Origin of the sequence: Photobacterium sp. WH24, from assembly GCF_019204055.1 — a bacterium.
GTDB classification, from domain to species: domain Bacteria; phylum Pseudomonadota; class Gammaproteobacteria; order Enterobacterales; family Vibrionaceae; genus Photobacterium; species Photobacterium arenosum.
In genome coordinates, this window is record NZ_JAGSOZ010000008.1 from 170,732 (window position 1) to 228,402 (window position 57,671).

Annotated in this window: 52 protein-coding genes (2 of these 52 running past the window's edge); 44 read left to right on the plus strand and 8 right to left on the minus strand. The window is 51.8% G+C overall.

Annotation, left to right across the window (positions count from 1 at the left end; translation table 11 throughout):
• Positions 1 to 837, plus strand: partial view of a replication initiator protein RctB domain-containing protein gene (locus KCG43_RS11870; RefSeq protein ID WP_218385075.1) — the end only. 1,167 nt of this gene lie to the left of the window's left edge; the window shows 837 of its 2,004 coding nt (coding positions 1,168-2,004); its start codon lies beyond the left edge, outside the window; the stop codon is at positions 835 to 837.
• A 286-nt stretch (positions 838 to 1,123) separates the two neighbouring features.
• Here the strand turns inward: KCG43_RS11870 and KCG43_RS11875 are convergent, their stop codons facing one another.
• Positions 1,124 to 1,825, minus strand: a complete 702-nt coding sequence (locus KCG43_RS11875) for a DUF1566 domain-containing protein (RefSeq protein ID WP_218385077.1) — start codon at positions 1,823 to 1,825, stop codon at positions 1,124 to 1,126.
• Between the two features lie 17 nt (positions 1,826 to 1,842).
• A complete protein-coding gene (locus KCG43_RS21520; RefSeq protein ID WP_218385079.1) occupies positions 1,843 to 4,863 on the minus strand; it encodes a DUF1566 domain-containing protein in 3,021 nt (1,006 codons plus the stop codon).
• Between the two features lie 213 nt (positions 4,864 to 5,076).
• Here KCG43_RS21520 and KCG43_RS11885 point away from each other — a divergent pair, with 213 nt between their 5' ends.
• The 15 genes from KCG43_RS11885 to KCG43_RS11955 all read left to right on the plus strand — a co-directional run bounded on the left by KCG43_RS11885 (position 5,077) and on the right by KCG43_RS11955 (position 20,553).
• Positions 5,077 to 5,277, plus strand: coding sequence for a Flp family type IVb pilin (locus KCG43_RS11885; RefSeq protein WP_218385080.1), 201 nt, complete (start codon positions 5,077 to 5,079; stop codon positions 5,275 to 5,277).
• Positions 5,270 to 5,719 (plus strand): prepilin peptidase, encoded by a 450-nt coding sequence (locus KCG43_RS11890; protein ID WP_192016293.1) that lies wholly within the window; start codon positions 5,270 to 5,272, stop codon positions 5,717 to 5,719. Before KCG43_RS11885 ends, KCG43_RS11890 begins: the two co-directional genes overlap by 8 nt.
• A 31-nt stretch (positions 5,720 to 5,750) precedes the next feature.
• Positions 5,751 to 6,677, plus strand: a complete 927-nt coding sequence (gene cpaB, locus KCG43_RS11895) for a Flp pilus assembly protein CpaB (protein ID WP_218385082.1) — start codon at positions 5,751 to 5,753, stop codon at positions 6,675 to 6,677.
• A gap of 30 nt (positions 6,678 to 6,707) precedes the next feature.
• Complete coding sequence (locus KCG43_RS11900) at positions 6,708 to 8,081, plus strand: type II and III secretion system protein family protein (RefSeq protein ID WP_225445204.1); 1,374 nt, start codon at positions 6,708 to 6,710, stop codon at positions 8,079 to 8,081.
• Positions 8,082 to 8,095: 14 nt separating this feature from the next.
• Entirely contained in the window at positions 8,096 to 8,668 is a 573-nt protein-coding gene (locus tag KCG43_RS11905) for a hypothetical protein (protein WP_218385083.1), read from the plus strand.
• 4 nt (positions 8,669 to 8,672) lie between these two features.
• Positions 8,673 to 9,818: a P-loop NTPase gene (locus tag KCG43_RS11910; RefSeq protein ID WP_218385084.1), complete on the plus strand. Its 1,146-nt coding sequence runs from the start codon at positions 8,673 to 8,675 to the stop codon at positions 9,816 to 9,818.
• The gene (locus tag KCG43_RS11915) at positions 9,818 to 11,143 is read left to right on the plus strand and encodes a CpaF family protein (protein ID WP_255558011.1); all 1,326 of its coding nucleotides are present in this window, start codon (positions 9,818 to 9,820) and stop codon (positions 11,141 to 11,143) included. Before KCG43_RS11910 ends, KCG43_RS11915 begins: the two co-directional genes overlap by 1 nt.
• Positions 11,137 to 12,057 carry a type II secretion system F family protein gene (locus KCG43_RS11920; RefSeq protein ID WP_218385086.1) on the plus strand — a complete coding sequence of 307 codons (921 nt, stop codon included), beginning with the start codon at positions 11,137 to 11,139 and terminating at the stop codon, positions 12,055 to 12,057. The genes KCG43_RS11915 and KCG43_RS11920 overlap by 7 nt, the downstream gene beginning before the upstream one ends.
• A gap of 5 nt (positions 12,058 to 12,062) precedes the next feature.
• A complete protein-coding gene (locus tag KCG43_RS11925) occupies positions 12,063 to 12,971 on the plus strand; it encodes a type II secretion system F family protein (protein ID WP_218385088.1) in 909 nt (302 codons plus the stop codon).
• 13 nt (positions 12,972 to 12,984) lie between these two features.
• Positions 12,985 to 13,842 carry a tetratricopeptide repeat protein gene (locus KCG43_RS11930; RefSeq protein WP_304622554.1) on the plus strand — a complete coding sequence of 286 codons (858 nt, stop codon included), beginning with the start codon at positions 12,985 to 12,987 and terminating at the stop codon, positions 13,840 to 13,842.
• Positions 13,842 to 14,321 (plus strand): TadE/TadG family type IV pilus assembly protein, encoded by a 480-nt coding sequence (locus KCG43_RS11935; RefSeq protein ID WP_218385090.1) that lies wholly within the window; start codon positions 13,842 to 13,844, stop codon positions 14,319 to 14,321. Before KCG43_RS11930 ends, KCG43_RS11935 begins: the two co-directional genes overlap by 1 nt.
• On the plus strand, positions 14,318 to 14,845 hold the full coding sequence (locus KCG43_RS11940; protein ID WP_218385092.1) for a TadE/TadG family type IV pilus assembly protein: 528 nt from the start codon (positions 14,318 to 14,320) through the stop codon (positions 14,843 to 14,845). Before KCG43_RS11935 ends, KCG43_RS11940 begins: the two co-directional genes overlap by 4 nt.
• A complete protein-coding gene (locus KCG43_RS11945) occupies positions 14,842 to 16,170 on the plus strand; it encodes a vWA domain-containing protein (RefSeq protein WP_218385094.1) in 1,329 nt (442 codons plus the stop codon). The genes KCG43_RS11940 and KCG43_RS11945 overlap by 4 nt, the downstream gene beginning before the upstream one ends.
• 179 nt (positions 16,171 to 16,349) lie before the next feature.
• Positions 16,350 to 17,438 (plus strand): efflux RND transporter periplasmic adaptor subunit, encoded by a 1,089-nt coding sequence (locus KCG43_RS11950; protein ID WP_225445206.1) that lies wholly within the window; start codon positions 16,350 to 16,352, stop codon positions 17,436 to 17,438.
• Positions 17,425 to 20,553: an efflux RND transporter permease subunit gene (locus KCG43_RS11955; protein WP_192016156.1), complete on the plus strand. Its 3,129-nt coding sequence runs from the start codon at positions 17,425 to 17,427 to the stop codon at positions 20,551 to 20,553. Before KCG43_RS11950 ends, KCG43_RS11955 begins: the two co-directional genes overlap by 14 nt.
• A gap of 119 nt (positions 20,554 to 20,672) precedes the next feature.
• Here KCG43_RS11955 and KCG43_RS11960 read toward each other — a convergent pair whose 3' ends face one another.
• Complete coding sequence (locus KCG43_RS11960; RefSeq protein WP_192016157.1) at positions 20,673 to 21,716, minus strand: hypothetical protein; 1,044 nt, start codon at positions 21,714 to 21,716, stop codon at positions 20,673 to 20,675.
• Between the two features lie 142 nt (positions 21,717 to 21,858).
• On the opposite strand from KCG43_RS11960, the gene KCG43_RS11965 reads away from it, so the two are divergent.
• From KCG43_RS11965 to KCG43_RS11980, 4 genes are all read left to right on the plus strand, one after another.
• The gene (locus KCG43_RS11965) at positions 21,859 to 22,128 is read left to right on the plus strand and encodes a hypothetical protein (RefSeq protein ID WP_192016158.1); all 270 of its coding nucleotides are present in this window, start codon (positions 21,859 to 21,861) and stop codon (positions 22,126 to 22,128) included.
• Positions 22,125 to 22,622, plus strand: coding sequence for a copper resistance protein NlpE (locus KCG43_RS11970; RefSeq protein WP_192016159.1), 498 nt, complete (start codon positions 22,125 to 22,127; stop codon positions 22,620 to 22,622). Before KCG43_RS11965 ends, KCG43_RS11970 begins: the two co-directional genes overlap by 4 nt.
• 320 nt (positions 22,623 to 22,942) lie before the next feature.
• Positions 22,943 to 23,692: a PEP-CTERM sorting domain-containing protein gene (locus KCG43_RS11975; protein ID WP_218385096.1), complete on the plus strand. Its 750-nt coding sequence runs from the start codon at positions 22,943 to 22,945 to the stop codon at positions 23,690 to 23,692.
• 327 nt (positions 23,693 to 24,019) lie between these two features.
• Positions 24,020 to 25,621 carry a bifunctional diguanylate cyclase/phosphodiesterase gene (locus tag KCG43_RS11980; protein WP_218385098.1) on the plus strand — a complete coding sequence of 534 codons (1,602 nt, stop codon included), beginning with the start codon at positions 24,020 to 24,022 and terminating at the stop codon, positions 25,619 to 25,621.
• A gap of 23 nt (positions 25,622 to 25,644) precedes the next feature.
• On the opposite strand, the gene KCG43_RS11985 is transcribed toward KCG43_RS11980, so the two are convergent.
• On the minus strand, positions 25,645 to 26,433 hold the full coding sequence (locus KCG43_RS11985; RefSeq protein ID WP_218385100.1) for a helix-turn-helix transcriptional regulator: 789 nt from the start codon (positions 26,431 to 26,433) through the stop codon (positions 25,645 to 25,647).
• 205 nt (positions 26,434 to 26,638) lie between these two features.
• Between KCG43_RS11985 and KCG43_RS11990 the strand changes: the two genes are divergently transcribed.
• From KCG43_RS11990 to KCG43_RS12070, 17 genes are all read left to right on the plus strand, one after another.
• On the plus strand, positions 26,639 to 27,181 hold the full coding sequence (locus KCG43_RS11990) for a 3'-5' exonuclease (protein WP_192016163.1): 543 nt from the start codon (positions 26,639 to 26,641) through the stop codon (positions 27,179 to 27,181).
• 236 nt (positions 27,182 to 27,417) lie between these two features.
• Positions 27,418 to 29,181 carry a sulfatase-like hydrolase/transferase gene (locus tag KCG43_RS11995; protein ID WP_218385103.1) on the plus strand — a complete coding sequence of 588 codons (1,764 nt, stop codon included), beginning with the start codon at positions 27,418 to 27,420 and terminating at the stop codon, positions 29,179 to 29,181.
• A 101-nt stretch (positions 29,182 to 29,282) separates the two neighbouring features.
• Entirely contained in the window at positions 29,283 to 29,636 is a 354-nt protein-coding gene (locus KCG43_RS12000) for a RidA family protein (protein ID WP_192016165.1), read from the plus strand.
• Positions 29,637 to 29,966: 330 nt separating this feature from the next.
• Positions 29,967 to 30,932 carry a LysR family transcriptional regulator gene (locus KCG43_RS12005; protein WP_255558012.1) on the plus strand — a complete coding sequence of 322 codons (966 nt, stop codon included), beginning with the start codon at positions 29,967 to 29,969 and terminating at the stop codon, positions 30,930 to 30,932.
• A gap of 254 nt (positions 30,933 to 31,186) precedes the next feature.
• A complete protein-coding gene (locus KCG43_RS12010; RefSeq protein WP_218385105.1) occupies positions 31,187 to 32,461 on the plus strand; it encodes a GGDEF domain-containing protein in 1,275 nt (424 codons plus the stop codon).
• Between the two features lie 191 nt (positions 32,462 to 32,652).
• Complete coding sequence (locus KCG43_RS12015; protein ID WP_192016167.1) at positions 32,653 to 32,862, plus strand: Flp family type IVb pilin; 210 nt, start codon at positions 32,653 to 32,655, stop codon at positions 32,860 to 32,862.
• Between the two features lie 2 nt (positions 32,863 to 32,864).
• Positions 32,865 to 33,266, plus strand: coding sequence for an A24 family peptidase (locus KCG43_RS21525; RefSeq protein WP_218385108.1), 402 nt, complete (start codon positions 32,865 to 32,867; stop codon positions 33,264 to 33,266).
• Complete coding sequence (locus KCG43_RS12025) at positions 33,254 to 33,733, plus strand: TadE family protein (protein ID WP_218385112.1); 480 nt, start codon at positions 33,254 to 33,256, stop codon at positions 33,731 to 33,733. The genes KCG43_RS21525 and KCG43_RS12025 overlap by 13 nt, the downstream gene beginning before the upstream one ends.
• Positions 33,734 to 33,797: 64 nt before the next feature.
• Complete coding sequence (gene cpaB / locus KCG43_RS12030; RefSeq protein WP_218385115.1) at positions 33,798 to 34,868, plus strand: Flp pilus assembly protein CpaB; 1,071 nt, start codon at positions 33,798 to 33,800, stop codon at positions 34,866 to 34,868.
• 41 nt (positions 34,869 to 34,909) lie between these two features.
• The gene (locus KCG43_RS12035) at positions 34,910 to 36,040 is read left to right on the plus strand and encodes a type II and III secretion system protein family protein (protein WP_370630684.1); all 1,131 of its coding nucleotides are present in this window, start codon (positions 34,910 to 34,912) and stop codon (positions 36,038 to 36,040) included.
• Position 36,041: 1 nt separating this feature from the next.
• Positions 36,042 to 37,145 (plus strand): hypothetical protein, encoded by a 1,104-nt coding sequence (locus tag KCG43_RS12040; protein ID WP_218385123.1) that lies wholly within the window; start codon positions 36,042 to 36,044, stop codon positions 37,143 to 37,145.
• A gap of 36 nt (positions 37,146 to 37,181) precedes the next feature.
• Entirely contained in the window at positions 37,182 to 38,441 is a 1,260-nt protein-coding gene (locus KCG43_RS12045) for a CpaF family protein (protein WP_218385126.1), read from the plus strand.
• Positions 38,438 to 39,334 (plus strand): type II secretion system F family protein, encoded by an 897-nt coding sequence (locus KCG43_RS12050; RefSeq protein ID WP_218385128.1) that lies wholly within the window; start codon positions 38,438 to 38,440, stop codon positions 39,332 to 39,334. Before KCG43_RS12045 ends, KCG43_RS12050 begins: the two co-directional genes overlap by 4 nt.
• A gap of 183 nt (positions 39,335 to 39,517) precedes the next feature.
• Complete coding sequence (locus KCG43_RS12055; protein WP_218385129.1) at positions 39,518 to 40,414, plus strand: type II secretion system F family protein; 897 nt, start codon at positions 39,518 to 39,520, stop codon at positions 40,412 to 40,414.
• Positions 40,415 to 40,473: 59 nt separating this feature from the next.
• Complete coding sequence (locus KCG43_RS12060; RefSeq protein WP_192016175.1) at positions 40,474 to 41,229, plus strand: M48 family metallopeptidase; 756 nt, start codon at positions 40,474 to 40,476, stop codon at positions 41,227 to 41,229.
• A complete protein-coding gene (locus KCG43_RS12065; RefSeq protein WP_218385130.1) occupies positions 41,229 to 41,564 on the plus strand; it encodes a DUF3613 domain-containing protein in 336 nt (111 codons plus the stop codon). Before KCG43_RS12060 ends, KCG43_RS12065 begins: the two co-directional genes overlap by 1 nt.
• A gap of 255 nt (positions 41,565 to 41,819) precedes the next feature.
• Positions 41,820 to 43,631 carry a pilus assembly protein TadG-related protein gene (locus KCG43_RS12070; RefSeq protein WP_218385132.1) on the plus strand — a complete coding sequence of 604 codons (1,812 nt, stop codon included), beginning with the start codon at positions 41,820 to 41,822 and terminating at the stop codon, positions 43,629 to 43,631.
• Positions 43,632 to 43,984: 353 nt separating this feature from the next.
• Here KCG43_RS12070 and KCG43_RS12075 read toward each other — a convergent pair whose 3' ends face one another.
• From KCG43_RS12075 to KCG43_RS12085, 3 genes are all read right to left on the minus strand, one after another.
• Entirely contained in the window at positions 43,985 to 44,296 is a 312-nt protein-coding gene (locus tag KCG43_RS12075; protein WP_218385135.1) for a GIY-YIG nuclease family protein, read from the minus strand.
• Positions 44,297 to 44,558: 262 nt separating this feature from the next.
• The gene (locus tag KCG43_RS12080) at positions 44,559 to 45,581 is read right to left on the minus strand and encodes a helix-turn-helix transcriptional regulator (RefSeq protein ID WP_218385137.1); all 1,023 of its coding nucleotides are present in this window, start codon (positions 45,579 to 45,581) and stop codon (positions 44,559 to 44,561) included.
• A 10-nt stretch (positions 45,582 to 45,591) separates the two neighbouring features.
• Positions 45,592 to 46,641, minus strand: a complete 1,050-nt coding sequence (locus KCG43_RS12085) for a S9 family peptidase (RefSeq protein WP_218385139.1) — start codon at positions 46,639 to 46,641, stop codon at positions 45,592 to 45,594.
• 507 nt (positions 46,642 to 47,148) lie between these two features.
• Here KCG43_RS12085 and KCG43_RS12090 point away from each other — a divergent pair.
• The 7 genes from KCG43_RS12090 (at position 47,149) to KCG43_RS12120 (ending at position 57,184) form a co-directional block, all read left to right on the plus strand.
• The gene (locus KCG43_RS12090; protein WP_218385182.1) at positions 47,149 to 48,690 is read left to right on the plus strand and encodes a methyl-accepting chemotaxis protein; all 1,542 of its coding nucleotides are present in this window, start codon (positions 47,149 to 47,151) and stop codon (positions 48,688 to 48,690) included.
• A gap of 403 nt (positions 48,691 to 49,093) precedes the next feature.
• Positions 49,094 to 50,527: a DUF1254 domain-containing protein gene (locus KCG43_RS12095; RefSeq protein ID WP_218385141.1), complete on the plus strand. Its 1,434-nt coding sequence runs from the start codon at positions 49,094 to 49,096 to the stop codon at positions 50,525 to 50,527.
• 424 nt (positions 50,528 to 50,951) lie between these two features.
• Entirely contained in the window at positions 50,952 to 52,385 is a 1,434-nt protein-coding gene (gene eat, locus KCG43_RS12100) for an ethanolamine permease (RefSeq protein ID WP_218385143.1), read from the plus strand.
• Between the two features lie 86 nt (positions 52,386 to 52,471).
• The gene (locus KCG43_RS12105) at positions 52,472 to 53,854 is read left to right on the plus strand and encodes a glutamine synthetase family protein (protein WP_255558013.1); all 1,383 of its coding nucleotides are present in this window, start codon (positions 52,472 to 52,474) and stop codon (positions 53,852 to 53,854) included.
• 12 nt (positions 53,855 to 53,866) lie between these two features.
• Entirely contained in the window at positions 53,867 to 55,258 is a 1,392-nt protein-coding gene (locus KCG43_RS12110) for an aldehyde dehydrogenase family protein (protein WP_218385145.1), read from the plus strand.
• Positions 55,259 to 55,280: 22 nt separating this feature from the next.
• Complete coding sequence (locus KCG43_RS12115) at positions 55,281 to 56,450, plus strand: iron-containing alcohol dehydrogenase (RefSeq protein ID WP_218385148.1); 1,170 nt, start codon at positions 55,281 to 55,283, stop codon at positions 56,448 to 56,450.
• Between the two features lie 14 nt (positions 56,451 to 56,464).
• Positions 56,465 to 57,184, plus strand: a complete 720-nt coding sequence (locus tag KCG43_RS12120) for a gamma-glutamyl-gamma-aminobutyrate hydrolase family protein (RefSeq protein WP_218385150.1) — start codon at positions 56,465 to 56,467, stop codon at positions 57,182 to 57,184.
• Positions 57,185 to 57,247: 63 nt separating this feature from the next.
• Here the strand turns inward: KCG43_RS12120 and KCG43_RS12125 are convergent, their stop codons facing one another.
• Positions 57,248 to 57,671: the final stretch of a multidrug effflux MFS transporter gene (locus KCG43_RS12125; RefSeq protein ID WP_218385185.1), read on the minus strand. The gene runs 761 nt beyond the window's last position; only the last 424 of its 1,185 coding nucleotides appear in the window; its start codon lies off the right edge, out of view; it ends in the stop codon at positions 57,248 to 57,250.

The following is a 57,671-nucleotide window of genomic DNA, read 5'->3' on the forward strand; positions in this document are numbered from 1 at the left end:
ACCTTCTTCCGCAGCCGGATGTCGCGCCGTGGCCATGACAGCATGCTGCTGAGCGAGCTGAACCAGAAACTGGCCCGTAACATTGAATGGCGCCGTTTCTCTACCGATTTGATCCGCGAGCTGAAAAAGCTGGCTGAAGGTAAAGTGACGGAGTCGTTATTTGCCGTCAATCTGTGGGGCTATCACCTGACGATCAGCCCGGCAGAAGGCAAGGCATCGCGCTATCAGGATTATAATATTGAGATCAAATGCGATGCTGATGAAGTGATCCGTTTCTCCCGGGCCAAGATGCACAATGAAGGCAAGCGATCCATGGCCCCCACTATGCCCAACCCGCTGCGCAATGAGATCCTGCCCCGCCAGGAACTGGAGCAGTTGTCTGAGATCATTGACGGCGAGTTTGAACCGATCCAACGCAAAGAAGGGCGTCCCAAGGGCCGCTTGGGGCGACGGGTTAAATTGCGAAAGCACCTGGTCGAGATCAATGCGGATGAGTTAACCATAGTACTGTCGAAGTATACCTCTCAGGAGGCCTTGCAACGCAGTATCACAGCGCTGTCTGCTATGTCTGGTCATCCTGTCAGCGTGATTACTGAAGAGTGCCAGGCCTTTATGGACAAGCTTGACTGGCTGCGTGTCAGTGGTGAGGTGATGCCATACGAAATCCTGAGTAAAACGGTTGAGCTGTTTAACAGTCAGCATGATGAGCGCCATCTGTCGATAGAAAAGCTGATCTCAGGATTAGCCGTACGCCGTAAGGTCTGTAAGTTAGTGTACGAAGGACACATTAATGACCAGGTACTGACGGCGCTAGATGATATTGCCAGCGGCAGATAGGAAGCAAGATCAAAGATTTCAGTCAAATCTGAGTCAAATCAATATGTTTTGACATTACGATGACATTAGGTGCACAAAAAAAGCCAAAATGAATCTTGATATAACCTTTGTCCCTTTCGATGAGAAAGGTAACCCCTGGCAAGGATGGCGGGTCAGTTATCTTGTGAGTCTCTCGAAAATGCAATATGTGAGTTTGTTGCGAGCCCGTCCCGGCTCGCTTTTTTTTATCTGTTTTTCAGGTCACGGACTATGCCATGCCCCTGAGGACACGGCATAAATATTGAAGCTAAGGGATTTCACGGACCAGCCTTAGCATCCCTCCCCAGATATTGTAATCGTGATAACTGGCATTCCTTTTCTCCGGCCCACCCCAGGGATCATTATTCAGTGCTGTGAGCAGGGGAAGGTTCAGGTTGCTGAACGACACAAAGGCATAGCGCCCATCTGTGCCCCAGCTGTCGGTGAGATAATACAGCTCTGAGTAGCTCACAAACCTATGATAGAGCGGATCAAATTTACCAGCCTCTTTCAGGGTTTGCAGCTCTGCCAGTGTTTTAGACGGATAACTGAAGGCCGGATACAAGGCAGGCGAACACTGGTTATTGTAGATACTTAACAGTTCGTTCACATCAGGAGCTCGCCAGGGATGAGCGGTTTCACCCAGCCGGCTGTTCTCGTTACTCACGATCACCGCCTGTTTGGCCAGATGGGCATTGGCCTCTGCATCTTTGTCTATTATCTCAGGATCACCCTGACAACTGAGTTGATCCCCGCTGAGTAGCTGACCTAATGAGCAGAATTGCCACTGCAGCCCGGTTTGCTTGTCATTCACCACTTTGAGCGGACCTGCAGTGGTTGTCAGCACTGCCTGAGTAAAGCGCCCGGATGGCGGGGTGTAATTTGCGTTACAGGCCGTCTGAATATTGTCACTGGCCTGCGCGGCGCACGTCATTACTAGAGTCGCAATCAGTATGCTTATCGATTTCATCTTGATGTCCCTGTTGTTTATTGCGCGCTAAAGCCATCGCTGACCAGCATGATCATGTGCGGCTGCTGGTTTGGTGTCAGTGCATTCCCACGTTGCTTCAACGGCCTGACGGTGCGCGTCAGCGCTTCTGCAGCTAGCGGATGCTGATTGGCTGTCCAGAAACCGTGATAGATAGTTTCATGCCGGCTTTTATCTTGATCATCTTTCCAGTTGAAATAGGTGGTTTTTAATCCGCTGATATTCGGGAAGTAGCTTCTGTCCAGTGCGGTTGACTGATCGCCCTGCAGGTTCATGATCCCGTAAATTTCCTGCTGGCTGGGCAGTCGCCAGTTACTCAGTCCGCACAGCTTGCTTTCGTTGACTTTAGTCACCTGGTTAGCCGCACTGCACTGGGTACGATCTGAAGCCAGTTTTCCGGTGTCCGGGTTGTAACAGGTGCCGTTAAAAGGAGTACTGCTGTCTTTGCCGTCAAAGGAAAAATAGTACAGATCATCGTGCAGGCTGGGGTGCTCAAGATCCGTCGCCGATTTGGTTTCCCAGATCAGGCCGGTATTAGCGTCAGCCACGCAACTGAATTTGAGCTGCTTCCAGGCAAGATCCTGACGTGGCAGGCGTTTTCCTTCTGTATCCAACTTGATATAACGAGCCCCCAACTCACCGTCCCGGTTACTGTTATAGGCCAGCCCGCTTAACGGATCGCACTGATTCTGGGTGTCGCGCCCACGGGTGCTGTCGTCACCGAGAATGCCCTGGGTGATCCGGGTATCATTGAGATGGATACGCCCCGGGGTGTATTGCAGCTCTGCACTCAGGCTGCCACCCGGTGTTCCGATACGAATGCGGTACGTCTGCCATTTATCCAGTCCGCTTACGGTTGCCCGGGTGCGGCTGGTTTGCTGGCGATTGGCGGCATCAGTGATGGCGGTAAAGGGCTTTGTATCCCAGCCGAGCGTATATTCACTCACGTAATCCTGTTCCTGCCAGTCAAGCGTAACCCAGTGCTGACCAGAGGTGCTGTCCACCCCCTGACCGACGATAGCAATGCCTGTGACCTGATCGTAGCTGACCAGCCCGCTGGATTGACAGATGGGGGACAGATGGCTGTTCGGGTACACTTGCACCCAGCGTCCTGGTGGCGGCTGATTGTCAAAGTAGGCTTGATCGGGGGTGGAATCGGCTAACAGGCTGGTGGCCGCTTTGAGGATGTGCGAGATATTGTTATCAGGGTGATTGATCAGCAACTGAGCCAGCCCCGCGTTTTCTCCCATCAGGGATTGCAGAATGTTCAGCTGAGGGATCTGATTACTGTTTGAGACAATACTGTACTCTGCCTGCATGTTAATACCGACCAGCCCCAGCAGATCCTGATAAAAACTTGCGCTTTCAATCAGATCTACGGGTTCACTGAACAGTGACTGCTTCGCCTGAAGGGCGGCGAAAGCGGCCAGAAGCTCAGTTTGCTGGCGCGGGAATGGCGTCATCAGCGCATCAATTTCCGCAATACTCAGCGGCTTCCAGTCGATAAATGAGCCGTAGCTGGCCAGAGTTGTCTTCTTTAGCAGCACTTCCTGAGCAGACGAAATGTACCCTATGTTGGTGCGGGCATACTCGCTGCTATCGAGGGTACCGTCCTGATTGGAATCAAGGGCTATCAGCTCACAAAGCGGCCCCAATACCGAGCGAAGCTCAACATTGGAACTGTGATCGGTAATCTGAAGGGTCAGTAAATCCTGAAGGTTGTCGTCTGTCATTTTACCTTCCCAGGACTCGCCGATGAAGCCGGGAGCACACTGGCTGAATCCGTCAGCGGTGTCATGGAGGCGAACGGTCAGGGTGTAATGCTGCTGACCCTTGACGTTTACTCTGTGGGTCTGACGGCCAGTGTCATCTGTCAGCATCAAGGGAATAACCCGGTGAGGACGCTCTGGTTTGTAATAATACTCACCCCGGGTGTCGTCATTGGGCTTGGCTCCAATGAGAACACTGACTCTGGCGTCTGTCAGCTCTGCCGGAAAAGCCCCGCTCAGGCGAAGTGTATAGACCGGATAGAAAGATTCCTGCCAGCGGTATGCTGCGCTCAGGGTGTTCAGGGTTTGCCCTGCAGTAAAACTGGCTTCCAACTGAGCTTCAGCTGTTGCCGGCAGTGTGATTTGACGTGTATCTGCCAATTGGCCATACAGCTCGCCCAGCGAGAGGTTTGGAGTGGCAGCTTTGGCGCCCACCAGCTGAGCGGTAAGCTGCGTTTGCGTTAATCCCAGCAGCGGCAGGGCTGAAACATCGCTGTCGGCAGGTTTAGCCTGCGTTTCTGAGAGCAGCTGTGCAAGGTCGCGCACGAAAGCCTGGTTAAGCGTGGCATGCGTGGCCATCTGCCGCTTGGCGGCTTCTCTGTCACTTTGACTGAGTGCGCTGCGTCCAAGCAGGTGCTGCGCGACAGCGTCAAAGGCAATACTGGCCGGAGAGAGGGCGAGCGGCAGCAATTCCTGATTATCGATCAGTTGATTATTATCACCATCAAGCAGTAACAGACTATCGATATTGGGCAGGGTGTGCCGGAAAACCATGCCGGGATTATCAATGTCTGTGGCCGTCAGGCTTAACGATGACTGACGTTGCCATTGCCGCAGCTGTAATTCGAACTGATAACCGCCGGTTTCAGCGGTGCGGGTCTTAACTTCAGATTTACCATCGCTCAGACTGACAGTGTACTGCTGGCCGCGATCCCCCAGAACAGCACCGGATAAAGTGATGGTGGTGACAGGTTCGGGCGCAGGATCCGGGGTCGGCGTCGGGTCTGGCGTTGGATCCGGAGTTGGCTTGGGTGCCGGATCCGGTGTGGGATCGGGCTGGACCGGCGGGGGCGGGCTGACTGTGCCTCCCGTGTCAGACCCTGAGTCAGGCTGATTCGGTAACAACGCAGAGGGTGACCCCGTCTGTCCTTCGCTACCGTCTCGCACCGGTTCGATATTGCAGCCGCTCAGTCCGGCAACCAGCGCTGCGCTGATCAATACCTTAAATCTATCTTTACTATGAATATTCACTTCAGTTGTTTTCCTTCCTTCTGGTGTTCCGGCTTGACTCAGCTATCAAAGACGCTGCCTATTTGGAGCTTTGTGTCACAAGTGACTCTATTTTTTTCTTTAGTTGCAGTTATTTAGCGATTTTTTACTTAATCGGCGGAGATACTATTGAAAGTGATGTTGATAATCAATATCATTCGCGTCTGTTTTTTTAACCTATTGATGGAGTGAATAATGAAAGTGTTTCCGGCCAAGTTAATTCAGCGGTATCTGAAAGATGAACAGGGGGCAACGGCGATTGAATACGGCATCCTGGCAGCAGGGCTGGCCGCCGGTATTCTGGCAATCTTTGGCTCAGACGGTGTTTTCGTTACCGCACTGAAGGCAAAGTTTGAGGCGATCATTAAAGATCTGAATATCGGTGAAAATGGCTGATACCGGCATAGTCGTCGCTCAGGGATTGGCGGCATTGATGTTCTCCTGGCTGGTGGTTACTGATGTGACTGAGCGCCGGATTCCCAATGTCACCATAGTTGTGCTGCTGATCTTGTCCGTGCTGCTGGTGCCTTTCAGCCTGATGAATGTGCTGGTTTCAATAGCCTGCCTGATCCTCGGGCTGGCCGCATACGCAAAAGGGTGGCTGGGAGCCGGGGACAGCAAGCTGCTGGCAGTCTGCCTGTACGCCGCTCAGGACCACTGGCCGGAATGTCTGCTGGTAACGGCTTTGTCAGGCGGAGTGCTGAGTCTGGCGTATCTGGCACGAAACCGCTTGTTGCTGGCTTGGAAGCCGGCTTACCCAGCCGTACGCACTGTGCCTTACGGGGTTGCCATTACACTGGGAGCCTTGATGTCGACGCCTTTGATCCTCTTTCCATGACGGGCTGAATCAATCCCGGAGAGTTCTTATCATGAAAAAATTTCTGTTATTTGTCATAGCGTCAGGAGCGCTGCTGGCAGCCCTTGCTGTTGTCTGGGTTCAGCCAGCTGAGTCGCCTTCAGAGCAGGCACGGGCTGCGGAGGCCGATAACGCCACCGAACGAAACCGTGCCGAGCCGGTGCAAAACCGTGCCCGGATTCTGGTAGCGGCACATCCGCTGCAGGCGGGAGCTTTGCTGCGCGAGGAAGACTTGCGCTGGGCGGATTTGCCGTCATCCGATGAAGGGAACCTGCCGGGTCTGTTCCTGCAGGGATTTATTCAGTCTAAAAACCTGTCCGGCAGCCTGATCACCCGTTCACTGCAAACCGGGCAGATCTTGTCGGCAGAAGACGTGATACGCCCGGAGCAGAGCCATTATCTTTCCGCCATGATGGCGCCAGGCACCCGTGCCGTGACCCTGGCACTGACACCGGAAGCGGTCAGTCACGGCTTGCTGCGTCCGGGAAACCGGGTCGATGTCATTCTGACCAGCAATAACAGTAATGCGGGCAAACTGGTGGGTGACGAAGCTGTATCCGGCCTGTCTGCCGAGCAGGTGCTGTCAGATATCAAGCTACTGGCTATTGAAGCGCAACTGATTGATCTCGGTCAGCGTGGCGCCTCTGCTAAAGGTCAGCAACAGTTTGATCTGGTGAATGTAACTTTCGAGTTGTTGCCCGAGGAAGCGGCCCGGCTGTTGCTGGCCAACAAACTTGGCGAACTGTCGCTGGTGCTTCGTGGTCGACGCCCTGCTCTCGACAGCATGGCGGCAACAGAGCAAGCCGTGGTTTGGGCCGAGCAGGTCTCGCAAAACCATAATCCGAAAGCCATTCCCACGCATGGGGTTCGTATTGCCTACGGTAAGCCGGCAAACGATTCCGATGCTGATAAAGCCGATAAATCCGGTTCCTCCAATTAAGGCCCGTGTGTCATGCGTTGTATCTCATTCATGTTATTTGCACTCCTGAGCACTGTTGCTCAGGCAGCTCAACCGTTAATGCTCAAACCCGATCAGTCCCGCCTGTTGCGCTTTGACCAGCCGGTGAAAGATGTGTTTATCGCCAACGGGAATGTGGCCAAATTGCACAGCCCGTCAGAGCAGCACCTGCTGGTACACGGCATAGCCGTGGGTAAAACAGATCTGGTGATCACTGGTCATCAGGGACAGACCCTGGGCCATTTTGACGTGCGTGTGGAGGCCGATCTTACCGCGCTGGAACAAGCGGCAAAGCGTGCCTATCCCGACACGCCATTAGACTTTCAATACACCTCCAAAGCGATAGTAGTTGCCGGCGAAGTGATCAGTGCCCAGCAGGCACACGATATTTTGTCTATGTCTGCCGGCTTTGCCAGAGGTCTGTTTGCGACCAACGGCCAGGAACCGCTTTCGCAGGGGCGTGAGCGTTCCACCAACGAGCGGCCGGAAGACGCTGTACCCGGCGGGGGCGAAGGCCAGTATCCTCATGTGGTCAATCGCTTGCGTCTGGCCGGTTCAGATCAGATCAACATCTCTGTCCGTATCATCGAAATGGAACGCTCCACCAGCGAACAGCTGGGGATGCGCTGGAGTGCAATAGGTAAATATCTGCAGTTGGGTGTGTCGCCGGGCAATCTGTATCCCACGCCGGCAGACAACAGTCTGATTGGCAGAGATACGGTCAAAATTGACGCCATTATTGATGCGTTAGTGCAGAACAACCTGGTGACTGTGCTGGCTGAACCCAATCTGACGGCCAAATCTGGTGAGGCGGCGACCTTTATGTCTGGCGGTGAGTTTCCGTTTCCTGTCGGTAACGGTGACGATGGCCCGGAAATCGAGTTCAAGAACTTTGGTATCTCACTGGGACTGACACCAACCCTGCTGAGCAATAAACGCATCAGTCTGACGGTCTCACCGGAAGTGTCCACTCTGAGCCGTGAAAACAGTGTCTCCATTGGCGGTGTCGTGGTACCGGGGATCGAAACCCGCCGCACCACCACCACGGTTGAGCTGGCCGATGGCCAGAGCTTTGCGCTGGCGGGTCTGGTACGCACTTACCGCGATCAGAATGTTGAAGCTTTGCCTGTGCTGGGAGAAATACCATTTCTGGCGCCGTTTTTCAGCAGTACCACTTACCAGGAAGGGGAAAGCGAGCTGGTGATTATAGCGACGGCCCGTCTGGTCGAGCCGACCAGTAACCCGCTTGAACTGGCCACACCGCTGGATTTCTACCGCCCGCCAAGCCGGTTTGAACGGCTTTTCTTCAGTGATTTTGGCGACATGCAAGCCCCTGCTGTACAGGGACAGGCAACGCTGTTCGGCCAGTACGGCTATAGCTACTGATTCTGGGATTTATTATGAAACTGAATGCAAGATCTTTGCTGCTGCCACTCACGGCTTTGGCGCTGACGGGCTGTGTCGATCGGCTGGACAACTGGAACGACAGCCAGAAGACGACTGAAAACTATCTGGAAACCGCCACTTATCGGGTGAATGCCGCGCAATTGCAACCCTCGTTGCAGGCTGCTCTGCGCCCGCTGGCTGAGCGGCTGGAAGACGGCATACTCAGGGTGACAATCACCGGTCCGGCTGAGCCGCGCCAATCACTTGAGTTATCGGTTGTATTGCAGCAGCAACTGGCGATGCCAACCCTGGTGGAGCATCATCCTGCCAACCAGTCCGGATACCAGGTTGCTCTGACGGTGACGTTGCAGCCGCATACCTGCCGTTATCAGCAGGGGCCGGCCGAGGTATCGATGAATACCTGTTTACTGAAACGCAATCAGTTCCGGGCTATGACAACCACAGCTCACTGGTTCGAAGGTGCGGAGTACGAAGTGACATCCAGCGCGCTCGATGTAGGGGCCGTGCAGCGTCTTTATGACGACAAGATCAAACATGCCAGCAGCCAGAGCACAACAGGGGAGTAAAGTCATGCGTAAACAACAGCAACTGGTGGCCTTTGTCCTCACTGACGCAAGCCGCCACAGCCTGAACTTAATCGGTGAGCAGCTCCCGGATGTGGTAATGACAGTCCGGGAGGGCGATATGCAGGCTGCCTGTGATTACTGCCTGAATCAAGGCGCACCCGATGTGCTTATCGTGGATGCCGGTGATTGTGGCAAGCTGGAGTCTGACCTATCCGGGCTGGCGCAGTGTTGCCCGCCAACGATGAAACTGGTAGTGCTTGGCCAGCGGCAGGATCTGAATGTCTACCGCCGTCTGATGCAGCTGGGAGTGAGCGATTACCATGCAACACCGCTGGATGCGGATGCCCTGCGCCTGAGTTTGCTGGCCATGGTGGATCGCCCTGCAACGGCGCCTCTGCGCCGCGGCCGAGTGATTGCTGTTGTGGGCTCAGGAGGCGGTGTCGGCACCAGTACCGTCGCGGCCAATCTGGCCTGGCTGCTGGCAGATGAACATCATCAGCACGTTGCGCTGGTTGATCTCAACACTTATCACAGCCAGCACCCCATTTTATTGGGGGTTGATTATGAGCATATCCAGCACTCAATTTTTACTGAGGCCGAGCGATTGGATGACACATTATTGAGCCATGCGGCCCATCAGGTCAGTGAACGCTTGCACCTGTTTTACAGCCAGGACGGGGTTCAGGACTCTCCTGCCCAATTGTCGCAGGAGGTTATCAGCAGTGTGGCTATGGTTGCCGGCCATTACAGCACTGTGGTGGTCGATGTGCCTGACCTGCGCGATCCGGCCTGGCGTGCATTGGCTGCGCAGGCCGATCTGTGCCTGATACTGCATGACAGCAGTCTCAGTGCAATGCGGCTGCTGAATAAATGGCAGTTCCGGCAGGCCAGCACGCATCAGCGTCGTCTGCTGGTGGCTAACCAGTGCCGGACGAAAACCAGCCGGGTACCTGAGGCCGAAATGGCGCAGGCGTCAGGATTACAAACCCTGATGACACTGCCGTTTGATGCCGCTGCTGTGGTGAAATCGGAGCAATCAGGTCAGCCAGTGTCCTGCGTGGGCGGTAAGCTGGCTAAACAGCTGAGAAAGCTGACTCAGACAGTGATCAGTGGCGGTGCTTCCATTGCCGTGAAACGGAGTGCGGCATAATGTTTGGTAAACATACCCCGCCAGCGCTTGCGATGCAGGAAGAGGAACTGCTGACGATGTCAGAGCAGGCCAGAGAAGCCTTCTATCAGCAGGTTGAACCGTCGGTGGCTGCCAAGCTGTCGCCTCAGGCGCTGGCGCTCAAGGTCAGCGATGCTTTGCACGTGATAGCTGCCAGAAAACTGTTGCCCTATAACAGTGGCGAGTTGGCACTGCTGACCAGACAAATGGTGGATGAGATGATCGGCATCGGGCCGATCCAGCCGCTGCTCGATGATCCGAGTGTCTCCGATATCCTGGTCAACGGTCCGCACAATGTGTATGTCGAGCGACATGGCAAGCTGGAGCGAACCAAGATCCGTTTTCACGACAAACAGCATGTTCTGAATGTGGCGCAGCGGATCGTCAACGCTGTGGGGCGTCGGGTGGATGAGTCGACGCCTATGGTGGATGCCCGGCTGGCCGACGGCAGCCGGGTAAACGTTATTGCCCCGCCGCTGGCACTGCACGGCACGACCATTTCTATCCGTAAATTTCCGGCCAGCCGCCTGACACTGGACGCACTGGTCACGAACCAGAGCCTGTCGCCGGCCATGGCTCAGTTTCTGGCCCTGGCCGCTAAAGGGCGATTTAACATTCTGGTATCGGGCGGAACCGGTTCGGGGAAAACCACGCTGCTCAATGCCCTCAGCCAGCATATTGGTGATGACGAGCGCATCCTGACCATTGAAGATGCTGCCGAGCTGTCGCTGGATCAGCCGCATTGGGTACCGCTGGAAACCCGCAATGAAAGTGCGGAAGGGAAAGGCGAGGTGACCATTCGTGCTCTGGTACGCAATGCGCTGCGGATGCGGCCGGACCGCATCATTCTTGGCGAGGTACGCGGGGCGGAAGCGTTCGATATGCTGCAGGCCATGAATACCGGCCATGATGGCTCCCTCTGTACCCTGCATGCCAATAACCCGCAAGATGCCATGATCCGCCTGTCGAATATGCTGCAGATGGGCGCAGAAAAGCTGTCAGAATCGATTATTCAGTCCCAGATTGTCAGTGCGGTCGATCTGGTGGTGCAACTTGAACGGATGCGGGACGGCAAGCGTCGGATCACGGCCATCAGCGAAGTGGCCGGGATCAGCAAGGGCGCGATTCAGATGAAGCCGATCTTCCGTTTTCGCTATCAGCATGTTGATCACTCTTGTATCCAGGGTGAGTTTGATGCCTGCGGGATGTCGGAGGCGCTGCTGGAAAAAGCCGCGCAGTCCGGGTTGGATCAGGCCATGAGCGTCTGCAGTCTGCCGCTTGTCCAGCAAGGAGAGGCAGTATGCTGAGTATTACAGTGCTGCTAAGCCTGCTGGTGGTGTCGGTGTGGCTGATGATCCTCGGCTTGTGGTGGCAGGCTTATCGCCAGCGGGAATGCTGGCAGCAACAGGCGCAGCGCTACAGCCAGTTTCGTGCACCCGCTCAGCAGGAAACGCGCACTTTGCCTGAATGGTATCTGACCATGGCGACCGTGCTGGGGGGGAAACGTGTGCAATTCTGGCAACGTGCCGTCCCCGCGGCTGTGGTGGCGATCACGCTGCTGCTGACGGTCAACGGCATGACCTGGTTTGTCGCATTGAGTCTTTCGCTGTCTGTGACCGCGCTTGGCGTCTGGGTTGTTTATCATCAGTTGCAGCAACAGGCATTGGATGCTTTTCGTGATCAGCTGCCGGAAGTGATCGACGGTATGATCCGGGCGGTGCGTGTGGGCGCACCAATGGCTGATACCTTTGCGGTGATCGCCGATCAGTACGGGGAAGCGGAGGATCAACGTGCCGTGGTATCCCGCCTGTTCGGGCAGATGCATGACGAGCTGCGTGTCGGCCAGCCGCTTACCGACGTGCTGGCCAAAGCGTCAGCCAGAATGCCGGTGGCAGAGTTTCGCTTCCTTACCGTAGTGCTGAGCTTGCAGCAGGAAACCGGTGGCCGGTTGTCTGAGGTACTGAATCAGCTTGGCGATACCCTGCGCGGACGTAAAGAACTGCAAGCCAGTGTGGCCAGTATTACGTCGGAATCGCGCAGCTCAGCCAAAGTGCTGGCGGCGCTACCGGTTCTTATCGTACTGGTGCTGTTCAGTGCCGGACGGGAACATTTCGATTATCTGATGATGACTGTGCAGGGCCAGATGGTGGTCGGCTATGTGATCGGCAGTATTTTGTTCGGGCTGATGCTCATCCGCCGCCTGACCCAGATAAAGGCTTAATTGTTATGCCCATTCCTTTGATTTCTTCTTCCCTGATACTGGCAATAGCGCTGCTTTGGCTGGTTGTCGTGTCATGTGCATTGCTCTGGTATCAACAGCGTCAGCATGCCCGTTGGGCTGTGCAGCGGGTACGCTATTGCATGGAAAACGTCTCGGAAAAAAACGCTGAACGTCAGCACTGGCTGGCACGGATTGGCCGCCGCTATCCGGCGTCGGCGGCAGAGAAACAACGTCTGCTGAAAATGCTGGCTCAGGCCGGTATTGATAGTGACGATGGTGTCGCGAGAGTATGCGGGGCCAAATGTCTGAGCGGCATGGCGGCGGTCGTGGTGGCTCTGGTGTGGCGCTGGCAGGGCGAGTTGACGGCTATGTTGCTGATGGCATTGCTGTTTGCCTATGTGCTGGGGGCTAACCTGCCTGAGTACTGGCTGCGTCGCCGCTCTTTACGTGTCAGGGAGCAGCAACGCCGTGCTGTACCGGATGCCATTGATATGCTGGTGATCACAGTGGAAGCCGGGCTGTCACTGGATCGCGCGCTGGAGCGTGTCGGACGTTATCTGCAAGCGAGCGAACCCCGTCTTGCCGAGCAATTCCTGCGCACTCATGCCGAAGTACAGGTCATGGGCGATCCCGCGCAATGCATGAAAAAACTGGCCTGGCGAACCGGCCTGCCTGAGCTGGAACGGCTGGCTTCAACGCTGGCAATGGCCCAGCGTTACGGGTCGCCGCTGGCCGATACCATGCGCACCATCAGCAAAGAAGCCCGTCAGATGCGCAAGATAGCGCTGGAAGAGCAGGCGGGCAAGTTGCCGGGACGTATCACCTTAATCCAAATGGGCTTTATCATGCTGCCACTGCTGGTGTTAATCATAGCCCCTACCCTGAATCTGCTGATTGAAAGCCTGAGTGAATAACAGGAACACTTTGATGAATACGACTACTTCTGCTCAGTTGTTACTGCGCAACAGCCGCTATGTCTGGATTGCACTTGCCGCTCTGGCTCTGAGTGCCTGCAGTCGTCACGCCGATACCGTCAGCGCCAAGGCTCAGACCAATGCCATGGTTGTGGCACAAACCGCTTTCGACTCGCATCAGTATGTCAAAGCGGAAACCCTTTACCGGAAGATGCTGGATACGTCTGCGCCCTCCGGTGAGAGGGGGCAGCAAAACCCGCGGGCTACTCCTTTCTTTCAGCAAGCCCTGCTGATGCTGGCACGCAGTCAGTACCAGCAGGACAAGAAACAGGCGGCCAGAGATACGCTGCAGCAACTGCTGGAGATGCAAGGAGAACTCGCCCCGGAGGCTGCCTATTATCTCGGAAAATTCAGCCTGGATGATGGCAGGGTAGAACGGGCACAGGCTGCGTACCACCAGGGGCTGGCATTACAAGGCTTGACTGCGACTCAGGAAGCCAAATTGCGCAACGGCCTGGGCGTTGTGCTGTTAAATCAGAACAGTTACGTGCAAGGACGAGCCGCTTTCTCGCGGGCTGTGACGCTGGCTCCCGACGATGCATACTATCGCGCCAACCTGGCGCTGGGCTGGTTGATGGATGGCGAGGTGCGCGCGGCAAGGGAGGTCTTCGCCCCGTTGCTGCACTATCAGCAGTTGCCCCCTCGGGTGGAGATGAACTATGCCCTGTTATTGCTGGCGGAAGGGCAGGAGCAACAGGCCAGGCTGATCCTGTCCCGCTTCATGTCGCCGACTCAGGTTGATCACGATATACGCAGGCTGTCAGCCCGTTTTGAGCAGATACAGCTACTTCCGCTTCAAGGTCAGTCCTGATGCATCAACCGGTTCAGACTTCCTGTCGCCAGCGGGGCGTGGTCAGCGTGGAAATGGCCTTTTTACTGCCTGTCTTTATCGGGTTGCTGCTGCTGTTTGCAGACGTGGTGCGAGTGCACTGGCAATACAGCACCCTGGAGCATGCCATGCGACGAGTATTGCGCGAACACATGGTCGACAGCGTTCGGGGAGGGCTGCCCAGCGCGACAGTGCTGAAACAAGATATTCAGGCCAGCCTGATAGGTAAACCGGATTTCAGTCTGTCCGTTACCCGTTATGGTTCGCTGGCCGAGATGCTGCAGGCAGACGGCGGGCTGGCACCAGACGAGGCGATCCCTCTGGCGCCGTCTGATCCTGTATTGCGGGTGACAGCTGTACTAAAGCCGGCCATGACTGTGTATCCCCTGTTTTTTGCCAAAGCGCGGACCCTGGAATACCGAACGACCTTGATCATGCTTTCAGACAGGATGCCAGAATGAGCCGACGTGACTTTTCTTTAACCGGTTCGGGTTTCCCGGCCAAACAGCGCGGTGCGGCCAGTGTTGAAGCCGTGTTTGTCTTCGGCTTTCTGGTGCTGTTCATCCTGTCCTGCTCTGACTTACTCAGTGTGCTGCGTTTGCAGCAGCGGCTGGATAATCTCGCATATAACCTGACGCAGATGGTCAGCATGACAGCATTTACCCCCAACACTGACGCGGACAATCCCTTTACCTTCTATGGCCGGTATGCAGAACAACAGGTAACAGCACTGACAGGGAAACAGCTATCCGGCAGCCAGTACGGTTTGGCTATCGACTGGCGAAACCTGGCGACAGGTGAGGAGGTCAGTGTGGTCAAAGAAGGGTTGTGTACAGAAGTCAGCGACTGGCCAACTCTGACCCGGGGCATATTCGTTCGGGTCTCCTTGTGCCTGAAAACCGGCGAAGTGGCCTCCGGCAGCTGGCTGAACGAATGGCTCACCGGGACAAACTTGCGTGCCGGTTATGTACAGGAGATACAATGACAGTCTATGTATATCGTCAGAAAGGTGCCTTCTCTGCCGGTTTTATCCTGATGTTGATCGGCGCCGTGGGATTTCTCGTCACCGTCAGCACCATCATTCGTGCTTATCATGACCATGACAGATTGAGCGGTGTGGCGGATATTGCCTTGCTGTCGGCCTCGGACAGTGATGATCCATCCCGGGATGTGGCAGCCCTGCTCACATCAAACCGCATCGATGCCAGCGCACAGATTCAGTCAGGTGAGAACGGGGCCAGCCTCCGGCTGACAGGCAGCAGTCAGGACATTCCTATCGGGGTTAAAGCTGCGTCGCGGATTGTGCAGAGCACGGTAGAAATTGCCGTAGTGGTAGATGTGTCGGATTCGATGAAAGGAGAGCCGCTCAATCAGGTCAAGAAAGGGCTGGTGGATTTTGCTGATGTGCTTTTTGCCAAAGAAAGGCGCAATGATAACCGAGTGATCAGCCTGATCCCGGCCAGCGGCTTGGTGAACATTGGGCCGTATCCTCAGTTTTTCGAGCCGTCCAGTTTGCAGCCGCCCTTCAACCTGCAAACCCTGTTTAAAGAGAAGAACTGGCACAGCTTTTTGCACCCTTCCGTACCGGGACGGGACAGGCAGGCGTTTTGCGCCAGATTGGCGGAAGACAGCAGTGGGTTAACGCAATCGCGTGAAGTCTCGTCGCGCTGGGTTCGGCAGCTGGAACTTGCTCCGTTCCGCGGTCAGCAGATTGAGCTGTTTCATACCACGCAGCGCCCAGCCGGCAGCCGCTATGCCGATGGCACAGCGCTGAAAGCTTTTTATCCGTCAGATAACCCGGAACATGCTTATCGTGAAAATGCCCTGGCTTCGCTGGGCCTGTTTGACTCGCTGGACTGCGGTGTCAGTCCAATTATGGCGATGGCAAAGACTCAGCATGAGTACCAGCAAGGCATAGAGCAGCTTTATCCGGGCAATAATACCAACACCGCAGAAGGCGTGCTCTGGGCATGGCGACTACTCTCGCCCCAGTGGCAGGGACTGTGGCGGGAAGCCATGGCCGATCTGCCGCGTAGCTATGAAATGCCGAATAATGTCAAAGTCATGGTGCTGCTGTCTGATGGCGAGCACAGGGTCAACCCTGCGGTACGCGACAGAAAACAGGTGGCGATATGCCGTGAAATGAAAAAGCAGGGTATCCAGGTATTCAGTATCGGCTATGGCAACAATGCCCAGATTGTGCGCCAGTGTGCCAGTCCCGATGGCTTCTATACCGCGAATGAACGCAATATACGCACGGTTTTTAGCGTGATTGCCAATACCATCAATGACATTTCATTGGTGAAATAAAAAGCGTTATAACCGTCACAGACCGGTTTTACACTGTAAACCGGGTCTGTGACTTCTCTGCGTCCCACTTCCGCCACCTTTCATCGCCATTGACAACACGTCAAAAAATCGCTGCTGGCTATACTTAACTGGAATCGACACATCATTGCGGTTTTGCCTTTGTTCACAGGAGCACATGGATGAAAGTCACCCTGATAGTCGGCACTGTCTTACTGCTGGCTCTGGTTCTTGGTATTGGTTATACCGAATACCAGCGACGTGCTCAGACACTGGTGAAACAGTCACGCCCTGTGCCCAATGTGGTGGTTCAGCCGGTAGTGCGGCAAAACGTTGCCCGTCTTGTCGAAGCCCTTGGCACGGTGAAATCGCGCGAGTCAGTACAGATCACCGCAAAAGTGACGGAAAAAGTCGATCGTATCCATTTTGAAGACGGTCAGCAGGTGAGGGCGGGGGAGTTACTGCTCACGCTGACCTCGGGTGAACAACAAGCCAAAGTCAGGGCGGCACAGGCCAACCTGGACGAACAAAGGCGGGAATACAAACGCATTGAAGGTCTGGTTCGCCGCAACACTGTGGCGCGTTCTGAGCTGGATAAACTGCGGACGGGGATTGAAGTGGCCAGAGCCATCCTGGCTCAGAATCAGGCTGAGCTGGAAGCCAGAACCCTGCTGGCACCTTTTTCCGGTGTGCTGGGGTTTCGCCAGATCAGCCAGGGTGCGTTGGTGACGCCTGGTATGGTGGTCACCACCCTGGATGCCCTGGATACGGTTAAACTGGATTTTTCTGTGCCTGAACGGTTTCTCGGCCAGATTGAGCCTGGTGCTCAGGTGGAAGGAAGCGTCGCCGCTTTTCCCGATCAGGTTTTTTCCGGCAGGGTTTCCACGGTCAACAGCCGGGTCGACCCTCAGACGCGGGCCGTTGAGGTGCGGGCCAGAGTCGACAATCCACAATTGCTGTTACGGCCCGGTATGCTGATGACACTGGCGCTGACATTAGAATCCCGTGCCGGGCTGGTGGTTCCTGAAGAAGCGGTGATCCCGCGTCAGGCGGAACATTTTCTGATGGTCGTCAACGGCGAGAACGTGGTTGAACAGCGGCTGGTTGAGCTGGGTTTTCGCAGTCGCGGTGAAGTGGAAATTCTCAGTGGTGTGCAGCAAGGCGAGCAGGTGATCACCCGGGGGATGGATAAAGTCCGGCCGGGACAGACAGTGACCACTCAGCCTGTGGAGCATTTCACCTTCCGGGAGGCCGCCCATGTTTCTGACTGATCTGGCGGTCCGGCGGCCAGTCTTTGGCTCAGTGATCAGTTTGCTCTTGATTACTTTCGGGCTGGTGGCCTATGAAAGGCTGCCGCTGCGCGAGTATCCGGATATCGATCCGCCGATTGTTACTATTTCAACCAACTACCGGGGGGCATCGGCAGCCATTGTGGAAAGCCGGATCACCCAGATTGTTGAGGATCGGGTGTCTGGCATTGAGGGGATCCGCAATATCAGTTCCACCAGCAGTGACGGCCGGTCGGATGTGACGCTGGAATTTGGCATCGGGCGCGATATCGACGCCGCCGCGAACGATGTGCGTGACCGTATTTCCGGTATCCTCAATAATTTGCCGGACGAAGCGGACCCGCCTGAAGTGCAGAAGGCGGAGGGCAACTCCGAAGTCATCATGTGGCTCAATCTGGTCTCAGACCGGATGGATACCCTTGAGCTGACGGATTACGCCAACCGCTATCTGGTCGATCGCTTCTCTGTGCTGGACGGTGTGGCGGCGGTGCGTATCGGTGGCGGTAAAGAATATGCGATGCGGATATGGATAGACAGGCAAAAACTGGCTGCCCGAAGGCTGACGGTGTCCGATGTGGAAAACGCACTCAGGGCCGACAATGTTGAGCTGCCGGCCGGATCGATCGAATCGGAAAACCGCCAGTTTTCTATCCGCACTCAGCGCAGTTTTCTTGCTCCCGCGGATTTCTCCCGCCTGGTGATAGGTATAGGTGAAGACGGCTATCTGATCCGCCTGGCGGATGTGGCAAGTGTGGAACTGGCGGCGGAAGAAGAAAAAATCATGTTTCGCGGCAATACGCAGGACATGATAGGACTGGGGATTAACCGGCAATCGACCGCCAATACGCTGGAAGTGGCGCAGGCGGTGAACGCGCTGGTCGCCCAGCTCAATCCGACCCTGCCTGACGGTATGGAAATCAAAGAATCCTATGACTCCTCGGTGTTTATTCAGGCATCAATCGATGAGGTCTATAAAACCCTCTTTATTGCCCTGATCCTGGTCATCATCACGATTTACCTGTTCCTCGGCAGTGTCCGCGCCATGCTGATCCCGGCACTGACTGTGCCTGTGTCTTTAATCGGGACCTTCATTATTCTCTACGCCCTGGGCTATACCATCAACCTGCTCACCCTACTGGCGCTGATCCTGGCCATCGGGATAGTCGTCGATGATGCCATTGTGATGCTGGAGAATATTCACCGCCGTATCGAACTGGGCGAATCGCCGCTGAAAGCCGCTTTTCTGGGGGCGAGGCAGGTCGGTTTTGCCATTGTTGCCACCACAGTGGTGCTGATTTCCGTGTTCCTGCCGATTGGTTTTCTTGAGGGCGATCTGGGCAAATTATTCCGGGAATTCTCGGTCGCCATGAGTACCGCGGTGATCCTGTCTTCACTGGTCGCACTGACGCTGACGCCTATGATGGGGTCAAAAATTATGCAGCAGGTCGAGAGTGAACCCTGGCTGGTGCGTAAAGTCAGTGCTGTGCTGGGGGCGGTGACGGATTTTTACCGTGCATCGCTGATGAACTGGCTGCGCCGGCCTTATCTGATCATTGGCATTCTGGTGGTGATGCTGTGCGGCAGCGTCTGGCTGGCGACCCGTATCCCGACGGAATTTGCGCCCCGGGAAGACAGAGGCGCTATGTTCATTCTGATCAATGGCCCTCAGGGCGCCAGTTTTGAATACATGCAGCCCTACATGAATGAGATTGAGCACAGGCTGATGCCAATGGTTGAGAGCGGGGAAATCATGCGCTTGCTGGTTAGGGCGCCGCGGGGCTGGGGCCAGCTGGAAGATTTCTCCAACGGTTTTGCCATTGTGGTGCTGGAAGACTGGGATGAGCGGCGCAATGCGTTTGTGATCATTCGAGATATTCAGCAGCGCCTGAGTGATCTTGCCGGGGTGTCGGCATTCGCTGTGATGCGCCAGCCGTTCGGGCGCGGAGTTAACAAACCGGTGCAGTTCGTGATTGGTGGCGGCACCTATGAGCAGCTTGCCCAGTGGCGTGACATTATCATGGAGCAGGCTGCGAATAACCCCGGACTGGAAGGCCTGGATCATGACTACAAAGAAACCAAGCCTTTGCTTGGGGTGGATATTAACATCGAGCGGGCAGGGGACTTAGGCGTTTCAGTGACGGAAATCGGGCAGACGCTGGAATCCATGCTGGGCTCCCGGGTCGTGACCCGCTACGAATGGCGCGGGGAAGAATACGATGTGCTGATCGAAGGCCAGCCGGCGCGACAGAATACCCCGCAGGATCTCAGCAATCTGTACGTGCGTTCTCGGCATAATGGTGAACTGATCCCCTTATCGAACCTGGTAACTGTGTCTGAATATGCCGATGCGCCGACCCTGAACCGGTTCAACCGGATCCGCGCGGTCACCATAGAGGCTAATCTTGCTGATAATTACACTTTAGGAGAAGCATTAACCTATCTGAACGGACTGGTCAGGCAATATTTACCTGCTGATGCGGTGGTGAACTATAAAGGCCCGTCGCAGGATTTTCAGACCGCCAGCCATTCAATTCTCTTTGTGTTCGCCCTCGCGCTGGCGGTGGTGTTTCTGGTGCTGGCGGCCCAGTTCGAAAGCTATATTCACCCGCTGGTGATCATGCTGACCGTGCCGCTGGCAACCTTCGGTGCCTTGCTGGGACTGTACTTTACCGGTCAGACCCTCAACATTTATTCGCAGATAGGCATCATTATGCTGGTGGGACTGGCGGCGAAAAACGGGATATTGATTGTCGAGTTTGCCAATCAGTTGCGCGATCAGGGCAAAGCCTATCAAGACGCAGTCATTGATGCGGCCTGTGCCCGCCTGCGTCCGATTTTGATGACAGCCATCACCACGGCTGCCGGTGCGGTTCCTTTGATCCTGGCGACCGGCGCCGGGGCAGAAACAAGGCTGGTGATCGGGATAGTGGTGTTGTGCGGCATCAGTGTTGCGACCTGCTTTACCTTACTGGTGATCCCTGTGGTGTACCATCTGCTGGCCCGCCACACCAACAGCCCGGAATTTGTTACCCGCCAGCTGGAGAAAGAGCTGGCGCAGGACAATACTGTGCTGTTGAAAAAGAAACGGCTGGGGTGAGCTGGCATAGCAGCTTGTGGTAATGAATAACATCAGAGGCACAGCGGGCAACAAAAACTCACAATGCAGCCATAGCTTCGCTGCATTGTGAGTTAAACGTACATAAACAGTGGCGCTACTCAGATGCCATCTTGTCCGGTCCACGACCAGCCAGGGTAAAGCACGCCATTCACTGTGGCATTGTTGCCTGAAATGATCGAATGGGGTTTATCAACCGCTTTCCAATTGTCCGCTGTTGAATGCTCTAATTCAAAGACCACATTGCCCCAAAGATCATACGGGCCGGTGATTGAGGAATTGCGATAGGCGCCAAACAGGGTTTGTCCTCCCATCATCAAATGTGCCACTGAGCTTTGTCTGTTGATATCTACCGCCGCTTTACTCCAGATCATCAGCACGTTTATCTGGGTGCCATTGTCGCCCAGAAAATAGCCGTTGCCTGACACTTGTACCGAATTAAACTGGTTGGCCGCGCTGGACTGGGCGGAGGACGTGTCGCTGACATTGAGGGTATGTAACTGGTTACTGTCCTTAAAATCGGCAAATGAATTGCCCGCGACCCGGATCGCATTGCCTGTCATATTGGTCACGGTCAGGCTGCTGCTTTCACTGACGGTAAATTGTTCCAGCGGGGTGTCTGTCGTACTGGTGGCATCCGTGGTGACATTATCCAGTGTCACACTGCTGTTGGCCTTAGCCAGCACGGCAGGTACATCGACGGGCACTGAAATGTGGACATCTCGCAGCGTGACGGCAGCAGACTGAATGATAATGGCAGCACTGGGCTGCACCTGCTGATCCAGCACGATAGCACCGCCGTGGGCGCCGTCGCTGGTGATCTCAATCCCGCTCTGGTCGATGAGCAGCGGGCCCTGGCAGTGGCCAGTGATAGTTATTTTGATCGGACCGGAAAGCCAGATTCTGTTTTCGAGAGCACTTTTCAATGCATGGGGTCTGCGGTGGCAATTGATTGACAGCTGCTTGGTTTTCTTGCTGTTTAGCCTGCTGTCTGCACTGTGGTTGCTTTGTGTGGAGGCTGGCATTGCTTCCGCAGCAAGCTGTTTTGCATGAAGACTGGGTGAAACCATGACGGACGCGATGAAGGCCGAACTAAACAGAGAATAGGCGAAACCTTTCACGAGCCGCGGTCTTGATATAAACATAAAAATCCTTTTTCCTGTGGGATGAAGACGCTGGTGGTTAATGAATCTGGTTAATGAGTCTGGTGAATAAATCCACCTATGTATAAAACACCATTTTTATACGTGGGCGTGCATATGTTAATGGCTGTGAAAGGTTTTTCTGTTGCTAGGAAACGATTTTAAGATCGGCGCAATACAATTTTGTCGACCGGATGGTGCAGATAACCGGGAGTTTGTGGGAGATGCGGTTATTTGCTGTTTTCACCGTTTCACCCGGTATGTCGGGATTCACCCATACAGCAAACGGAAAGTCGGGCACTTTTCGGATATTTATCAGTCCAACACCTCATCAGCGGCCCTGAAAGGTTTTGTTGCTGAATATTTGGCGAAGTCGGGCCGTATTGAGATGGCTCAGTATCAGGAGAAGGTATGAATACAAAGCGACTCTTGTCTATTGCGATTAGTTTGGCTCTGGCGGGTGCGCTGGCAGGCTGTGATAAACCCGCTTCCGAAAGCGACATGTCATCAAATGCTGCACCTGCTCAGACGCAGGTGGCCGATCAGCAGACGACAGCCTATGTAGACACAGAACACAATGCGCGTAATTCGCTGGACTGGAATGGCACTTATGTCGGTACGATTCCCTGTGCAGACTGTGAAGGTATTGAAACTGTCCTTGTTCTGGATCCGCAGGGGACATTTGAACTGACTGAAACCTATCTGGGCAAAGATGGTGAGCAGTTTTCCGATCGGGGAAAATTTAGCTGGAATGACGCAGGGAATACCATCACGTTAACCAATGACAGCGGTGAAGGCATTCAGTTTTTTGTCGGAGAGAACCAGTTGTTTCGATTGGATCGTCAGGGCCAGCGTATTACCGGCAGCTTGGCTGATATGTATGTGCTGACTAAACAACACAGCCAGTGATAACCGCGGCGGCGGTGTTTTATCGCCTGCCTGGTGTTTGCCGCTGGATCTTTGTCTCTTAAACCGCCCTTCACGTTGCTGTTTCTTCAGACAGTCAGGCAGATAAGCAAACCTGGCTGTCTGATTTCCCGTCAGAGAAATTTACACCCTGTGTCCAGATCTCCTCTTATCGTGTCAGTGTTTTTTACATTGCAATATTGATGCTGAAAAAACCTGCTGCTTTTCATTGGCTTATGTTTTGGCATGTAAGCTGCAATAGCTTGTGCGAACACAAAAACACGAACATAAATCAACACGGCATAACACAAGTAGGGAGCAAGATGATGAAATCGCTTATAAAGACAGGGGTAGCAGCCCTTGCACTGCTGGGTGGTTCGATGAGTGTGTCGGCGGCACAAATCGACTTCACGGACGGTGCTTATTCAAGCCTGAATGGAAATCAAACCAGTACTGTTGGCGGAATAACGTTTTCTTCGTACCGTTATTATGTCCCCGGGTTGTTTCAGGATGGCATTATCACTGGCGATCAGTCACTGGTTAATTTGTCACACAGCGGGCAAGGTATCGGCGTCAATAGTATTTCTGACGGTGGCCTGATCGACAACACGTTGTTGCTTGGCGATGATAACTTCAAAGTGGATGGTCATGAGTTTCTGGTGCTGAGCTTTGATCAGCCTTCGACAGTAGAAGGTTTATATCTGAACAACCTGAATCTGCTGGAATCGGCGACAGCTTATCTGATTGACGATGGTTTCCCGGAATTTGAACTGAACATCAATACCAATTTACTGGGGATTGATGATTTATTGACGGCTCTGACGCCAAACGAGCTGAATTTCCAGGGCAATTACTGGGATCTGGATGGCGAAGACAATGTCAGACATATTATTCTGTCGGGCGTATTGCTGTCAGATTTTTATCTGGCCGGTATTGATTACATGACTTCCGGCGGACCAGGAAATCCGATTCCAGAACCCGCCAGTTTACTGTTGCTGATGACAGGCTTAGGGCTGCTGGGCTGGCGTTCGCGCCGCAAAGGGGCTGGGCAGCAAGCGCCGTTACTGGCGTAAACCGGGTTCAACACTACCTTTTCATATCTGTGAAATGCTTTGATGTTCCGGCGAAGTATGATACTCGCCGGATTTTTTTCTGTAATCGACGCAAGGAGTTGCAGCGATATCACGAAATACCCAACAAAGAAGTGCCACATGAAAGGGAAATTTGCCTAAAATGTAAGTGTCATTTTCACGTAAATGTGATCGTGTTAACTAATAAGTTTGTAGCAGAGCCAGAACATCAAAAGGCCGCATTACAACAAAACAGCACTAAACAATCACATATTTTCCCGAGTTGGCGATGGACGTGACGGTGATAATTTGGGACGAGGTAATCCATTTATGAGCCATTCTGCGCAGGGTAGGGCTGGTCGTGAGGCTAGCTTGCAATCGCTATTTCATTCAATGTTCCTGAAGCGAACCTTGATCAAACTCGCTGTCTTTGCAGCCATCTGGCTGCTGTTAGCCAGTCAGTTTCAGTTGTTCGAACGCTTTACGCTTTGGGTTGGGCAATATCATCAATTCGGACTGGGCGCTTTCATCTCGCTGATGTTCGTTTTGCCTTTCGCTCTCGTAGCACTGAGCTGGCGACGGCTCAGTCAGATGAATCTCATGCTGAAAGCCGGTGAACGCGACAAAGCCGCCATGTACAAACTGGCAATGCATGATTCTTTGACCGCACTGCCGAACCGGCTTTATTTTTCACAGCAGCTTGAGACAGCCCTTCAGCATGCCGGCGATAACGATGCCTGTGTCGCTGTGTTAATGATGGATTTGAATAAGTTCAAGCAGATCAATGATGCTTATGGCCACATTGTGGGTGATGAGTTGCTGGTGGCAACGGCCGGGCGTCTGAAGCATTTGCTGCGCATGCATGACACCATTGCCAGACTGGGCGGGGATGAATTTGCACTGATCCATGTTGGCGGACAAGAGCCGGATGAAGCCTCGGCCCTGGCGTCCCGCATTATTAAAGCGATGTCTGAACCCTACCATATTCGCGGCCAGCAGATATTGGCGGGAGTGAGTATAGGTATCGCCATGTCCAATCATGATATTGAACCTGTCGATTTGCTGCGGGCCGCAGATACAGCCATGTACCGCGCCAAGATGGATGGCGGCTCGACGTTTTGCTTCTTTGATACCCGAATGGACGAGCAGTTAAAACAAAGGCAATTGCTGGAAAGAGACTTACGCAAAGCCATGGCGCAAGACTTGCTCGAACCTTATTATCAGCCGGTGTTTGATCTGAAAAACAGCCAGCTGCAAGGATTCGAAGCTTTACTGCGCTGGCGCCATCAGCGCGAAGGTATGGTGTCTTCGCAGGAATTCATGCCTGTTGCCGAGGATGCCGGGTTGATTCAGGCGCTGGGTGACTGGGTGCTGAAGCAGGCCTGTATGGCCGCGAGGGACTGGCCGGAAGAAATGAGTGTATCAGTCAATATTTCTGCTCAGCAGCTGAAACCGGACACTTTCAGCCAGACTGTTCTGGAAGCGCTGCAGGAATCCGGGCTGGAGCCAGAACGCCTTGAAATAGAACTGACCGCAAAAACCGTACAGCAGGACCCACCGAAAGTGCGGGCCATGATGCATGATCTGAAGCATATAGGTGTCAGCCTGGTACTGGATGATTTCGGTAACGGGAATGCCTGCCTGACTATATTGCGCGATTTCCCTTTCGATAAAGTAAAAATTGCCCGTGCCTGTGTAGGCACCCTGCCAGGCTCTGACGCTAACAAGGCGCTCATTCAATCTGTTGTGGGCATGAGCGGGAGTTTGGGCGTTCGGGTGGCCGTGGTCGGAATTGAAGATGACGTTCAGCTCTCGACAGTAAAATCACTGGGCTGTCAGTTCGGTCAGGGCTTCCTGTTAGGGCACCCGCTCAGCAGGCATGCGGCCGGGCGTTTGCTGGTGGGTTTACCGGATAAAGCGGTGGGCAGCTAAATCCGGCGGATGTGCTGTTTGTGCTACCTGGCCCGGATTTGCTTTTGTCTGTACTGCTCTGGTGTGCATTGCGCATGCCGTTTGAACAGGTTAATGAAAGGCGAAGCCTGGTGATAACCTAAGGTCAGTGCAATTTCTTTTACAGACAAACCTTTCCTCAATAAATGCAAAGAGTAGATAAATTTTCTCCTTTGCCGCCATTCAATGAAACTCATACCGAGCGTATCCTGGCAATGCCGGGCCAGAGTACGCTCAGAGGTATGCAGCTTTTCTGCCCACGCCGCCAAGGTTGTGCCATCGGTTGGATTTTTTTCCAGTGTACGCAGTATAGGCTGCAGGAGTTTGTCTTCACTGCTGGGCAGAAACTGGTCATGGATACGGGTGTGTCTGAGCTGATCCAGCAATACGTCGATCAGACGCTTATCTTCAGCGGTTTCCGCGACCTGTAGCTGGCGGTCACGCAGATCATTGACTATCGCTTCTATGATAGGGTTGACTTCCAGCAGGCAGGGGAAGCCCGGCAGCGATGTAGCCAGCGGTTGAATCAGGTTCATTGAACAGTAATTCATGCTACGGCGCATGTAACTTTCGTGCTCTATACCGGGCGGTATCCATATCGCGTACTGCGACGGTGATAAAAAACGTTTCCCTTCAGCGTTCAGCTCCAGAATACCGCCACTGATTAACTGTAACTGCCCCCAGGGATGGCTGTGCTTTGGGGTGGTTGCATGGGGGAGAAATGCCTGATGGCCGAAAAACACCTCGCCGGGCGGGTTGTTATCGTCAAACAGCGGGCGATAGACGTTTTTCATGGCGCGATCCTTTCATAAAAGCTGTCACAAGAGTAATTCTGATCGGCTGCTGTTGGCAAGTGGCTGAAGCCAGCCGCCATACATGCTATCCTTCGCCGCTTTGTTCAAAGCTAATCGTTTAAAACTCAATAATCATCCGTGTTGGTAAGTGTTTACTATCAGAGCTGATGATTATGAAGTTTGGTATGACGGATAATGGAAAATCATGAATTTTAACCGCATCGTTTGTTTTGATCTTGAAATGTGTTGCTGGAATGAAGAAGGTATCGCTCGCACCGGCGAAATCATTGAGATTGGCGTGGCTGAACTGAACCTTGAAAAGGGCACGATTTCACGTCGGGCGCAATACTATGTTAAGCCGGAAAACGACGAAATATCCCCGTTTTGTACTGAGCTTACGGGTATAAAGCCAGAAGTTGTCGCGCAAAATGGTAAGCCCCTGGCCAGTATTCTGACTGCGATAGAGCAAAAATTCGGTGGCCGCCATAAAATTTATGCGGCGTGGGGGCGGGATGATGCCATCCTGCGTGCCGAGTGCAAAACAAAAGATCTGAACGTGCCTTTCAGGGAGTACCTGAACCTGGCAACCCTGTTTAAACTGCAGCCACACGTTAAAAACAAGCGCATCGGGTTACGGGCCGCCATGAGCATGAGCGGACTGGAGTGGGAAGGCCGTCAGCATTCAGGCTATGTTGATGCCTATAATCTGGCCCGGTTAGCTCGTGTGATGCTCTGCCCGTCTGACTAAGGGCCGCCGGTAAGCTGACGCTAACCGCTATGACACAGGGAACAGTTTGTGCTGATCTGTTGCCTGTGTTTTTTCTCCCTCTCTTTTCTTTCTCCTCTCATTTCCTTTCATTGTTTACTGTCTCCCGGATCGGCAACAGGACAAAATAGTGCTTTGTGGATTATTTTGACTTCCTGCCCTGACGAGCTTAAATCAAATAAGTACCCGGTATCTTTTTCGGAAGAAGGGAAGCGCCTATGCCTGCCAGTCACAACCGTCGGAGCTATGCACCAAACGCCGCACGAAACACAGTGCCAAACGTACTGGTGACTCTGGTGTCTGGCATCGTGCTGGTGGGAGTGCTGCTATTTCTGACCCGTGATGTCTTCTCTCAACTGATTTTTCTCAGCCAGTCAGAAAATCCAATGCGTAATGTGGCGATATTTGCTGTTATCTGGCTGATAGCCATTGCATCGCTGAAAGCGGTGTTAACGGCCAGACGAACAGCTGTGCATGTTTTCTGGAATCTGTTTTTTACTCTGGTTGTGCTGGCCCATTTATCCCTGCTTTTGACTCTGACTGATAACCTGACCCTGTTCGATATCAGGCGGATGTGGATTGAACGCGGCGAAGCAGGTGCTGCTTTGTTTTTTTACTGGTCAGAACTTCTTCTGCCTCTGCTGATTGCTGCGGCATTCAGCCTGTCTTTATTCAGAATCAGAACCTGGCTGCTTTCCCGATATCGCCCTTCCTCCTCCTGCGTTGCTGCCGGATTACCTGGGTTGGTTACAGGGATACTGGCTGTCATGGTGGTGATGAAAGGCCCGGCTGCGGCACAGGGACAGGCGGGCATTTATACCCTGCCCAGCTTGTTCAGTGTAATACTTTACGAGCAGGTTGTGGATGAGCGACCAGAGCGACGGCCGGTCACGACCAAAGCCGGCAAGCCATTGATCAGCAATGTTATTGTTGTCATGGACGAGAGTGTCAGCGGTGATTTTTTCGGGCAGGATACGGATTATTCCCTCGTGCCGAGCTTAAAGGCGCATGCTGATGCTGTGATCAATTACGGTGTCGCCACCTCGGCGCATAACTGCAGCAGCTATAGCAATGCTGTGCTTCGCTGGGGAGTCGTCCCCGGCGCTTTTGAGCAAGCCCTACGCGTGCCGACTATCTGGCAATACAGTCAGGCATCTGGCTATACCAGTACCTATATTGACGCCCAGAAACCGCCGGGCACACTGGCTAATTTCATGAATATCGATGAGCTGAGCTTCATCAACCAGGTTAAGCAGTTTAACGTCGGGCAAATTGAAAGGCACCAGGCATTCATGCGGATTGACTTCGATATTGTCGATCATTTAGTGCCGCTGGTGGCAGATGATAAGCCAGACTTTATTTATATTAATAAACTGGGTGTGCATTTTCCCTATGAGGGGAAATACCCGGCCTCCTCGACCAGGTTTCAGCCTGCGATGGCGTTATTTGAACCTATCGGTCACAGCGATCGTCAGGCTCTGATTAATTCCTATAAAAATGCCATTGCCTGGAATGTGGACGGCTTCTTTGAGCGTTTGCTCTCCCGCATTGATTTAGACAACACTGTGGTGATTTATACCTCTGATCACGGACAGGATTTACTGGAAGAAGGAAAAGGGCTGTTGACGCATTGCAATCGTAATAGCGGCTCTGCCTATCAGGGGATGGTGCCCATGATGGTGCTGACGAGGCATCCGCAACTGCGGCAGCGATTTGAGTCATCGCTGGCGGAGAACCGCCATCAATTGTCGCATTTCAATGTGTTCCCCACTGTGCTTGAAATCCTGGGGTACGATCATAATTTTGTGAAGCAGCATTACGGTGATGCCATGTTTTACCCGGTGGAACGGATCGGGAAATTCTATACCAGCGAATTATTTCTTCCTGAACATGCTCAGCACGACTATGAGTGGAAAAGTGTGCCCCAGCTAACGCCTTCCCGGTTAATGCCGGGGGCGCTTGTCAGTCAGCATGCTGACTGATAGGAATTTCCTGCCTTATGGCAAAAAACAGCATCATTGATTGATTCATCACGACAGAAAACATACATTGTTGGGCTTTTCACGTCAGTTAAGGAATTAAAATGGATATTCAGCGAATTAACCCAACAAAACGTTGGTCTGATGTCACTGTGTTCAATGGTATTGCACACTTTGTCGAAGTCCCTGAATCTGATACCAGTGCTGATATTACGGGTCAGGCAGAGCAGGTTTTTGCTCAGGCAGAAGCCATGCTGGCAAGTGTGGGCAGTGATAAGTCCCGTGTTTTGTCTGTCACTATTTATATTACCGACTGGGCTAACCTTGCTGCTTTCAACGCGGCCTGGGACGCCTGGCTGCCGGAAGGCGCAGCGCCAAGCCGCGCCTGCGTAAAAGTTGAACTGGCGGATCCGGATTACCTGGTAGAGATTGCTTTCGTTGCCGCTGCCGGTAAATAGAGAATGTGCTGCCATCATTTTTGTAAATGGTGGCAATTTTTTCCTTCTGTTTTGATTTCGTTCATTTTCACTGGCATACGGCCTTTCTGACTTCGCCGCCATTCTGGTTTGCTATTTCCCCATAGATAGTCATGCTATTTGTTTCTTACATATTGTTATCAGACGATTAAAACTGATAGCTTTGCTAGTGAGGAATATTAACTTGTCAGTTATGCCTTTACGTTATCTTCTGGGTGTATTGGTGCGGTTGTCGCAGTATTGAACACTCAGCCGTAAAGCCGTTTGACTGCCGTTAATAGATTTTTCCGGTGGATGTTTGTTGAATAAAGGATGGCTGCATTGAAAGGATTGGGATTTGATCTTCGCTCGTTAGAAGTTTTTGTGGCTACCGCGCAGTCTGGCAACATGACGATGGCGGCTAACCAACTGGGCCTCACACAGTCCTCCGTTTCTCAGACACTCTCTTCTCTTGAGCACAATCTTAAAGTGACATTGTTGGACAGAAGCGTTCGCCCGGTTGAGCTGACCGTCGCCGGACGCTATTTTTATGACCAGTCATGCCATCTACTTGCCGAAGCAGAAAAAACACACGGTGTGATGACGAAAAGCAGTTTTCAGAAACTGCATTTACTACGCATTGCCATGGTCGATTCTCTGGCCACCTCGCTAGGACAGCCTCTGGTCGAGGTCATTAAGCGGCATACAGAAAACTGGACTATCAATACTGGCCGTTCCCACATGCATGCCCAGGCGCTGCTTTCACGTAACGTTGATATTATTATTTCTGACGATGCGCTGGAAAATAACGAGCATCTCAGCCGTTACCGCCTGTTACGGGAACCCTTTGTTCTGGTCATACCCAGCCAGTTCGCCAGTCAGTATCAGGGATTACAACAGGTCGCAAAGCAGCTTGATTTTGTCCGCTACTCCAATGACTCGCTGATAGGCGTGACGATTGAACGTTATTTACGCCGACTGGATATGAACGTGCCAGTGAGGATGCAACTGGATAATACGTTTGCCGTGTTATCCAGTGTCGCGGCCGGCCTTGGCTGGACAATCACGACACCGCTTTGTATGTTCCAGTACGGGCTGACCAATGCAGCACTCACCTGTCTCCCTCTTCCGCGCGAAGAACCCTTTTATCGCAATCTGACACTGGTCTGTCGTCACAATGAGTTGGGAAACCTGCCACATATTCTGGCGCAAGACAGCCGTCAAATTATTAACGAACGATTTTTTCCTCAGATCCGGGATGCCTTGCCCTGGCTGGATAAAGACCTGTATGCCGGTTAAAAACCGGCTACTGTTTGATTCTAAATAGAATAAGTGTGATTCCTACCCCGCATATATAACAATTTCCGCATTCTATTTTGGTAATTATCAACAGCGTGGACTAGGTTGAATTTATCGATAGCAGCAAAAAAATACCAGAGAGATCTGAGTACTAATTATCAGTACAAATAATCAATCACAATCGCTATCGGGTGAAACGGGTCTGATATTTCAGAGGTTATCGCAGCAGACACAAATGGAAGTGTGTACCTATCATGAATTCGCTGGAGTTTTTTCTGAGTTCTGTGTTAAACGGCATTGGTAGTCTGTCCGATCTCACCTCGGTATGGAGAGAATTATTTTCACTTCATGTCAATTTTCCTTTCTTCTGGCTGGTACTGGCAGGTTTGGTACTGGTGGCATTGCTGTTGTCTGTCGTCAGCCTGTTGTGGAAGCAGCACAGCCGTCGTTCCCGTGTTTACCGTGAGCTTGCCCGTGCCAATCAAAGAATGAGCCTGGCAACCTCTGTGGCGGGCATAGGTGTCTGGGAATGGGACGTGAATAGCGACACCTTGCAATGGAGCCCTTATCTGTATGATCTCTATGGTGTTCGTGTCGGCAGTAAGCTGGCATTGAGAGACTGGATATCACGCCTGAAAAGTGGTGATGGCGACAAGGTGATCCGGTTGAGACACATCGCAGGTAAACATAAACAGCAGACGCTGCTTATCGACATGATTGATCCGCTGGATGGGCAACCCAGAGTACTGGAGTTGGTGGTGCAGGGGTTGGTTAATGACGCGTCTCGTCTGATAGGCACACAGCGGGATATTTCGGATGTCATTGAACGGCAGCGCCAAATGGAACAGGCCGCTTTGCAGGACAAGCTGACGGGCCTGCCAAACACACGGGCGCTTAACCGGGTGCTCAAAGCCGCCTTTTCTGCGCCGGACGTAGAGAACAAAGTATTCGGCCTCATGTTTATCGACCTGGATGGTTTTAAGCAGGTTAATGACACCCTCGGCCATGATGTGGGTGATGCCTTGCTGCAGCACGCTTCCAAGCGGATGCGAGGATGCCTCAGGGTGGAAGATGAAGTCTTTCGTCTTGGCGGCGACGAATTTGTTGTCTGGGTGCCACTGGGTGAATACGCAGTGAAGATCAATAAGCCCACCAAAGATATTGTCTTTGATGAAGATGAATCTGATCGCCGTGATCCTTCCATTCTCACCTGGGGAGACAATGATGAAGAGCTGACGTTCAGAATGGAAACCATTGCAGAAAAATTGCTGCACACTCTGACCGTGCCTTTTAATTTTGGTGACAACCAGTGTCGCGTCTCGGCCAGTATCGGGATTGCCCGATACCCTGTGCACGCGAAAGATGCCCAAACACTGCTTAAGCGAGCGGATTGTGCCATGTACCAGGCTAAGCATCAGGGCAAACGTCAGTTTGCTCATTATGACCCGGCACCCGCACAGAGCGAAGAAATCTGGCAACAGATTGATATTACAGAAGAAGCGTCAGATAACAAACAGGCTATGAGGTAGTGCTGGCGTGTCATTTTATTGGCTGTTTTGATTTGATAAGCCTGTGTCAGATAAAAAATTGGTGCTTATGAAAAAAAAGTTCAAGTAATCCAATAAATTTTTTACACAAAATTTGTATAGAATCTAATATTTGAGACAGGGAAGAAGAAAAACTATTCTACAGAATGCTAAACCAAAGTGAGGTATGTTCTATGAAGTACGTAGTATTAGCCTGGATTCACACAACCGACTTTATTCAGCGTTTGGTCAAAGAAGAAAAGGGTGCCTCTGCCATTGAGTATGTCTTGATCGCGGCAGTGATTGTTGGTGCAGTGAGTTTGCTAAATTTGGATGGTTTTATTGCTGGAGCGGGCACTCTATTAAAAGACGCAGTGGTATCAGCTGGTGTAACCCCTGAGTAGCAATGAAAGAGATTATATTGGTTTCTTTTCTTTTGATATTTTCATTAGTTGATTATAGAAGGATGAAAGTGCCAAATTGGATGTTGTTTATTTTCTTATTTGTCGTTTTCCTTAGTTTTTTTAATCTAGAAAATAGAGGGTGGACAGCAATAGATGTAAACTCAATGATATTGATTTGTTCCCTAACTTTTCCAGGGTTATATTTTTCAGTTTTTGGTGCATCTGACGTGAAAATACTGTTAATCATGGCACTAATATTGTCTTTCTCTCAGATGCTGGATGTACTTCTTTACTCATTTGTCTGCTTCGCAGTGTACTGGTGGTTGTTTGCTCGTGGCCAGAAAGAAGCTCCCTTTGTGCCAAGCTTGTTGGTTGGGGTGGTCGCATCGTTATGGATTCTATAAAAAAGAAGTGCTTCAGGATCAAACGGATAAAGCAGCAGGGTTCAGCTGCTCTGGAAACCATATTCCTTTTGCCTGTCGTGCTGATGATTTTTTATGCCATTGCCCAGTACAGCTTAATTTTTGTTTCCATTCAGATGCTGAATTATGTCTCAGAAGAAGCGCTTCGCAAGAGCATTTCCTATGTGGATGAGAATTGTTATTACGGCGGTGCTTGCGACAGTACCGAACTGAAAGATCATATTGAGCAATCTGCAGAATCATTAATAAAAAACTATACTGGATCAAATTCAGGGAGAGGCTCACTCTTCGGGCAGAGTCTGGATGATAACCTTTCAATCAATATCGATTCAGATACATTTTGCTGTAAAGTCACCATCATCTATAACTATAAGACCAAACCATTCTTACCGTCTTTCGGTTTGCCTGTACCGGACGAATTAAAATCGACTGCAATATTGAATTTATAGAAATGCGTTCAGTTTGCATTTCTTAAACTATGCTGCCAGACAGCGCGAGTAGAGTGAGGGTAAAATGCAGGGACGCACGTTAAAAATTGCTGCTGCCGTCTTATTGGTGATGGCGCTCTTAATTGGCTGGTACGGTGTTACCTTGAGTGGCCGCACCTCAACGCAAGCCTCATCGCCAGCGGTTTCTGTTTCTAAGCCTGTGGTGACTGTCTGGGCATTCGCTGATGATGTACCGAAACAGGCTGTGTTGACGGAAGATATGCTGGTCGCCACACAAGTAACCGATGCCACCGCCGAAGACATTCGCGACTATTCCCCTTTTATTGGCAGACAGCTGAAATTGTCTGTTGTGAAAGGAACCCGCCTCAAATCTGCTCTGTTGCTGGGTCAGTTACCCATTGCACAGTCTCTGCCTCAGGGATACCGCGCGATTGCGATTCAAGCCAGTGAACTGACCACAGTCGGCGGACATGTTCATCCCGGGTATCGGGTAGATGTGATTTACCTGCTCCGCGCCAATAAGGAATCGGGCGATAACAGTACCGCCCGGCGCATTCTGAGTAACGTAGAAGTGCTGGCTGTCGGGGATCAACTGAACTTCGACAGTAAAAAAACAGAGAAGCAAATTAACGATAAGGCCAGAACTGTCGTGCTGGCCGTTCCCGCCACAGATACGCCTCAGTTATTGCTGGCAGAAACCACGGGGCAGCTCAGGCTGGCAGTGGTGGGCACCCAGGAGCTGGCACCTGCCGTTGAGTTAACGGCTGATACAGAGAGCATGATGGCCTACACGCCGGTTGCCGGTCAGACATCTGACGCTAATCAGACACTTGGCGTCAATCAAACAGCGGGCGTTATTCAGGCGCCTAAAGTCATTATTTCTTCGCAGAAAACAGCCAGTACCTCACAGGGCGCACCTGCTGTAATGATGACAGCACCCAGCCATTCAACGATCAAAGAACCTGAAGATGTTAAACAAGACGACAGCTATGTCATCTCATTAAAAACGCTGGGTGGGTATCGCGAAGCAGAAGTGGAAGTGAAAAAACCGACTCCGGTGAAATACCGTTACGTTGCGCCTCGGGTTGAGGTGTATCAGGGCGAGAACCGAACTCTGGTTCGCACCAGCCACTGACAGGGAGAGAGTGAATGCTGCGTTTTGTTAATGGATTATGTGTGTTTTTGGCTCTAAGCCTGAGTGTGTCCGTCAATGCCCGTGATTTTCAACTGGATGTTGGTCAGCAAGTGACCGTGCATTCCGGGAAACGCATTCAGCGGGCAGCCATTGGTGAACCCTCTGTGGCGGGCGTTAAAGTGTTAAGTACCTCTGAGTTACTGGTGACAGGTAAGCAGACAGGAACGACATCTCTTCTGATCTGGGAACGAGGCTCAGATGAACCAGTCCGCCACCGGATTTCGGTGAACCCCGGTGGTGTTGCAACATCCAATATTCAGGTGCAGACAGATATTAAAGTGGTTGAAGTGAGCAAAAGTGCGCTCAAAGAAGCGGGCTTCTTTTTCGGTAAGCAGGGTTCCGGCGGCACCTTCTGGGGTATTGGGAATGCCAGTGCGATCACTGGCGCTTCGTTTAATGGTTTTCGTGGCAGCTTCTTATCCAGTGGCGATGCGTTCAATCTGGTGATCGGCAACGTGGCGGATCATTTTCTCGGCACAGTGAGTGCGCTGGACAGTAACGGTTTTGCCTACACGCTGGCTGAACCCAGCCTGGTGACTATGTCTGGCCATACTGCGACCTTTCTGGCCGGTGGGGAATTTCCGTATCCGAAAAGCACCAGTGATGATGATATCAGCATAGAGTTTAAAGAATTTGGGGTTCGTCTGAACCTGACGCCGACTGTGATGTCTGGCGATCGCATTATGCTGAAAGTGGCCCCTGAAGTGAGTGAGCTGAACTATGCCCAGGGTGTACAGGCCTCCGGCGTTATAGTGCCGGGATTGTCGGTACGCCGCACAGACACCACAGTTCAGCTGGGCAACGGCGAAAGCTTCGTGATCAGCGGGCTGGTCAGCCGCAGTACGATCAAAAATGCCAACCGTTTCCCGGGATTGGGTGACATTCCAATTCTTGGCGCCTTTTTTCGCTCAACCCGGTTAGAAGAGAATGACAAAGAACTCATGATGGTCGTTACGCCGCATCTGGTGAAACCCTTTGCCAGCAATGCGCCACTACCACCATTACCGGGCGAAATGTATCGTCAGTTTAAACCCAACTTTTTCGAATTAATTTTTCTGGATGCTGAACCCAGAGAACTACCCGTAAAAATGGGTTTTGCAGGGGAGGGTTAAGATGCAGCTCATGGCCTATACGGCGGATCATCACGCCAAACTGGATGTGTCAGAAGCGATCCCGGAAGGGTGTACGCTGACATGGATAGAAGATGCGTCTCATCTTAGTTCTAACCTGGCCTGGAAACAGACGCGCATTCTGATTTTAGTGGCCTCTGACTGGCCAATGTCCGATATCGAAAGCCTGATGGATAACTTTGCGCCCCGGCGCGTCATTCTGGTGGATCTGACACCAGAGGCGCACTGGCATGGCATTCAGCAAAACCAGCTGGTCCGCAAACACCTTCACTGGTGTGAGCTGGAGGGACTGACAGATCTGATCATGAATCTGACGCAGATGACGTCTTTTGACGCCACATCGCGTTTGGCGCTGTTATCGCCCCGCAATGACTGTGATGGTGCGTTGCTGGCCATAGCTGCAGCGTCACAGCTGCAACGAAAGCACAATCAGCCCGTCCTGTTATTGGATCTGGGGCGACCATACAGTGATGTGTCTTCTTATTTGGGCTGCGGTGATCGTATTGATTTTCTCACCTTGCTGGAGAAAAAAGATTATCTCAGTGCGCAGTGGCTTCAGGAGCAAGAGCTGGACGCCACAACCGGTATTCATGTTATCGGCATGCCGGACTCGGACAATTACAGCGCTGTAACCATGGAAGCACTGGTGGAAGTGATGGATCTGCTGGAAGGCATGTACAGCAATATCATTATTAATCTCACCGGTATGCCACCCAGCCCTTTACTGTTTTTCATGGTCAATCGCTGCGATCAGCATTGGCTGCTGGCCGATCAAAAAAACGTCAGCCTGAAAAGCGCCTGCGATTTGGCTGAATTACTTTACCTTCAGGGGATCAGGCCGGGCAGCGTGAATTTAGTGCTGGCGCCTTTTTCCCCTGAAGTGATGCCGGGGAAAGAGATGATCCAAAATCAGCTTCCGATCTTAGTTCGTGGCGATTTACCGTACACCTTTGCAGTCATTACTGACATTAATGCTAACGCACTGTTTCCGCCCAGTGGTGAGTTCAGGTTGTATATGAAGGCGGTTGAGAAATTGCTCTGGCTGTCGACAGAAAAATCACGCTGGCAGTTTTCTCTGGGCTGGTAAGTATCCTTAGGTGATTTCTCAAATCAAGGAGCAGGTATGGGAAATGAAGTGGTGTGGCCAAGCAGGGAATTGGTGATTCAGCAGGAAGAATCGACGCTGGCTCTGAAAGCGGAATTACACCGTTACATCATAGAGCAGTTGGAAGAAGATGGCCTGATGTTCGAGATGGAACGTCAGGAAATGCAGCCGCACGTACATGATTACGTTCGTCAGTATTTTCAGCAGCATAAGGAACTGAATCAACATCTGAATATACAGGATCTGGTCACGGAACTGATGGATGAAATCGTCGGTTTTGGCCCGTTACAGAACCTGCTGGATGACCCAAACATCGACGATATTTTAATTAACGGCCCGAAAAACATCTATGTTGAGCGAAGCGGTCAGTTAAGCCGGATTTCCCTGAGGTTCATGAATGATCAGCATGTTTTGCGGGTTATTCGCCGTATGATTTCGCCAATTGGCCGGCGAATTGATGAGTCTAACCCCATGGTGGATGCCCGTTTGCCCGACGGCAGCCGGATCAATGCGGTGATCCCGCCTTTGTCTATTGATGGCCCTTGCCTGTCTATCCGGAAATTCAAAAAAGAAGGTCTGACGGCGGATACCTTAATTCAAAATGGCGCCATGAGCGTTGCCATGCATCAGCTGCTGAGAAGCTGTGCTAAATCGCGTTTTAATATTCTGATCAGTGGTTCAACGGGGTCAGGTAAAACCACCTTGCTCAATATTCTCAGCCAGTACATCAATACCGGTGAACGTATTGTAACCATTGAAGATGCCGCCGAACTGCAACTCAGAAACGGGCACGTTGTCCGTCTGGAAACACGCCCGCCAAACTCTGAGGGCCATGGCGAAGTGACCGCCAGAGATTTGCTCAAAAATGCCCTGCGGATGCGGCCTGATCGCATCATTCTGGGTGAAAGCCGTGGGGGTGAAGTGCTGGATATGCTGCAGGCGATGAACACAGGCCACCAAGGGTCGATGAGTACCCTGCATGCTAACTCCCCCCGCGATGCGCTGGTGCGGCTGGAAATGATGGTTACACTGGCCGGTTTCACTTCCACCGAATCGCTGATTAAACAAATTATTGCCACTGCACTGGATATGATTGTTCAGGTTTCACGACTGCCAAGCGGTAAGCGGGTCATTACTCACATTGTTGAAGTACAAGACGTGGCAGACGATCAGATCCGCATTCAGGAACTGTATAAATATAACCAGCAGACAGAAGATTTTGTGCCTGTTGATGCTATGTCAGTCCACCTGCGTAAAAAGCTGGAGGAGGGGCTATGAACAGCGCGATCTTTATCGCGGTGGTATTGCTGCTTGCCAGCTGCGTATTAATGGTGATTGCCACCAGGCGGCCCAAAGCTGCGACCTCCAAAGCTGCAACAGAAAAAGCTGCGACAGAGAAAGCCCGGAAACAGGGTGCAGACGAACGGCCTGTCCAGCGCAAGGATCGCTTGCAGGAAAACTGGCAGCGACTGGGGTTGAGCACATCGGTTTACATGCTGGTGGTTTATGCGGCTTGCCTGTTGTGCGGGCCTTTCGTGCTGGCTCGCCTGTCTGGTATTGGCGGGCTGGGCATTGGTTTGCTTGTTTCTGTGGGATTTATTCTCCTGCTGGGGCAGATCCGAAAAAGTAATAAACGCCGGAAGATTCTTCAGCAGTTACCAGGATTTATTGATCACCTTAATCGCCGTATACATGTTGGCATGTCGCTCAACAAAGCAGTCGAGCAGGTACTGCCCGCGATGAATAACCCTTTACGCAGTGCTGCGCAACGGGCGGTTCAGCGTACCAGCCTGGGCACAGAACTTTATGACTCCTTCTATAAAGAAGCAAAAATAACCGGTGTACAGGAATTTGCCCTGCTTGGCTCTGTGTTTAAGGTGAATCATCAGTTTGGCGGCAGCGTGACGGCGGCATTAGAGAATTTGGTTGAGTTGCTGCATCAGCAGGAACGCAGCCAGCGTGAACTGAAGTCGATGACAGGGGAAACCAGGGTGACAGCCTGGGTGATGGGAGTGGCACCGACGGCCATGGCAATTTATATGCTGGTGTCTAATCCCCAGCAGTTGTTGTCTATGTGGGCAGATGAATCAGGCCGGCAGGCACTGATGCTGGGCATTGGGGCGCAGGTACTGGGCGCCTTGGTGCTGTGGCGCATGGTTCGGTCGTTATAAGGCGGTTTGGCTGGGTTCATGCCGCTTAATGGATCCCCGCCTGCGCGGGGATGACGAAGTAAAAAGATAAAAAGCGTGCAGTGGCGAGAAGTCTTAATGACGTACACGCCGACTCGCCGTCATTCCCGCGAAGGCGGGAATCTAAGGACGGCAAAGCAGAGTAGGTATAGACAGAGGTAGAGAATGACAGTCACCGCTTATTTGATCATTGCCAGTTTATTGCTCACTGCAGGCGGGGCCGGTTTGATGTACTGGTCAGTCAAATTACAAAAAGCACGCAGCGTCGAGCAAAACCTTGCTAAATCGCTGGGTAAGACGCCCGGCGAGCGTGTGATTCAGACAGGCCAGATGTTGTGGGGGAAAACCAAGCGGCGTAATGCCTCATTCCTGAGCGAGATTCTGGAGATGATGCGTAAAGCCGGATACATCTCCAACCGCGAGCAGACACTGGCCGTGTTCAGGATGGCAGCCGTGTGGTGTGCCGTTCAGCTGGTGTTCGCCAGTCAGCTCATCCAGGCCGATGCGCCGGTAAACAATAAAATCAGTCTGGCGTTTATCAGTGCGCTCGGTACGGCGTATCTCACTATTCAATGGCTTAAGAAAAAAGCGGCCAAGCGCACCCGGATTATTGATGAAGAAATGATTATCGGCCTGCAGGTCATGAAAATTTTGTGGGATGTCGGTTTGTCGCTGGAGAGTTTGTTGCGCACCCTGACCCGTGAACTGTCGGAACTGACTCCTGAGCTGAATAAAGAACTGAAACTGGTACTCAGCAAAATTGAAGCGGGCCAGGAACGTTCCTCGGCATTCAGTGAAGTGGCCAGCGTGAACGATTCCACCGGCATGCAGGATTTGTTAACCATGCTGGCACAGGTATCTGAAACCGGCGGCAATATGTCGGCTTCGCTGAATCAGTTATCACAGTTGTTGCAGGACAGACGACGCACTCAACTGCAGGAAAAAGTCACTAAACTGTCGGGGAAAATGTCAGTTGTCATGATGGTGTTCCTGTTTCCGGCACTGTTTGTTGTGCTAGCCGGACCGGGGTTCATGGCACTCGTCAAGGCGATTGGCAGTTGATGCCTCCTGCCATTAACGTGCGGCGGTAAAGAAACAATAAGAATGACAAGGATGTGGATATGAAAAGTCAGTTTAGCAACGGATTTATCAGGTATTACCGCTATTGGGCAGGCGGCCTGCTGGCAATAACGCTGACTGCCTGCTCGGGTTCGCCTCAGGAAGAAACGGCCCAGCAAACGGCAAACAAGGCCGTACAGTCTGGCGCTTGTGGTGAAACACTGATCGCTAAAGACGGCATGAAGCTGTCGATGGTGAAACAGCAAATGGATCAAGGCCAGTATTATCTGGCGCTGGCAGCACTGGATGATCTGGATGAAGATGGCCTGAGCGTGCGGATAATGCGTGCTAACAGCTACCGCAAACTGGGCAAATGGGATGAAGCGTCCGCTTTGTATAAAGGCATGCTTAACACCTGCCTTTCGGGCAGTGCGTATCACGGGCTGGGTTTGATCGCTTCGTATCAGGGCAATATGCAGGACGCCATGAAGTGGATGGAAAAAGCGGCCAAAGCCGCCCCGGTTGAAGCCGATGTCCGCAATGATCTTGGCTTTTTACTGTTGGTAACAGGGCAGGATCAGAAAGCCAGAGATGAATTGTTAACTGCGCTGGAGCTGAATCCGTCGCACCCGAATGCGGCGAAAAATCTGTGGTTCGTTTTATTGAAAACCAACCAGAAACAAGCGGCTGCGACGCTGGCTTCCCGGTTCGAATGGGACTATGCCGATCAGCAGGAAATGATGGATGCCATTACTGCCTTCAGGCCGTTGCAGCTGGATCCTTCTCAATCGGGCAAAGAAAGTACAGGAGCTTTGTGATGAAAAGGACATACACCTCTTTGATCACTGCGATGGCGTTTGCGTTTGCAGGCACTGCCGCGCCGGTTATGGCAGAAACACGTTCAGCGACAGAACCGGGAGAAATCAGTGCGTACCCGGCAACCACTACAGCGCAGTTAAAACCGGTCATGAAAAGTGAGCGCAAGAACATGACTCAGCTCTGGCTGAATATGCAGACGCGCGGCCAGATGGCAACATCCCAGACCGATACCCTGACGCCAGAAGCCGCGAAGGCGACACAGCAGCGGATGCAACAGAGCTTCAGCCACCCGATTCCGGATAAATTTATTAAAGACAACTTTGGTGGCAGTTAATGGTGAATCAAAAGCCGACTCACACGAACTTGGCGCACTGGCTCGTTTTTTCGCGTACTGACTCGTTGTTTTCACGTACTGACTTGTTGTTTTCACGTACTGACCTGTCATTCCCGCGCAGGCGGGAATCCACTTAACGGAACATGACGCTGACTGATAACACCTCTGCGCTGGCACAGGCATGAGAATCATCAGCACTGGCGGCACACTGAGGCATCAGTGTTATCACTCACAGTCGCCATGAGGAGCTAGGATATGTTGAGTACATCGAGATCGCCTGGTCGTTTTTCTCGGATATCCCGCCAGCGCGGCGCGGTTGGGGTAGGTCTGATTTTACTCATGGTCAGCATGGTGCTGTTCCTGGCAATGGCCGTCGACACCGGCCGCCTGTACATGGAAAAACGCAAGCTCCAGAAACAGGCCGATTTAGCGGCACTCAGCTTAGGGCGAAGTGCCTGCTATATCGACGGAATCAACAATAAAGATACGCTGGAGACACTGGTAAAACAGAATCTGGCAGCCAATGGTTTTGATACCACAGCCTCAAATCCAACGATTGAATTCGGTGCCGCGCAGATCGCCGGCAATGAATGGGAATTCGAACCTGCCAGCACTACAGTCAAAAGTGCTGGCAGAGTCACCATCAGTAAAACCGTACCCGGCAGTTTGATTTCACAGCTGTATAACCCGAACGATGTCACTCTGAGCGCGTCGGCGGCGGTTTATAAACGCATGTCGGTTGGGTTTGGGGTGGGGTCTTCTGCAGTAAATGTTGGGTTAACTAATTCAGTCCTAGGTGCTGCATTAAAAGGAAATCTAAATATTATTTCTTATGATGCTTTAGTGAATGGAAAAATCAGTCTTGCGGCTTTATTGATAGAACTTCTTCCTAACCTAAAAGATAGCGATGGTAGTTCATTATTATTTACTGATCTGACTGTGGGTGATGTTGATGATATATTAGATGCTTATGTGAATGTGGCTGATATTATTGAAGCCTCAATATTAGTGCTAGGAGAAACTACAGATGAGGGTGCTGTGTTATCTACAATAAATCAATTAGCATTAAATAGTGGGTTACCAAGAATACAATTGTCGGAGATACTGTCTTTAGGCATACATGCTCATGATGAAATGGTTAAGAGTGCTGCCCTCGCAAGTAAAATTAATCTTTTTGATTTGGTCTCTGGAACAATATATGCGGCGAATAAAGACAATTTTATATCTATTCCAAATTTAGATGTTGATTTAGGTGTTGCAGGTTTAGCTGTTGCTTTGAAGGTAATAGAACCGCCACAGTTTGAATTTGGGAAATTGCCTGCTACATTAAATGATGACTTTGTGGCGTCAGCTAAAACATCTCAAGTTGATTTAAAAGTGAAAGCTACACTGTTAAATGGTGGCTTGGATTTAGGATTAATAGCCTTAGAGGTAGGTACAATAGGAGTTCATGCTACTATAGCTCAAGCGGAAACTAGGCTGTTAGATGTTTATGGTTGCTCCTTATCTGGTAACGGGATGAAAATGGATTTCTCCACAAAACCATCAGTTGCAACAATTAGAATTGGAGATGGAGGTGCTGTAGGGGACAAAGATGATTTTGGTTCCCAAGGGGCTCCAATAAAAATTGGTGCAAAAGTTGGCCTGAAAACTTTATCTGTTGAAACAGCGATAAGTGTACCAGTTTCATCTTCAACTTTTGTAAATCACATTGGCACAATTGATAAAGAATTAGAAATGCCACAGAAGGTTTCTACTGTTAATCCAGGAGCTGGAAACACTCTACAGGGAGCTTTAGACTCAATTAAAAACGGCAGTAGGGATTGCGATGATCCTAAACATGTTATTTGTGTTGATGTGAAAGGGTTAGGGATACTAGACCCATTGCTTGGGAGTGTATTAGATGCTCTTTTAACTGGATTAATCCCAGTTGTTATCGATTTGATTGATGATGTTCTGGTGATAGTTTTAGACACGATTTTAACAAATGTCCTCGGTATCCAAGTCGGCACAGCCGATGTATTCGTCAAATCTATCGACGTTGACGGCGGTGGTTTGATTGAATAATGACCTGCTGAGAATGTTTTGAGTTTCGTGTTTCAATGGATTCCCGCCTTCGCGGGAATGACGTTTAATTTATAAGTGACGTTTAAATTATAAGTGATATTTAAATTATAAGTGATATTTAAAGTGTCAATAATTTTAAACTATAGATAATTTTTAGTTAATAATCATGTTGTAAACAAGTTTAAGGGCGTGGTTGATATTTTAAATATTCCATTTAAATAATTCATAAAAAGGTTTTTTGATTGTGGATATTAAACTTGTCTGTCTCAAAATATAGCGATGATTTGTTTTTTCATCAGACTGATAACTTCAAGATTTAATAGCAATAACTCACTCGGTTGTAAGTTTTTATGTCATTCCCGCGAAGGCGGGAATCCAGTGATTTCAGAGTACAGATCACGCCATTGTGGGTTAGATTTCTCAATCAAGTTCATTTTCCACTGCCTTCTCCATTTCTTGAGTTGTTTTTCTCTCTGGATGGCAGAATACATATCGTCTACTTGTTCAAAGTAAACTAGGCGTAGCACATTATATTTTCTAGTAAATCCATATTTCTCTTTCTGCTTGTGTAACCAGATACGATTTACTAAATTGCTCGTTACACCTATATACATTGTTCCGTTTTTCTTACTGGCAAGAATGTAAACGCAAGGATGTTTATCCATATTAATTAGACCCCCATCGTAAGTGGCTATTTGATTTATATTGGGGTTTTGTTAGTAAATATAAATTAAGTTAAGTGAAATTATCGACATGGTTAATAGCTAGTACCAAAGTGTTGAAATGTGATTTCACTTTTCTTAGATGCAGTTTGCGTTATTCGTCTTTGTAATGGATGAAATGGTAAATATGGAATTCAGCCTTCGAGATATATGGACTACTTTCTCACAACGAGAGTGCAGCTACAGTTTTCCTTAATCAGACACTTTATGTGATTGCCAACTGAACCGGAATCTGAAAATGAAAACTGGCTGTGCCCGTGAAACGAGCATCCATACCCAGCAGTATTTCGACCAGACTGCCGTGATTGTCGAGGGGATAGCCAAGTAATTCGGCTTGCCGGAACAGGCTCTCAATGGCATTGAGATAAGCAATGTCAGAGGCGACGCGGACTTTGGTACATAAATAGTAGCCTTCTGCAATCAGATGGTCGTTTGGCTCTGGTGGTGTTCGCCATTTTCCTGTGACGGATGTGATGTCATGCCAGGGGCGATCCAGCTCCAGCACGGGTGTGGCGCAGAGCATTTTGGCCGTCTGCTGCCCGTGTTGATTGAACAAGCTGTGCCAGTCTCCTCTGTGGGCTATTTGCGTGTAGATCCCTCTTGCCGGAAACCAGATTAATTCACACGGCATAGATAAAGCCAACTGCTGTTCAAGGGGGGGCTGTACCACTTCAGAAGTGCGATGCTGGCTGGGATGCGCCAGCTTACTGAGCAAAGCGATGGTTTCATCTGGCGTGCCCGTTTGTCCTAATGCTTTGATGTGTTTTGCCTGATAGCCAGTGTCCCGTTTGAGGGCTTTCGCCAGTGCCTGCGACGAGGAATAGCCAGAGGACAACGCAATTTGGGTAATTGAGCTGTTTCGCGACATCAGCAACTGTGAGATGGCATATTGCAGTCTGATACGGTGTAAATATTGCCCCGGCGTTTCATGAAATAACTGGGTAAACTGCCGGTGAAAATGAAAGGGCGATATGGCACTTCTGCTGGCAATTTGCTCCCAGGTCAGCCTGTCACTGAGCGTACTGTGCATCAGCTGCAAAGCCATTTCGAAGCGCTTTCGTATATTGTCCGCCAACGGCGCGAGCAGGGTGCGCTCGGGCACGAGTTCATAGAGCGACATGAAGGTATCAAAAGAATCCGGGCTCTGTTTCATGGCTGAACGGGCGAAGTGAAAATGAATGTCACTATGCGCCCTGATGCAATTGTTTGCAAGATGTTGACTGGACATTGTGTGCTCACTACAGCTGCAGTGTTACTGGTATGGGTTGATACGGATTGTCCGTTTTGAGCAGGCTCAGCCAGAGTGAGTGAGCCGTTTGTTGTGACTGCAGGTTCAGCCAGTGGATCAGCGTTGGGATAACGCCGGGCGCCAGTGCGGACTCACCCAGCCAGTGCAGTTTGAGCAGATCCCCTGTATCCATACGCTGTCTGGGAAAATAGGCTGAATCCAAAAGCCCATGATTACCGCTTGCGATCAGCCGGGTTGAGACAAAAGGATTTGAAGCGCGCTGGTGTCTTTCAAACTCAAGCCGGGCATCGACATTGAGATCATCCTCTCCCCAAATGAGCAGAGCAGGTGTGCGAATCAGCGGGTAGTCCTGCCGGGCATCTGACTGCAGATTCTTCAGAACAAAGTGGTACCTGTCTGCCAGCATGGCCTGATCACCCATCGCTTGCCGGTAGTCTGCATAGGCGGGTGCTTGTAGCAATAAGGCAATTTCTTCGTCATACGCCAGAAGGGCTGCCTGAATCTCTGCTTCCGTTGCGCTGGCCTCAGTGTGTTTGAGCCGGGTATAGTAACGACTTTGCTCAATCCAGTTGGTCGCAAAGCCAATACCAACCATAAAGCCAAACTGTGCCTGATGATCGGTTGCCAGTGACGGCAGTACCCAACCGGCCTGGCTGAATCCCACTACACCGGTTTGCCGGGCAGTGAAACCATATCGGGACTGTACCCATTGAATCGCATCAAGCACTTCGGCCTGTCTGTCTGCCATCGACTGCTCAAGCCAGTTTCCGCTAGATTTCCCGACGCCAGGTTTATCCCAGCTCATGATCGCGTACCCTTGGGCGCGGAGCTGATCCCACAGCAAAGGGTAATATCCGTAAGCGTCATGGGGCATTTCACCGTCACCATGAACAAATAGCAGCACCGCCTTGCTAGTCTGGCTCCCTGTCGGTGGCAGGTACACCCCGGACAGTTGATTATCGCCGCTCCGGAAAACAATGTGTTCTTCTGACGAACAGGCCGAAAGCGTCAGGACGAATAACAGAACAAGCAGTTTCATTCAGATCACCATCAGCTGCTAAAAGTAGGTGTAATGTGCCAGCAAGAGTATCGCGGGAACGGCTAAAGAAAACGTGTCTCTGTTTGCTGTTTGATGGAAGATGCTTGCTGTTTTAAGGAAGGGTGAAAGCTATCTATCAACGGACGTTAGTTAAAAAGAGTTCTGAAACAGTTGAATGTGATTAAATTATGCCCGTTATGTGTTTTTAATGGGTGGTTTTTTGATTACTTTTATATTGATACCTAAAAAGAATAATGTGCGTTAAAATGTGCATTCACCTCAAATTATGTAGATAAAGTATTAAAAAAGTGGATTATCGCAACCCATGTCTGATGAAATCAGGCTTGCATTTTGTCTGCTCATTTCTGGTCAAACATTGGATTTTTCAGCACAACAAAAAATAAGTTCGTTAATGTATCTATTCCTTTGATATCAATGAGTTTTACAAATCCACACAGTCAGGGTTAACGTTTAATGAAAAAATTTATAGTGATGGTTGTCTGTGCAATGTTTGCCATTGCAGCGATAGCGAGTATTTGGTTTACGTCGTATATTTCTCATCAGGAAATAGACAGTATTATTCTGAAAAAATCGCAGGTACAAGCTGAATTACTGGCAAAGAATGTTGAGTATGTGCTTGAGAACTCTCAGCAGCCGGAAGACGATTTACAGGCACTGGTGTTGTCGCTCAAGCAGCGCAGCGATATCAGTTATGCCGTAGTGATTAATAAAAACATCACGGCCATTGCCCACAGTGATCCGCAAAAGCTGAACAAAGTCTATGACGACAGCTACACAGTGGAAGGGGCAGGACAAGGTAAACCGAAACACTCCAAGTGGTATGCGGATGTTCAGAAAGTCTGGGTATACGACATCATGATGCCTGTGCATGTGAACGGATCGCTTTACGGCGCGTTCGACGTCGGCATTCCTATTACAGAAGTCGATAATGCCGCCAGTGAAATTGTGATTGCTCAGCTCACCGCCATCATCATTATTTTTATCATCTGCGCGGCTTTTCTGATGTGGATACTGAACCGTTTGTTCATGCCGCTTACCGGATTGCAGCAGGCGCTGGAAGATATTTCCAAAGGCGATGGCAACCTGACGGTGCGTCTGCCGGTAAAAGGGAATGATGAGATCGCCCGTATTTCTGAAGCATTTAATATCTTTGTCAGCAAGATCAACGACATCATCGTTCAGGTTGTTGATACAGGTGTTGGCCTGGGACGCTCTGCAGCTTCGCTGCGTGATCAGTCGGTGCACGCATTGTCGAGAGGGCAAGACCAGAGCGAACAGACGCTACTGGTGGTGACGTCGATGAATGAAATGATCGCAACGATTAATGAAATTTCCAATAACGCTGCAGGTGCCGCAGAGTCTGCAGGCAGTGCGAACAGCGAAACTCAGGCCGGACGCAAGACGTTGCAAGCGGCGACCAATACCATTAATCATCTGGCCGGTGAAATGAATAACATGTCTGCTGTGATTGCGACGTTAGCAGATAAAACGCAGTCAATCGGCTCGATTCTCGATGTGATTCGCGGCATTTCCGAGCAAACGAACCTGCTGGCGCTGAATGCGGCCATTGAGGCAGCCCGTGCCGGTGAGGCCGGTCGTGGATTTGCTGTGGTCGCGGATGAAGTGCGTAATCTGGCGACTAAAACGGCTCAGTCTACCGATGAAATCCAGCGTATGATTGACCAGCTGCAACATGAAGCGAAAAACGCAGTGACTGCGATGGAAAGCAGCAAATCCCTGACTGAAGAAGGCACCAAAGCCACCGAAGACGCCCTGAGTGCGCTGGACGAAATTTCGGGTCAGGTTGTCGCGATTCTGGACATGAACACTCAGGTTGCCACGGCTACAGAGCAGCAATCCAGTGTGGCCAATGAAATCAATCTCAACATGGATACGGTGAATCAGGCGGTGCAGACCGGGCTGGATGCCAGTATGGAGCTGGAAAAAACCAGTCAGGATCTGGCCGGCCTGGCAGAGAAACTGGATCGACTGGTGGGGGCTTTCAAACTGGCAAGACAGGTACGATAGTTATTTCTGGTTAACTGACTCTTCAGCAAGGGAGCAGGTTCTCCCTTGCTGAACGAGCATTACTTTCCGGGCAGGCATTCTGCTTCATTGCCAGAATAAATGTTCACTTTGCGTAAATTCTTCAAGCTCGTTCAACTGCGTTCATTTCCCTGCCTAACAATGGATTCTGTCGTGTTTTCGTCACCATCCTGCTTCTGGTTGTTATGGTCTGATTCCGAAATCTTGGCCTGAAAGTATTGTGATATTAGATGCTTATCTTTCCGTCTTGGTCTAAAGTTACAAACGGTCTGCTTTGAAGCAGTAGCAATAACGTCTACGCAGGCTGGCTCGCGTGTTTTTGCATTGTGGTACACGAAGTCCGAACAGTTATCTTTTCTAAAAATGAACAACAGGAATTGATCGCATGAAACGTCTACTTGCCGTGACATTGTCGACGACTTTGCTTGTCGCGTGTAACGATCCGAATCAAGCTGCTTCCAATACCTCCGCGGATACAGCTTCTGCTACAACGACAACCTCATCTTCATCGAATTCTTTAACTGCTGAGCAGGCGCGCGAATATGCCCGTGATGCGTACATTTTTGTTTACCCCTTAGTGCTGAATTATCGCACTATGTATTCTCAGGCAATTAAAGGGGATGCGGCATTTGGCAAGTGGCTGCATTTAGGCACGTCTACCCCCGCAGACACAGATATTGTCACACCCAATATTGATACCCCTTATTCTTATGCCTGGGTGGATTTGCGGTCTGAGCCTTGGGTAGTCACTTTGCCTGAGATAGAAGCTCAGCGTTACTACACCAGCCAGTGGGATGATTTGTGGGCATATGTTATTGATAATCCCGGCTCTTTGAATGATGGCAACGGTGGCGGAAGCTTCATGCTCGTTGCACCGGACTGGCAAGGTGAAACGCCAGAAGGTATTAAACGAGTCATCCGCGGGGAGAGTCAGTTCCTGGGGACACTGACACGTACACAGCTCATCGGAGGGCAGGATGATATGCCTAATGTTGAGAAGATACAGCAAGCGTACAAGCTGCAACCGCTCAGCGAATTCCTGGGTCAGCCCGCCCCAGCGCCAGCACCGGCCATTGACTGGCCGGCATGGACAGAAGGCGATGAAAAAACAGATCAATTCTGGCGCTACGCTGACTTTCTTCTCCCGTTTACGTCACCCAATGCGGATGATGCCGCGGAGTACAATAAACTCAAAGCCTTAGGCATTGGCACGGGCGAACCTTTTGACTTTTCAGCCTTAGACCCCTCGATTCAGGATGCGATGCGGGCGGGGGTACAGGATGCGCTGGCCGAATTCCAGAAAGCCGGAAACGATCCTACTTTGGATTCAGGCACACTGTTTGGCAGTCGCGAGCGGATTGGCACGGATTATCTGAAGCGGACATTGGGGGTTGTGCTGGGTATTTTTGGTAATGCTAATGAGCAGGCGGTATATTTTTCTATTCCGCTTGATTCGAATGATCAGCCTCTTGATGCCAGTAAAAATAATTATTCAGTGACTTTTCCTGCGGGGCAGATACCACCAGTGAAATATTTCTGGTCATTCACTATGTATAAACTGCCACAGCGATGGCTGGTGGAAAACCCGATCAACCGATATTCGCTGTCAAGTACGACTCCGGGAGTAAAAAGCAACGATGACGGTTCATTAACGATTTATTTCCAGCATGAGTCACCTGGGCCGGATAAGGAAAGTAACTGGTTGCCATCACCCGATGGACCATTCTGGATTGTGTTGCGAAACTACGGACCGGATAAAGCCATCATTAGCGGTGACTATCCGAAGCCAAAACCGGTTCCGGTTCCGGCTGCAAAATGATGTAACCCTGCAGTGCTTTGAATCATTTTACAAAGACCACTCCATTCTGCGTTGTGATAATGCGCCGCAGCATGGGGTGGTCTCTTCGTTATGTTCAGATGCTGCCGGTGCTTATTTCATCCCCCCTCTTTGCTGTTAGCGGTTTTGCTTCTGGTACCCGAGGTGATTGCACTGGCGTTCGCTCCTGTCTTGCCCCGGCATCAGCGGTCACACATAAGCGAACACATAAACCTGCTATTTTCTTCTTAAAATTCATCACATAGCGGCTCGCCGTCACGGAAATGCCGCTTACTATTAATAAAACTTATACCTTAGTTTTAGCCTAACTGATTCTTGTTGCCGGGCAGTAGATGCCGCCATTAAGTTAACAAAAGCTTAACAAGATGTGCGATTTAACTTCATTCACTGTAGAAAAGGAAAAGTTATGTCTGGCAGCAACGAGCAAGCCGTCGAAACCCATACCGTTTCTGACGAATACTTAAGTAAACGACAACTCAAAAAAGGCGTGGCAGGCTGGGTACTGCTGGCAAGCCTGGGTGTGTCTTATGTGATCTCCGGGGATTTCGCTGGCTGGAATTTTGGCTTAGAGCGGGCAGGGTTTGGCGGCATGCTATTGGCCACGATAGTCATGGGGCTGATGTATATGTGCCTGGTACTGAGTCTGGCCGAGATGTCGTCATCGATTCCCACTGCTGGTGGTGGTTACAGCTTTGCCCGTCGCGCCATGGGGCCGTGGGGAGGCTTTCTGACCGGTACTGCTATCTTGCTGGAGTATGCCATTGCCCCTGCCGCGATTGCGATTTTCATCGGCGGCTACGTGAATGAGTTAATCGGTATTGACGGGCCCATAGTATACGCGGCTTTTTATTGTGTGTTCGTCGGTATCCATTTGTGGGGTGCCGGAGAAGCACTGCGTATTATGATGGGGATCACCTTGCTGGCGGTGATTGCGATTATAGTTTTTGCGCTGGGTATGCTGCCGCATTTTGACATCAACAACCTTTTTGATATTGCCGTTAATTCAGATGTCGCCGGCGCCAGCGCCTTTCTGCCGGAAGGCTATATGGGAATTTGGGCGGCACTGCCATTTGCCATGTGGTTATTCCTGGCGGTCGAAGGTGTGCCGCTGGCGGCTGAAGAAGCTACCAATCCGGCCAAAGATATGCCGCGTGGCATTATCGCTTCCATGCTGGTACTGATAGTATTTGCCGCTGTGGTGCTGATTCTGGTGCCGGGCGGTGCCGGAGCCGAAGCCATGAAATCGCACAGTGCGCCGCTGGTTGGTGCTTTGCAGTCGGTGTACGGCACGGAATCGCTGGCGGCGAAATTCGTTAACCTTGTTGGCCTGTTCGGCTTAATTGCCAGCTTCTTTTCTATTATTTATGCCTACTCACGCCAGGTGTTTGCACTATCGCGTGCCGGCTACCTGCCCCGTTTTCTGTCCCTGTCCGGCGAGCGTAAAGTGCCGGTCTGGGCACTCATCGTACCCGGCATCATCGGCTTTCTGTTGTCGCTGTCCGGCGAAGGGGATCTGATGATCACCATGGCGGTGTTTGGCGCCACTGTCTCTTATGCTCTGATGAGCCTGTCCCATATTATTCTGCGCCGCAAAGAGCCAGCGCTGGAACGCCCTTATAAAACGCCGGGTGGCACGCTGACCTCGGGCATTGCGCTGGCATTGTCGCTGGTTGCGCTGGCTTCCACTTTTGTGGTGAGCCTGCAGGCGGCGCTGTGGTCCGCACTCTTTTACGCTGTCATGCTGACCTACTTCGCGCTGTACAGTCGTCACCGTATTGTCGCCAATGCACCGGAAGAAGAGTTTGACCTGATTGCTGATGCAGAATCTGAACTCAGTTAATGTCATTTGAGGACGCGGCTGCCGCTGTTGGTCAGTGCGTCCGGATTGAACTTATCTCCAAACAGGCTCAGGAACGAGTCATCTTGATGAAAGAGGTACACATGGAAGCCAGAGAAGTGAAGACGATTGCCGATGCAATGGCCATTGTAGAAGAACGCGCACTGACCCACGTGAAAGTCGGCTTGTTTGATAACGACGGCATCATGCGCGGTAAATATATGTCGAAATCCAAGTTCTTTTCATCGCTTGAAAAGGGGTTCGCGTTTTGTGACGTCGTGCTGGGCTGGGACTCCAAAGATCAGCTCTACGACAATACCCGTTATACCGGCTGGCATACCGGCTACCCGGACGCCCCAGTACGCATTTTGCCGCACACCTGCCGGGAGGTCTACGGTGAAGAAGGTATGCTGCTGTTTATTGCCGAGTTTACCGATGAAGCTGAGAAAGTCTGCCCGCGTGGCACCTTGCGAAAGGTGCTGAAAAAAGCCAATGACATGGGCTTTGATGTGTTTGCTGCCCTTGAATATGAGTTCTTCGTTTTCAATGAAACACCGCATTCAGCCAGAGAAAAAGGCTTTCGCAACTTGGAAACCATCACGCCGGACTGGTTTGGTTATTCGATGATTCGAAACTCGGTGCATTCCGGCTTGTATGAAGCCATTCTGGGCATGAGTGAGCAGATGGATTTTCCGATTGAAGGCATTCACTCAGAGACCGGTCCCGGTGTTTTAGAAGCCGCCATCGCGGTTGATGGCGCTGAAGCGGCGGCCGACAAAGCGGCACTGTTCAAAACCTTTATGAAAGTACTGGCTCAGAAAAGGGATCTGCTGGCGACCTTCATGGCGAAATGGTCGGGAGATTATCCGGGCCAGAGCGGGCATATTCATGTGTCGCTGAAAAACAAAGACGGCTCGTCGGCGTTCTACGACCCGACACAGACTCACAATATGAGCAAACTGCAGCGGCATTTTCTGGCCGGCCAGCAGCGCTTAATGCCTGAGTTTTTGTGTCTGATTGCACCGACCATCAACAGCTATACCCGTATGATCCCCGGCTTCTGGGCACCGACAGATGCCACCTGGGGCGTGGAAAACCGCACCACAGCCCTGCGGATTATTCCCGGCAGTGAACAATCCCAGCGCATCGAACACCGCTTAGGCGCAGCAGATGCTAACCCGTATCTCGCGCTGGCAGCCGCCGTGGCTTCCGGTCTGTACGGCATTATGCAGGAATGGGAACCGTTCGAGCAGGTGAAGGGCAATGCCTACGAACAGCAACATGCACCAGAGCTACAATTACCACGTACCCTGTGGGATGCCGCGCAGCGGTTTAAGCAGTCTGACGCTGCCCGAACCATGTTCGGTGATGAGTTCGTTGAGCACTTTGCTGCCAGCCGTGAGTGGGAGGAGCGTGAATTCAGAAAACACGTGACTGACTGGGAAATGGATCGTTATTTCGAAATTATTTAAGGAAGATGCGTCATGACTCGAATGCAACAAACGATATCGCCGGTAGACGGCAGTGTGTATGTCACGCGTCCGCTTGCCTCTGGCGATGAGATTCAGCAAACGCTGACGCTGGCGAAAAGTGCCCAGAAAAGCTGGGCCAGCGTTGCACTGAGCGAGCGTCAGGCAATGTGCAGCAAAGCGGTTGACTGGTTTGAAGCCAATAAAGCTGAGATCGGCCAGGAAATTTGCTGGCAGATGGGAAGACCGATCCGCTATGCGCAGGGTGAAATTGCCGGTCTGGCGGAACGGGCACGCCATATGATCGCCGAAAGCGATGCGGCGCTTGCCGCGATCACTTTACCCGACAAGCCCGGCTTCAGCCGTTACATTACCCGTGAGCCCGTTGGTGTGGTGGCTGTTATCGCCCCCTGGAATTATCCGTACCTGACGGCCATCAACAGTATTGTGCCTGCCTTGCTGGCCGGTAACAGTGTCATCCTCAAGCATTCTGCACAAACGCCCCTGTGTGCTGAGCGGCTGAAATCGGCTTTTGATGCCGCAGGTCTGCCGGAAGGGGTGTTTCAGTTTTTGCATCTGACGCACGAAGACACCACCAAACTGATTCAGTCTGACGCGGTGAATCATGTCGCCTTTACCGGCTCAGTACCGGCCGGCGCGCATGTCGAGCAAGCCGCCGCAGGCCGTTTTATCGGCGTTGGACTGGAGCTGGGCGGTAAAGATCCGGCTTACGTGCGCGAAGATGCCGATCTGGATGATGCGGCTGACACCGTGATTGACGGGGCATTTTTCAACAGCGGCCAGTCGTGCTGTGGTATTGAACGTATTTATGTTCACGCTTCTGTGTATGACGCCTTTGTCGAAAAAGCGGTAGCGATCGTCAGACAATATAAGCTGGGCCGACCGGATGAGCCGGGCACGACGCTGGGGCCGCTGGTCCGTACCAGTGCCGCTGATTTTGTCCGTGGCCAGATTCAGGAGGCGATAGCGCAGGGTGCAGTTGCCCATATTGATGAGCAGGCTTTTCCGCTCAGTCAGGCCGGATCGCCCTATCTGGCGCCGCAGATTCTGACCCAGGTTGATCATTCGATGCGTGTGATGCACGAAGAATCGTTCGGGCCTGTTGTCGGTATTATGAAAGTGAATAGCGATGAAGAAGCTATCACGCTGATGAACGACAGCGATTTTGGCCTGACCGCCAGCATTTTTACCCGTGATATTGAGCGGGGTATTGCCTTAGGCCAGCAGGTGGAAACCGGTACTTTCTTTATTAACCGTTGTGATTATCTCGATCCGGCGCTGGCCTGGACCGGGGTCAAACAGTCTGGCCGCGGCTGCACTTTGTCGGCTCTGGGCTTTGCGGCGCTGACACGTCCGAAGTCATTTCATATTAAATCACTGGCCTGAACCGGCGTGTAAGGAGAGCAAGATGTCGCTGAAAGGAAACTGGAATTATCCAACGCCGATCACAGTAGGTGACGGTTGTTTACAGCAAATCGCACAGGCATGCCGCGACGCCGGGATCAGCAACGCATTATTGGTCACCGATCCCGGACTGGCAGCCCTGCCCATGGTGACGGAAACTGTGGCGTTATGCCGCGAAGCCGGCATTGGCTGTGAGGTGTTCAGCCGGATTCAGGGTAATCCGACCGGCGAGAATGTCGAAGACGGCCTGGCTGTGTATCGTCAGGGCGGTTTTGACGGTGTGATTGCCTTTGGTGGCGGTTCCAGCCTGGATGCCGCCAAAGCCATTGCCCTGATGGCGGGACAGTCACTGCCGCTGTGGGCATTCGAAGATGTGGGCGACAACTGGTTGCAGGCCAATGCGGATGCCATTGCCCCTGTAATCGCGATCCCGACCACAGCCGGGACCGGCTCTGAAGTCGGGCGTGCATCTGTAATCACAGATACGGCCAACCACGTCAAAAAGATCATTTTTCATCCTAAGATGCTGCCGGTACGTGTGTTGCTCGACCCGGCGGTGACGACCGGGCTGCCGCCGCATATCACAGCGGCGACCGGCATGGATGCGCTGTCGCATAATCTTGAAGCCTATTGTGCCAACGGCTATCACCCGATGGCCGAAGGTATCGCACTGGAAGGGATCCGGCTGATTAAAGCCTATCTGCCACAGGCGGTTGCCGACGGCAGTAACCTTGAGGCCCGCACCCAGATGCTGGTGGCCTCCAGTATGGGCGCGACTGCCTTTCAGCGTGGTCTGGGCGGGATGCATGCCATCGCCCACACACTGGGGGCGTTATACGACAAGCATCACGGCTTATTGAATGCCATCCTGATGCCTTATGTGCTGGTGGCAAACCGCAGTGTGATTGAAGATAAGCTGACCCATCTGGCCCGCTATCTGGATTTACCCGAGCCAGGTTTCGATGCTTTCCTGACCTGGATTCTGGATTTCCGTGCCGCGCTGCAGATCCCCCATACGCTGGCGGATATTGATATTACGGTTGAAGAAGCACAGCGTGTAGGCCGCATGGCGGTACAGGACCCGTCGGCAGGCGGAAATCCTGTTGCACTGAGCGCCGAGCAATACAGCCGGATTTTTGTGGACGCTGTGACGGGCCGCTTGCCACAGCACTGACACCAGGAGGCTCCATGACGGTAAGAATGGGTATTCTGCAGTGCGATGATGTCAGGCAGGATTTGCAAGCTGACCACGGTAATTATCCGGCGATGTTCACTCAGCTGCTGCGCGATGCCGGTGACGCGCCGGAACTGGTTTTTTACCGGGCGCTGGACGGCGAGTTGCCACAGGATGTTGATGAATGCGATGTGTATATGACCACGGGCAGTCGTCACAGTGTCAACGATGACCTGCCCTGGATCCCCCCGTTGCTGGCTTTTGTACAGGCGTTGCATGCCCGTAAAAAGAAGCTGGTGGGGATCTGCTTTGGTCATCAGTTGATCGCAAAAGCACTGGGGGGCGAAGTGATTCAGGCGCCGCAGGGCTGGGGGATTGGTGTGGCGACACATGCGCTGCATGCATTGCCGGCGGGAGTAACGGAAAATGCCGCGTTCCCGTCCGATCTGTCTTTGCTGGTCAGCCATCAGGATCAGGTGGTCAGGTTACCGGATGATACGGCTGTGCTGGCCGGGAGTGATTTTTGCCCTTATTACATGCTGCAAGTGGGCGAGCATTTTCTCGGCATTCAGGGCCACCCTGAATTCAGCAAGGCCTATTCGCGGGACCTGATGCTGGCAAGAAAGGCGCTGTTACCAGCCAATGTACTGGATACCGGACTGACATCGCTGCACATGCCGGTAGACAGTGAAAGAGTCACCCGCTGGATGCTCGATTTCCTGCGCTCATCGTAACTCTGCCGTTTTACTGTGACTGAGCACCTGCCCCTGTTAACACAAACGGGGGCAGGTTTTTCTTTACTGGCTGTCAGGTAACGGTGTGCGGAATCCGCTGCGGATATTCAGGGTGACAATCAGAGCAAAGATCCCGATCACACAGCCAAGCTGCCAGGCCTGATGAATGCCCAGCTTGATCAGCGCCATACTGACCAGGGCTGAAAGCAACATCTGCCCGCCACCGGATAACGCGGCCACAGTGCCAGCCTGTTTGCGGTACGGCAGCATCACCTGCGACTGGGCGCAAGGCATTGCGATGCCATTACCAAACACCATCAGGAACTGGCCCAGCATCATCATCAATGGTGTCAGCGGTGTCAGAATTAACCAGGCCGCCGCAATGAGATGGATGGCAGGTGCGAGGTACAGCATGCGTTTGGTGCCGATTTTTGGCCGCAGCCAGCTGACCAGAAAACCACCGCAAAACAACCCTGCAGTCGGCAGG

Excerpts from the sequence above, each read along its gene's own strand:
- KCG43_RS12115 (WP_218385148.1), top strand. The coding sequence starts at position 55,281 with ATGTCGCTGAAAGGAAACTGGAATTATCCAACGCCGATCACAGTAGGT.
- KCG43_RS11900 (WP_225445204.1), top strand. The coding sequence starts at position 6,708 with ATGTTATTTGCACTCCTGAGCACTGTTGCTCAGGCAGCTCAACCGTTA.
- KCG43_RS12005 (WP_255558012.1), top strand. The coding sequence starts at position 29,967 with ATGGCTGCATTGAAAGGATTGGGATTTGATCTTCGCTCGTTAGAAGTT.
- KCG43_RS11930 (WP_304622554.1), top strand. The coding sequence starts at position 12,985 with ATGAATACGACTACTTCTGCTCAGTTGTTACTGCGCAACAGCCGCTAT.
- KCG43_RS12010 (WP_218385105.1), top strand. The coding sequence starts at position 31,187 with ATGAATTCGCTGGAGTTTTTTCTGAGTTCTGTGTTAAACGGCATTGGT.
- KCG43_RS12090 (WP_218385182.1), top strand. The coding sequence starts at position 47,149 with ATGTTTGCCATTGCAGCGATAGCGAGTATTTGGTTTACGTCGTATATT.
- KCG43_RS12095 (WP_218385141.1), top strand. The coding sequence starts at position 49,094 with ATGAAACGTCTACTTGCCGTGACATTGTCGACGACTTTGCTTGTCGCG.
- KCG43_RS11960 (WP_192016157.1), bottom strand. The coding sequence starts at position 21,716 with ATGTTTATATCAAGACCGCGGCTCGTGAAAGGTTTCGCCTATTCTCTG.
- KCG43_RS11920 (WP_218385086.1), top strand. The coding sequence starts at position 11,137 with ATGCTGAGTATTACAGTGCTGCTAAGCCTGCTGGTGGTGTCGGTGTGG.
- KCG43_RS12105 (WP_255558013.1), top strand. The coding sequence starts at position 52,472 with ATGAAAGAGGTACACATGGAAGCCAGAGAAGTGAAGACGATTGCCGAT.
- KCG43_RS11970 (WP_192016159.1), top strand. The coding sequence starts at position 22,125 with ATGAATACAAAGCGACTCTTGTCTATTGCGATTAGTTTGGCTCTGGCG.
- KCG43_RS12015 (WP_192016167.1), top strand. The coding sequence starts at position 32,653 with ATGAAGTACGTAGTATTAGCCTGGATTCACACAACCGACTTTATTCAG.
- KCG43_RS11935 (WP_218385090.1), top strand. The coding sequence starts at position 13,842 with ATGCATCAACCGGTTCAGACTTCCTGTCGCCAGCGGGGCGTGGTCAGC.
- KCG43_RS11985 (WP_218385100.1), bottom strand. The coding sequence starts at position 26,433 with ATGAAAAACGTCTATCGCCCGCTGTTTGACGATAACAACCCGCCCGGC.
- KCG43_RS12025 (WP_218385112.1), top strand. The coding sequence starts at position 33,254 with ATGGATTCTATAAAAAAGAAGTGCTTCAGGATCAAACGGATAAAGCAG.
- KCG43_RS12070 (WP_218385132.1), top strand. The coding sequence starts at position 41,820 with ATGTTGAGTACATCGAGATCGCCTGGTCGTTTTTCTCGGATATCCCGC.
- KCG43_RS11910 (WP_218385084.1), top strand. The coding sequence starts at position 8,673 with ATGCGTAAACAACAGCAACTGGTGGCCTTTGTCCTCACTGACGCAAGC.
- KCG43_RS11940 (WP_218385092.1), top strand. The coding sequence starts at position 14,318 with ATGAGCCGACGTGACTTTTCTTTAACCGGTTCGGGTTTCCCGGCCAAA.
- KCG43_RS12055 (WP_218385129.1), top strand. The coding sequence starts at position 39,518 with ATGACAGTCACCGCTTATTTGATCATTGCCAGTTTATTGCTCACTGCA.
- cpaB (WP_218385115.1), top strand. The coding sequence starts at position 33,798 with ATGCAGGGACGCACGTTAAAAATTGCTGCTGCCGTCTTATTGGTGATG.
- KCG43_RS12080 (WP_218385137.1), bottom strand. The coding sequence starts at position 45,581 with ATGTCCAGTCAACATCTTGCAAACAATTGCATCAGGGCGCATAGTGAC.
- KCG43_RS12085 (WP_218385139.1), bottom strand. The coding sequence starts at position 46,641 with ATGAAACTGCTTGTTCTGTTATTCGTCCTGACGCTTTCGGCCTGTTCG.
- KCG43_RS11995 (WP_218385103.1), top strand. The coding sequence starts at position 27,418 with ATGCCTGCCAGTCACAACCGTCGGAGCTATGCACCAAACGCCGCACGA.
- cpaB (WP_218385082.1), top strand. The coding sequence starts at position 5,751 with ATGAAAAAATTTCTGTTATTTGTCATAGCGTCAGGAGCGCTGCTGGCA.
- KCG43_RS11980 (WP_218385098.1), top strand. The coding sequence starts at position 24,020 with ATGAGCCATTCTGCGCAGGGTAGGGCTGGTCGTGAGGCTAGCTTGCAA.
- KCG43_RS12060 (WP_192016175.1), top strand. The coding sequence starts at position 40,474 with ATGAAAAGTCAGTTTAGCAACGGATTTATCAGGTATTACCGCTATTGG.
- KCG43_RS11975 (WP_218385096.1), top strand. The coding sequence starts at position 22,943 with ATGATGAAATCGCTTATAAAGACAGGGGTAGCAGCCCTTGCACTGCTG.
- KCG43_RS12050 (WP_218385128.1), top strand. The coding sequence starts at position 38,438 with ATGAACAGCGCGATCTTTATCGCGGTGGTATTGCTGCTTGCCAGCTGC.
- KCG43_RS21525 (WP_218385108.1), top strand. The coding sequence starts at position 32,865 with ATGAAAGAGATTATATTGGTTTCTTTTCTTTTGATATTTTCATTAGTT.
- KCG43_RS11955 (WP_192016156.1), top strand. The coding sequence starts at position 17,425 with ATGTTTCTGACTGATCTGGCGGTCCGGCGGCCAGTCTTTGGCTCAGTG.
- KCG43_RS11950 (WP_225445206.1), top strand. The coding sequence starts at position 16,350 with ATGAAAGTCACCCTGATAGTCGGCACTGTCTTACTGCTGGCTCTGGTT.
- KCG43_RS11915 (WP_255558011.1), top strand. The coding sequence starts at position 9,818 with ATGTTTGGTAAACATACCCCGCCAGCGCTTGCGATGCAGGAAGAGGAA.
- KCG43_RS12110 (WP_218385145.1), top strand. The coding sequence starts at position 53,867 with ATGACTCGAATGCAACAAACGATATCGCCGGTAGACGGCAGTGTGTAT.
- KCG43_RS12040 (WP_218385123.1), top strand. The coding sequence starts at position 36,042 with ATGCAGCTCATGGCCTATACGGCGGATCATCACGCCAAACTGGATGTG.
- KCG43_RS11875 (WP_218385077.1), bottom strand. The coding sequence starts at position 1,825 with ATGAAATCGATAAGCATACTGATTGCGACTCTAGTAATGACGTGCGCC.
- KCG43_RS12075 (WP_218385135.1), bottom strand. The coding sequence starts at position 44,296 with ATGGATAAACATCCTTGCGTTTACATTCTTGCCAGTAAGAAAAACGGA.
- KCG43_RS11885 (WP_218385080.1), top strand. The coding sequence starts at position 5,077 with ATGAAAGTGTTTCCGGCCAAGTTAATTCAGCGGTATCTGAAAGATGAA.
- KCG43_RS11925 (WP_218385088.1), top strand. The coding sequence starts at position 12,063 with ATGCCCATTCCTTTGATTTCTTCTTCCCTGATACTGGCAATAGCGCTG.
- KCG43_RS12000 (WP_192016165.1), top strand. The coding sequence starts at position 29,283 with ATGGATATTCAGCGAATTAACCCAACAAAACGTTGGTCTGATGTCACT.
- KCG43_RS12065 (WP_218385130.1), top strand. The coding sequence starts at position 41,229 with ATGAAAAGGACATACACCTCTTTGATCACTGCGATGGCGTTTGCGTTT.
- KCG43_RS11905 (WP_218385083.1), top strand. The coding sequence starts at position 8,096 with ATGAAACTGAATGCAAGATCTTTGCTGCTGCCACTCACGGCTTTGGCG.
- KCG43_RS11890 (WP_192016293.1), top strand. The coding sequence starts at position 5,270 with ATGGCTGATACCGGCATAGTCGTCGCTCAGGGATTGGCGGCATTGATG.
- KCG43_RS11945 (WP_218385094.1), top strand. The coding sequence starts at position 14,842 with ATGACAGTCTATGTATATCGTCAGAAAGGTGCCTTCTCTGCCGGTTTT.
- KCG43_RS12045 (WP_218385126.1), top strand. The coding sequence starts at position 37,182 with ATGGGAAATGAAGTGGTGTGGCCAAGCAGGGAATTGGTGATTCAGCAG.
- eat (WP_218385143.1), top strand. The coding sequence starts at position 50,952 with ATGTCTGGCAGCAACGAGCAAGCCGTCGAAACCCATACCGTTTCTGAC.
- KCG43_RS11990 (WP_192016163.1), top strand. The coding sequence starts at position 26,639 with ATGAATTTTAACCGCATCGTTTGTTTTGATCTTGAAATGTGTTGCTGG.
- KCG43_RS12120 (WP_218385150.1), top strand. The coding sequence starts at position 56,465 with ATGACGGTAAGAATGGGTATTCTGCAGTGCGATGATGTCAGGCAGGAT.